The sequence below is a fragment of the Halococcus salifodinae DSM 8989 genome, from assembly GCF_000336935.1.
In the GTDB taxonomy this organism is placed as follows: domain Archaea; phylum Halobacteriota; class Halobacteria; order Halobacteriales; family Halococcaceae; genus Halococcus; species Halococcus salifodinae.
Genome location: NZ_AOME01000051.1, coordinates 1 through 56,859, shown reverse-complemented (window position 1 = coordinate 56,859; position 56,859 = coordinate 1). Strand labels below are relative to the sequence as shown.

54 protein-coding genes (1 of these 54 only partly in view) are annotated in these 56,859 nt (G+C 65.2%); 33 read left to right on the top strand and 21 right to left on the bottom strand.

Annotated features, from left to right (window positions below; genetic code table 11):
• Positions 1-388 carry the 5' portion of a precorrin-6Y C5,15-methyltransferase (decarboxylating) subunit CbiT gene (gene cbiT, locus C450_RS07565; RefSeq protein WP_005042224.1) on the bottom strand. Its footprint begins 188 nt before the window's first position, so only the first 388 of its 576 coding nucleotides appear in the window; it begins with the start codon at positions 386-388; the stop codon falls past the left edge of the window.
• Between the two features lie 148 nt (positions 389-536).
• Between cbiT and C450_RS07560 the strand changes: the two genes are divergently transcribed.
• Positions 537-1,349, top strand: coding sequence for a DUF7839 domain-containing protein (locus C450_RS07560; protein WP_005042222.1), 813 nt, complete (start codon positions 537-539; stop codon positions 1,347-1,349).
• Positions 1,350-1,403: 54 nt separating this feature from the next.
• Here C450_RS07560 and C450_RS07555 read toward each other — a convergent pair whose 3' ends face one another.
• On the bottom strand, positions 1,404-1,760 hold the full coding sequence (locus C450_RS07555) for a PadR family transcriptional regulator (RefSeq protein WP_005042219.1): 357 nt from the start codon (positions 1,758-1,760) through the stop codon (positions 1,404-1,406).
• A 188-nt stretch (positions 1,761-1,948) separates the two neighbouring features.
• On the opposite strand from C450_RS07555, the gene C450_RS07550 reads away from it, so the two are divergent.
• Positions 1,949-2,482, top strand: a complete 534-nt coding sequence (locus C450_RS07550; protein WP_005042216.1) for an inorganic diphosphatase — start codon at positions 1,949-1,951, stop codon at positions 2,480-2,482.
• A gap of 595 nt (positions 2,483-3,077) precedes the next feature.
• Here C450_RS07550 and C450_RS07545 read toward each other — a convergent pair.
• Positions 3,078-3,290 carry a YgaP family membrane protein gene (locus C450_RS07545; RefSeq protein WP_005042214.1) on the bottom strand — a complete coding sequence of 71 codons (213 nt, stop codon included), beginning with the start codon at positions 3,288-3,290 and terminating at the stop codon, positions 3,078-3,080.
• A gap of 81 nt (positions 3,291-3,371) precedes the next feature.
• Here C450_RS07545 and C450_RS22235 point away from each other — a divergent pair, with 81 nt between their 5' ends.
• The 7 genes from C450_RS22235 (at position 3,372) to C450_RS07515 (ending at position 10,989) form a co-directional block, all read left to right on the top strand.
• Positions 3,372-3,542, top strand: a complete 171-nt coding sequence (locus C450_RS22235) for a hypothetical protein (RefSeq protein ID WP_162531014.1) — start codon at positions 3,372-3,374, stop codon at positions 3,540-3,542.
• Between the two features lie 84 nt (positions 3,543-3,626).
• Positions 3,627-4,973, top strand: a complete 1,347-nt coding sequence (locus C450_RS07540) for an alkaline phosphatase family protein (RefSeq protein WP_005042212.1) — start codon at positions 3,627-3,629, stop codon at positions 4,971-4,973.
• Positions 4,974-5,292: 319 nt separating this feature from the next.
• Entirely contained in the window at positions 5,293-6,207 is a 915-nt protein-coding gene (locus tag C450_RS22560) for a DUF5791 family protein (RefSeq protein WP_005042210.1), read from the top strand.
• Complete coding sequence (locus C450_RS07530) at positions 6,204-7,094, top strand: SDR family oxidoreductase (protein ID WP_005042207.1); 891 nt, start codon at positions 6,204-6,206, stop codon at positions 7,092-7,094. The genes C450_RS22560 and C450_RS07530 overlap by 4 nt, the downstream gene beginning before the upstream one ends.
• A 412-nt stretch (positions 7,095-7,506) precedes the next feature.
• On the top strand, positions 7,507-8,595 hold the full coding sequence (locus C450_RS07525) for an aldo/keto reductase (RefSeq protein WP_005042203.1): 1,089 nt from the start codon (positions 7,507-7,509) through the stop codon (positions 8,593-8,595).
• Between the two features lie 117 nt (positions 8,596-8,712).
• The gene (locus tag C450_RS07520) at positions 8,713-9,501 is read left to right on the top strand and encodes a helix-turn-helix transcriptional regulator (protein ID WP_005042200.1); all 789 of its coding nucleotides are present in this window, start codon (positions 8,713-8,715) and stop codon (positions 9,499-9,501) included.
• Positions 9,502-9,897: 396 nt separating this feature from the next.
• Positions 9,898-10,989, top strand: a complete 1,092-nt coding sequence (locus C450_RS07515) for a glycosyl transferase family 2 (RefSeq protein ID WP_049909993.1) — start codon at positions 9,898-9,900, stop codon at positions 10,987-10,989.
• A gap of 47 nt (positions 10,990-11,036) precedes the next feature.
• Here C450_RS07515 and C450_RS07510 read toward each other — a convergent pair whose 3' ends face one another.
• Positions 11,037-11,222 (bottom strand): hypothetical protein, encoded by a 186-nt coding sequence (locus tag C450_RS07510; protein WP_005042194.1) that lies wholly within the window; start codon positions 11,220-11,222, stop codon positions 11,037-11,039.
• 107 nt (positions 11,223-11,329) lie between these two features.
• Here C450_RS07510 and C450_RS07505 point away from each other — a divergent pair, with 107 nt between their 5' ends.
• The gene (locus C450_RS07505; protein ID WP_005042193.1) at positions 11,330-11,887 is read left to right on the top strand and encodes a DUF7109 family protein; all 558 of its coding nucleotides are present in this window, start codon (positions 11,330-11,332) and stop codon (positions 11,885-11,887) included.
• A 24-nt stretch (positions 11,888-11,911) separates the two neighbouring features.
• The gene (locus C450_RS07500; RefSeq protein ID WP_005042192.1) at positions 11,912-12,511 is read left to right on the top strand and encodes an NUDIX hydrolase; all 600 of its coding nucleotides are present in this window, start codon (positions 11,912-11,914) and stop codon (positions 12,509-12,511) included.
• 229 nt (positions 12,512-12,740) lie between these two features.
• On the opposite strand, the gene C450_RS07495 is transcribed toward C450_RS07500, so the two are convergent.
• The 6 genes from C450_RS07495 to C450_RS07470 all read right to left on the bottom strand — a co-directional run bounded on the left by C450_RS07495 (position 12,741) and on the right by C450_RS07470 (position 20,578).
• Positions 12,741-16,880, bottom strand: a complete 4,140-nt coding sequence (locus C450_RS07495; RefSeq protein WP_005042190.1) for an Eco57I restriction-modification methylase domain-containing protein — start codon at positions 16,878-16,880, stop codon at positions 12,741-12,743.
• A 147-nt stretch (positions 16,881-17,027) separates the two neighbouring features.
• Entirely contained in the window at positions 17,028-17,837 is an 810-nt protein-coding gene (locus tag C450_RS07490; RefSeq protein WP_005042187.1) for a DUF7260 family protein, read from the bottom strand.
• Complete coding sequence (locus C450_RS07485) at positions 17,834-18,187, bottom strand: DUF7552 domain-containing protein (RefSeq protein ID WP_049909944.1); 354 nt, start codon at positions 18,185-18,187, stop codon at positions 17,834-17,836. Before C450_RS07485 ends, C450_RS07490 begins: the two co-directional genes overlap by 4 nt.
• A 38-nt stretch (positions 18,188-18,225) precedes the next feature.
• The gene (locus C450_RS07480; RefSeq protein WP_005042184.1) at positions 18,226-19,137 is read right to left on the bottom strand and encodes an NAD(P)/FAD-dependent oxidoreductase; all 912 of its coding nucleotides are present in this window, start codon (positions 19,135-19,137) and stop codon (positions 18,226-18,228) included.
• A complete protein-coding gene (locus C450_RS07475) occupies positions 19,134-19,382 on the bottom strand; it encodes a hypothetical protein (protein ID WP_005042183.1) in 249 nt (82 codons plus the stop codon). Before C450_RS07475 ends, C450_RS07480 begins: the two co-directional genes overlap by 4 nt.
• 2 nt (positions 19,383-19,384) lie before the next feature.
• A complete protein-coding gene (locus C450_RS07470; protein ID WP_005042181.1) occupies positions 19,385-20,578 on the bottom strand; it encodes an ABC transporter substrate-binding protein in 1,194 nt (397 codons plus the stop codon).
• 274 nt (positions 20,579-20,852) lie between these two features.
• On the opposite strand from C450_RS07470, the gene C450_RS22355 reads away from it, so the two are divergent.
• Together C450_RS22355 and C450_RS07465 are read left to right on the top strand one after the other, a co-directional pair.
• On the top strand, positions 20,853-21,029 hold the full coding sequence (locus C450_RS22355; protein ID WP_005042178.1) for a hypothetical protein: 177 nt from the start codon (positions 20,853-20,855) through the stop codon (positions 21,027-21,029).
• Positions 21,030-21,131: 102 nt separating this feature from the next.
• Positions 21,132-22,103: an aldo/keto reductase gene (locus C450_RS07465; protein ID WP_005042175.1), complete on the top strand. Its 972-nt coding sequence runs from the start codon at positions 21,132-21,134 to the stop codon at positions 22,101-22,103.
• A gap of 19 nt (positions 22,104-22,122) precedes the next feature.
• On the opposite strand, the gene C450_RS07460 is transcribed toward C450_RS07465, so the two are convergent.
• Positions 22,123-24,399, bottom strand: coding sequence for an LUD domain-containing protein (locus C450_RS07460; RefSeq protein ID WP_005042173.1), 2,277 nt, complete (start codon positions 24,397-24,399; stop codon positions 22,123-22,125).
• The gene (locus C450_RS07455; RefSeq protein ID WP_005042171.1) at positions 24,396-24,902 is read right to left on the bottom strand and encodes an LUD domain-containing protein; all 507 of its coding nucleotides are present in this window, start codon (positions 24,900-24,902) and stop codon (positions 24,396-24,398) included. The genes C450_RS07460 and C450_RS07455 overlap by 4 nt, the downstream gene beginning before the upstream one ends.
• A gap of 140 nt (positions 24,903-25,042) precedes the next feature.
• On the opposite strand from C450_RS07455, the gene C450_RS07450 reads away from it, so the two are divergent.
• From C450_RS07450 to C450_RS07440, 3 genes are all read left to right on the top strand, one after another.
• Complete coding sequence (locus C450_RS07450) at positions 25,043-26,068, top strand: NADP-dependent oxidoreductase (protein ID WP_005042170.1); 1,026 nt, start codon at positions 25,043-25,045, stop codon at positions 26,066-26,068.
• Complete coding sequence (locus C450_RS07445) at positions 26,068-26,406, top strand: cupin domain-containing protein (RefSeq protein ID WP_005042168.1); 339 nt, start codon at positions 26,068-26,070, stop codon at positions 26,404-26,406. The genes C450_RS07450 and C450_RS07445 overlap by 1 nt, the downstream gene beginning before the upstream one ends.
• Positions 26,407-26,497: 91 nt before the next feature.
• Entirely contained in the window at positions 26,498-27,928 is a 1,431-nt protein-coding gene (locus tag C450_RS07440; protein WP_005042166.1) for a YjiH family protein, read from the top strand.
• Here the strand turns inward: C450_RS07440 and C450_RS07435 are convergent.
• Together C450_RS07435 and arcD are read right to left on the bottom strand one after the other, a co-directional pair.
• Complete coding sequence (locus tag C450_RS07435; RefSeq protein WP_005042164.1) at positions 27,925-28,578, bottom strand: helix-turn-helix domain-containing protein; 654 nt, start codon at positions 28,576-28,578, stop codon at positions 27,925-27,927. The genes C450_RS07440 and C450_RS07435 overlap by 4 nt on opposite strands.
• 80 nt (positions 28,579-28,658) lie before the next feature.
• A complete protein-coding gene (gene arcD, locus C450_RS07430) occupies positions 28,659-30,137 on the bottom strand; it encodes an arginine/ornithine antiporter ArcD (RefSeq protein WP_005042162.1) in 1,479 nt (492 codons plus the stop codon).
• 475 nt (positions 30,138-30,612) lie between these two features.
• On the opposite strand from arcD, the gene hutU reads away from it, so the two are divergent.
• From hutU to C450_RS07385, 8 genes are all read left to right on the top strand, one after another.
• Complete coding sequence (gene hutU, locus C450_RS07420) at positions 30,613-32,406, top strand: urocanate hydratase (RefSeq protein WP_005042159.1); 1,794 nt, start codon at positions 30,613-30,615, stop codon at positions 32,404-32,406.
• Positions 32,403-33,326 (top strand): formimidoylglutamase, encoded by a 924-nt coding sequence (hutG, locus tag C450_RS07415; RefSeq protein ID WP_005042156.1) that lies wholly within the window; start codon positions 32,403-32,405, stop codon positions 33,324-33,326. The genes hutU and hutG overlap by 4 nt, the downstream gene beginning before the upstream one ends.
• On the top strand, positions 33,319-34,587 hold the full coding sequence (gene hutI, locus C450_RS07410; protein WP_005042153.1) for an imidazolonepropionase: 1,269 nt from the start codon (positions 33,319-33,321) through the stop codon (positions 34,585-34,587). The genes hutG and hutI overlap by 8 nt, the downstream gene beginning before the upstream one ends.
• The gene (gene hutH / locus C450_RS07405) at positions 34,580-36,160 is read left to right on the top strand and encodes a histidine ammonia-lyase (RefSeq protein ID WP_005042150.1); all 1,581 of its coding nucleotides are present in this window, start codon (positions 34,580-34,582) and stop codon (positions 36,158-36,160) included. The genes hutI and hutH overlap by 8 nt, the downstream gene beginning before the upstream one ends.
• Before the next feature lie 126 nt (positions 36,161-36,286).
• Entirely contained in the window at positions 36,287-36,748 is a 462-nt protein-coding gene (locus C450_RS07400) for a GAF domain-containing protein (protein ID WP_049909992.1), read from the top strand.
• A complete protein-coding gene (locus C450_RS07395) occupies positions 36,732-36,932 on the top strand; it encodes a helix-turn-helix domain-containing protein (RefSeq protein ID WP_049909942.1) in 201 nt (66 codons plus the stop codon). Before C450_RS07400 ends, C450_RS07395 begins: the two co-directional genes overlap by 17 nt.
• A gap of 869 nt (positions 36,933-37,801) precedes the next feature.
• On the top strand, positions 37,802-38,767 hold the full coding sequence (locus C450_RS07390) for an AEC family transporter (protein WP_005042145.1): 966 nt from the start codon (positions 37,802-37,804) through the stop codon (positions 38,765-38,767).
• 136 nt (positions 38,768-38,903) lie between these two features.
• A complete protein-coding gene (locus C450_RS07385; protein WP_005042143.1) occupies positions 38,904-41,984 on the top strand; it encodes an FAD-binding and (Fe-S)-binding domain-containing protein in 3,081 nt (1,026 codons plus the stop codon).
• A gap of 60 nt (positions 41,985-42,044) precedes the next feature.
• Here the strand turns inward: C450_RS07385 and C450_RS07380 are convergent, their stop codons facing one another.
• Positions 42,045-42,476, bottom strand: coding sequence for a DUF5788 family protein (locus C450_RS07380; RefSeq protein WP_005042140.1), 432 nt, complete (start codon positions 42,474-42,476; stop codon positions 42,045-42,047).
• A 143-nt stretch (positions 42,477-42,619) separates the two neighbouring features.
• Between C450_RS07380 and C450_RS07375 the strand changes: the two genes are divergently transcribed.
• From C450_RS07375 to C450_RS07365, 3 genes are all read left to right on the top strand, one after another.
• Positions 42,620-43,531, top strand: a complete 912-nt coding sequence (locus C450_RS07375) for a rhomboid family intramembrane serine protease (protein ID WP_005042138.1) — start codon at positions 42,620-42,622, stop codon at positions 43,529-43,531.
• 1 nt (position 43,532) lies between these two features.
• Positions 43,533-44,351, top strand: a complete 819-nt coding sequence (locus C450_RS07370; RefSeq protein WP_049909941.1) for an endonuclease V — start codon at positions 43,533-43,535, stop codon at positions 44,349-44,351.
• Between the two features lie 81 nt (positions 44,352-44,432).
• A complete protein-coding gene (locus tag C450_RS07365) occupies positions 44,433-45,257 on the top strand; it encodes an SDR family oxidoreductase (protein WP_005042134.1) in 825 nt (274 codons plus the stop codon).
• A gap of 432 nt (positions 45,258-45,689) precedes the next feature.
• On the opposite strand, the gene C450_RS07360 is transcribed toward C450_RS07365, so the two are convergent.
• On the bottom strand, positions 45,690-46,790 hold the full coding sequence (locus C450_RS07360) for a pyridoxal phosphate-dependent aminotransferase (RefSeq protein WP_005042133.1): 1,101 nt from the start codon (positions 46,788-46,790) through the stop codon (positions 45,690-45,692).
• 408 nt (positions 46,791-47,198) lie between these two features.
• On the opposite strand from C450_RS07360, the gene C450_RS07355 reads away from it, so the two are divergent.
• From C450_RS07355 to C450_RS07345, 3 genes are all read left to right on the top strand, one after another.
• Positions 47,199-47,741 carry a CinA family protein gene (locus tag C450_RS07355; protein WP_005042131.1) on the top strand — a complete coding sequence of 181 codons (543 nt, stop codon included), beginning with the start codon at positions 47,199-47,201 and terminating at the stop codon, positions 47,739-47,741.
• Between the two features lie 74 nt (positions 47,742-47,815).
• A complete protein-coding gene (locus C450_RS07350; protein WP_005042128.1) occupies positions 47,816-48,304 on the top strand; it encodes a metal-dependent hydrolase in 489 nt (162 codons plus the stop codon).
• A gap of 96 nt (positions 48,305-48,400) precedes the next feature.
• Entirely contained in the window at positions 48,401-49,561 is a 1,161-nt protein-coding gene (locus tag C450_RS07345; protein WP_241430284.1) for a PGF-CTERM sorting domain-containing protein, read from the top strand.
• Positions 49,562-49,605: 44 nt separating this feature from the next.
• Here the strand turns inward: C450_RS07345 and C450_RS07340 are convergent, their stop codons facing one another.
• On the bottom strand, positions 49,606-50,361 hold the full coding sequence (locus tag C450_RS07340; RefSeq protein ID WP_005042125.1) for a PHP-associated domain-containing protein: 756 nt from the start codon (positions 50,359-50,361) through the stop codon (positions 49,606-49,608).
• Positions 50,362-50,553: 192 nt separating this feature from the next.
• Complete coding sequence (locus C450_RS07335; RefSeq protein WP_005042124.1) at positions 50,554-51,897, bottom strand: erythromycin esterase family protein; 1,344 nt, start codon at positions 51,895-51,897, stop codon at positions 50,554-50,556.
• A 315-nt stretch (positions 51,898-52,212) separates the two neighbouring features.
• Between C450_RS07335 and C450_RS07330 the strand changes: the two genes are divergently transcribed.
• Entirely contained in the window at positions 52,213-52,842 is a 630-nt protein-coding gene (locus tag C450_RS07330) for a hypothetical protein (RefSeq protein ID WP_005042120.1), read from the top strand.
• A gap of 158 nt (positions 52,843-53,000) precedes the next feature.
• On the opposite strand, the gene C450_RS07325 is transcribed toward C450_RS07330, so the two are convergent.
• On the bottom strand, positions 53,001-53,438 hold the full coding sequence (locus C450_RS07325) for a transcription elongation factor Spt5 (RefSeq protein WP_005042118.1): 438 nt from the start codon (positions 53,436-53,438) through the stop codon (positions 53,001-53,003).
• 1 nt (position 53,439) lies between these two features.
• The gene (locus C450_RS07320; RefSeq protein ID WP_005042116.1) at positions 53,440-53,613 is read right to left on the bottom strand and encodes a protein translocase SEC61 complex subunit gamma; all 174 of its coding nucleotides are present in this window, start codon (positions 53,611-53,613) and stop codon (positions 53,440-53,442) included.
• Between the two features lie 144 nt (positions 53,614-53,757).
• Here C450_RS07320 and C450_RS07315 point away from each other — a divergent pair, with 144 nt between their 5' ends.
• Positions 53,758-55,146: a NosD domain-containing protein gene (locus C450_RS07315; RefSeq protein ID WP_049909940.1), complete on the top strand. Its 1,389-nt coding sequence runs from the start codon at positions 53,758-53,760 to the stop codon at positions 55,144-55,146.
• A gap of 197 nt (positions 55,147-55,343) precedes the next feature.
• Here C450_RS07315 and ftsZ read toward each other — a convergent pair whose 3' ends face one another.
• Complete coding sequence (ftsZ, locus tag C450_RS07310) at positions 55,344-56,474, bottom strand: cell division protein FtsZ (protein WP_005042113.1); 1,131 nt, start codon at positions 56,472-56,474, stop codon at positions 55,344-55,346.
• Between ftsZ and C450_RS22050 the strand changes: the two genes are divergently transcribed.
• Positions 56,461-56,826, top strand: coding sequence for a hypothetical protein (locus tag C450_RS22050; protein WP_161606945.1), 366 nt, complete (start codon positions 56,461-56,463; stop codon positions 56,824-56,826). The genes ftsZ and C450_RS22050 overlap by 14 nt on opposite strands.
• Positions 56,827-56,859: the final 33 nt, after the last annotated feature.

Genomic DNA, 56,859 nt, shown 5'->3' with positions numbered 1-56,859 from the left:
GCCGGGAGACGTTCATCACGATCCGGTCGACGCCGGTCGCGACGGCGTGATCGAGTACGGCCTCGTAGTTCCGGCTGCCGCCGAGAAACAGCGCGTCGGCGTCTTCGGGCAGGCCATCGGGCGCTTCGGCTTCGCGGAGTTCGACGTCCGCGGTAACGTCGTTGGCCGCGAGGTTTCTTTCCGTAACCGCCAAGCGTTCGGGCTTGCGTTCGAGCGCGGTGATCCGGCCCGCGCGCCGTGCCGCCGCGATGGTGACGGCCCCGGTACACGACCCGACTTCGACGAAGTGATCCGTCGGCGTCAGGCCGAGTTTGCCGAGCAGCACGGCCCGTACCTCCGATTTGGTCGGGCCAGCTTTCGCGTCGTGAGGGAGCGCTACACGCGACATCACCGAAGACAACTCCGGTGAGTAGTAAAACAATTTTGGTTGTTTTAATGCAAGTAGTATTTCTTCAGACGGCGAAAATCCCGCCTCGGATACAATCGTGCCCGGAGTACACCAAAACTACTTGCGTTCGCGGTACACACCACCGACGATGACGAACGCGGGCGACGCCGGGGACGTGGGGGTGCTCCGGAGCAAGCGCAACGCCACCCGGTATCGAATTCTCACGGGGATCGCCGAGCGCCAGCCGGCGGTCAGCCAGCGCGAGGTCGCCGACGCGATCGGCGTCACCTCTCAGGCCGTGAGCGACTACTTGAAGGACCTGATCGACCAGGGCTACGTCGAGAAACACGGTCGTGGGCGGTACGAGGTCACCAAGGAGGGCGTCGACTGGCTGTTGACTCGGACCGACGAGCTTCGGGAGTTCGTCAGCCACGTCTCCGAGGACGTCATCGAGGAGGTCGAGGTCGACACCGCGCTCGCCACGACCGCGATCGACGAGGGATCGACGGTCTCGCTCGCGATGGGCGACGGCGTGCTCCGGGCGACGGCGGGCGATGCGGGGAGCGCGACCGCGATCGCCGTCACCGACGCTGCGGCCGGCGAGGACGTCGGCGTGACGGATTTCACGGGTGTCCTCGACTACGACCTCGGGACGGTGACGGTGTTCTCAGTGCCACAGGTCCAGGACGGTGGCAGCACGACGCTCGATCCAGAGACGGTCGCCGATGCCGCTGCGGACCACGATCTGGTGGCGACGGCAGGGACCGAGGCGCTGGCCGCGACGCGGGCGGCGGACGTCGACCCCGACATCCGGTTCGGGACGGCGACCGCGGTCCGGGAAGCTGCCACGAAGGGACTCGACGTCTGTCTGATCGCGGTCGCGGATCAGCTGTCGGCCCACACCGGCGAGCTCCGCGACGGCAACGTGAGCTACGAGGTCGTCGACGCCGCGGAGCCGTAGCCGGCGCTCGCGAGCATCGTCACGCACCGCGAAAAATCGCCGTCGATGGCCGCCTCAGGCGTTGTCGTTGACGAGGTCGCGCACGGTGTCGGCGCGCCCGGCGTCGGTCACGAACTTCGAGAACGTCCAGTCGAGCTTGTCGACGACGACCTCGTAGCCCGCGTCGGTGAGCTCGTACTGGTTGGTTCGCTTGTCGAGTTCGCTCTTGGCGACCAGATCCAGCTCCACGAGGTCGTCGAGGTTGGGGTAGAGTCGCCCGTGGTTGACCTCCGAGTCGTAGTACTCTTCGAGCTGGCGCTTGATCGCCAGGCCGTACATCGGCTCGTCGGAAAGGATGACGAGGATGTTTTGTTGAAAAGCCGTCAAGTCGCGTGCGATACTTCGGTCCGGTGCCGCTTGTGCCTCTGACATCGCACCGTGATATGTCATCAGTCTATTTAATAGTTTGCAACTTCATCCGGGAATACGGTGGGTTTAGTGGCTGACACCACCATAACCAACGAATACCACCGGAAGATTCGGCCGATTCTACAGCGGGATACTCACTGTTGACGGGCGAATAGAAAATATTTTTTGGCTGCCTCCTGGAGATCCGGTCGATGACGAACCTCTGGGAAGACCTCGAAACGGGCCCCGATCCGCCCGAGGAGATCTACGCGGTCGTAGAGTGTCTCAAGGGCGAGCGCAACAAGTACGAGTACGACAAGGACGTGCCGGGCGTCGTCCTCGATCGCGTGCTCCACTCGAACGTCCACTACCCCTCGGATTACGGGTTCATCCCGCAGAGCTACTACGACGACGAGGACCCCTTCGACGTCATGGTGCTGGTTGAGGATCAAACCTTCCCCGGCTGCATCGTCGAGGCCCGCCCCGTGGCGCTGATGCGGATGGACGACGACGGCGAACAGGACGACAAGGTCATCGCCGTTCCGAGCGAGGACCCCCGCTACGACCACATCGAGGACTTGGAGGACATTCCTCAGCAACAGCTCGACGAGATCGACGAGTTCTTCGAGACGTACAAGAACTTGGAGGAAGGGAAGGAAGTCGAGACACAGGGCTGGGAGGATCGCCAGGCGGCCTACGACGCGATCGAACACGCCCAGGACCTCTACGCCGAACAGTTCGGCTGAGACCGACAATCCTGTCTCCTGCTGAGTCATAGCGAGATATGAACAACAGCGATTTCGTCAAGGCATGGGTCCTTGCAGCAGCGGGCGTTCTCATCTCAACCACGAGAGAGATCGATCGTTTTTGGTCAGCGATCCCGGAAACCGGTCACGTTCCGCTGCTTCTATTCGCTATGTTGTTGTGTCTTTCTTCAATGTATTATTGGTACAATGTATACCGCTCGACGTGACAGTTTCTCGTGGAGAAATGCGTTCATACCCGGCAACTCATTCGATCTTCGAGGATCGACGCGAACCCCAAGACAAGGCTGTGGTCCGAATCCTGCGGCGGCACCGTCGAAAGTCAATCAGAAATGATAACTCCGACGATGTCTGTGGTGCTACATCCGATACAAATGAGAGCCACACCCTCCCCAGCCGATTCCTTCGCTCGGCGGCTCTCACTTCGTTCGTGCCGCCTGTCGCTCAGTCATCCACCGTCAGAGCGAAGCTCTGACGAGCCTGCGTTCGCTTCGCTCACGCAGACCTCGCACGAGAGTTGCGCGCCGATGAACGGCGTGCAGCCGCGCGCCACCGCGAAGTCAAGTTCTCGGGGCTGTCACTCCCGCGGACAGGTGTCGATGCCGAGCAGCTTGTTCAGTCCACAGCGCGCCGTAGCGAAGTTGAACAGCAGCCCGGCGCTCCCGAGTGCTACGGCGACCGCCGTCGAGCGCCGGCCAGCACGAAACGCACCGAACGCGACCGCGACGAGGCACGCACCCAGCACGCCGCGAGCGATCCGATCGAGACCACCGACGTTTCGTTCGAACATACTCTGCCAACGAGTTCCGGCGACGAAAATCCTCGTATTCCTCACGGTTATGCCGGGGGTCGCGGCGAATGTGTTAGAATTATGGGTAATCTTTTGGGTGCGGGAGTCGTAGCGATGGTCGTGATGGCCGCAAAACGTCCCGCTGCCGGCTTGCATCACCTCACGGTGGTCCCCGAGAACCTCGCGGTCGACGACACGGACGACGGGACAGCGCGCTGTCCGGCCTGTGGACAGCCGCTTGGCGAGCACTGACGGTCGGCGTGTTCCGGCGATCCCGTCCCGTGAGGGGTGATGCCGAAACGAACGTTCTTTGTGCCCCTCGGGAGTAGCCGTCCCATGGGACTGTTCGACCGCATCCGCGGCGACGACGCCCCGCGCGTCGCCTTCTTCGGTATCGACGGGGTTCCGTACAGCTTGATCGAGGACAACCCGGACGTCTTCGAGAACCTCTCCACGCTCGCCCGCGAGGGGAGTTCGGGCGCGATCGATTCGATCGTACCCCCCGAATCGAGCGCGTGCTGGCCCTCCCTGACCACCGGCGTCAACCCCGGTGAGACGGGCGTCTACGGCTTCCAGGACCGAGAAGTCGGTTCGTACGAAACCTATGTTCCGATGGGGCGCGACGTCCAGGCGACTCGTGTCTGGGACCGCGTCGAGGAGGAGGGCCGCGACGCCACCGTGATGAACGTCCCCGTGACCTTCCCGCCCCAGCGCGACGTCCAGCGGATGGTCTCGGGCTTCCTCTCGCCTGGCGTCGACGAGGCCGCCTACCCCGACGAGCTTCGAGACACCCTCTCCGGTCTCGACTACCGGATCGACAACAACGCGAAGCTCGGTCACGACGACGACAAGAGTGAGTTCATCGAGGACGCCCACGCCACCCTCGACGCCCGCTTCGAGGCCTTCTCACAGTACGTGGAGCAGGACGACTGGGACCTCCTGTTCGGGGTGTTCATGACCACCGATCGAGTGAACCACTTCCTGTTCAAACACTACGAGGAGGACGGCGAGTACAAGCAGGAGTTCCTCGACTTCTACAGCAAGGTCGACGAGTATCTCGGCCGCCTGCGCGAGATGCTGCCAGAGGACGTCACGATGGCGGTTGCCTCCGACCACGGATTCACGAGCCTCGATCACGAAGTCCACTTCAACGAGTGGCTCCACCAGAACGGCTGGCTCGACTACGCTGACGACGATCACGAGAGCCTCGCGGACATCTCCGACGACACCGAGGCGTACGCGTTCATCCCTGGCCGGTTCTACATCAACCTCGAAGGCCGCGAGCCACGCGGCGCGGTCGCCGAAGAGGACTACGAGGAGAAACGCACCGAACTCAAGAAAGCGCTCGAAACCCTCGAAGGCCCCGACGGCCGGAAGGTCTGTGAGCGCGTCGTCGAGAAGGAGGACGCCTTCCGCGGAGCCCACGACGACATCGCGCCCGATCTCGTCGCCATCCCGAATCACGGCTTCGATCTCAAAGCCGGCTTCTCGGGCCACGACAGCGTCTTCGACACCGGGCCGCGCAACGGAATGCACAGCTTCGATAACGCCTGCCTGTTCGTCGACGATGCGAACGCCCACGTCGGTGACGACACTGACCTGTTCGACATCGCGCCCACGCTGCTCGACGCGATGGAGATCGACTACGACCGCAGCGAGTTCGACGGATCGAGTCTGGCCTAGAGCACCCACTTTTTTACAGAGGGTCCTCCCTCACGCCTGCGGCGTTCGGTCGAACCCTCTCCAAAAACCTGGACTAAAAACTGCCGCTCACTCGCGGTAGAACTGCTGGCACTCCTGCTACCGCACAGCACCACCCGAGCTCTCGGGCGCTCGCGTTGCTCGCACCCTCGCCCTCGATCCACCAGGAGAGCAAGCTCTCCTGAGCCCTGCAGTCGCGGAGCGACCGCAGGACGCCAGGCCCGCACCGCCGCAACCGCACCGCGACCGCCCGACCGCTGCCGGCGAAGTTTCAAATCCGAAACCGCGACCACCGCGTGGCATGCAGGACGCGTCAGGTCAGCCGACAGCAAACGCACTTGATGGCGACTGCGGCTGTGAGACACGCGTGGAAGGCCGGCGGCTCGTCGTCGACGCCACCGACTGCCCGAAGGAGGGTCGTCTGGCGGCGAGCCCTGCCTGTCGTGCGAGCGTCGTCGTCGCGCTCGTTGGCTGCCCCGTTGCCAGCGTGCGAACGCAGATCGAGGCCGGGACGTACGTCCACAGCGACGGGGCAACGGCGCTGCTGGTCGCCGCCGGGCGGTTCGTCGCGCTCGCCGCGGACCACGACCGGGCACTGGCGGCACGCACGCTTCGCGATCCACTCGGTGCAGCCCGCGTCGCGGCCGGCCGCAGCGGCTCCGTTGCAGAGCTCGCAGCCGAAACGGGACTGATCGAGGGATTGGGGCGCGTCGCGGGCTACGACGACGCGTTCACGGCCGGCCTCGCTCCCGAACTCAATCCACTTACGTCGGCGAGCGCTATCCCGGACATGCTCCACGATATCGACGACGCGGGCAGCCTCTCGCCCGACGAACTCCGCGAACGCTACGACGACCGCCTCCGAAACGTCATCGAAGAATACGGAGTCGAGATCGTCGCGGACGAGGCTGGCGTCCCACGGGAGCCGGTCACGATGCTCGCCGAGGGCGAATCACCCGATCTCACGCTCGAAGAGGCCGCGGCGATCCTCGCGACGAGCGAGGACGAACCCGACGCGGAGGCCATCGTGCTCGAAACCCGCGACCACCTCCTGATGGGGATGACGACCGCCGTCCTCGACGTCGAGGCGGTCGAGTCCGGGATCGACGGTGCGCTCGATGCCCGCGAGATCCAGCAGAAGATCGAGGGCCGGCTCCCGATGGATCTCGACGAGCTCGCCACCATTCACGGGTACATCGAGGAACGCAAACCGTGACCCGTGTCGCCATTCTGGGGTGTGGCTACGTCGGTCTCGAACTCGGTCGCCAGCTCGCGCCCGACCACGACGTCGTCGGGGTGCGCCGCTCGGAAGCGGGCGTCGAACGGATCGAACGCGCCGGCCTCGATGCCGCCCGGGCCGATATCACCGATCCCGACGACCTCGCGCGCGTGCCGGACGTCGATTGCGTGGTGTTCGCGGCGAGTTCGGGTGGTCGGGACGCCGAGGCCGCGCGCGAGATCTACGTTGACGGTCTCCGGACCGCGATCGAGGCCTTCGGCACGCGCGAGCAGCCACCTGATCGCCTGATCTACACCTCCTCGACTGGCGTCTACGGCGATCACGACGGCGCGTGGGTCGACGAGGAGACGCCGATCGAGCCGACGACCGAGAAGACCGACGTGCTCGCCGAGGCCGAGCGGATCGCCCGCGAGGAAGCCAGCGATCACGGCATTGCGGGAACGGTCGCGCGCTTCGCGGGGCTGTACGGCCCCGACCGCTACCGGCTCGATCGCTACCTCGACGGCCCCGTCACGGCGGGCTATCTCAACATGATCCACCGCGACGACGCCGCCGGCACGATCCGATTCCTCCTCGAAATCGACACCGCGCGCGACGATACGGTGCTCGTGGCCGACGACGAACCCGTCTCGAAGCACACCTTCGCCGACTGGCTCGCCGACGAGTGCGACGTTCCGCGCCCCGAGAAGCGAACGAAGGCCGAGCGCCTCGAAGACGGCGACCTCTCCGCAGCCGCACGCCGCCGGATAGAGACCTCGAAGCGCTGTGCGAACGACAAACTCCACGATCTGGACTACGAGTTCACGTACCCGACCTACCGCGAGGGCTATCGGGCGGCGATCGACGCGTACCGGAACGAGTGACGGCGGCGGACGAAAATCCGCTGGCAGTGGCGCGCGGGAGTGCGCCTCCAGCGCACGACTCGTGCGAGGGATGACTGAACGGAGTGAAGGAATCGGTTGGGGAGGTGTGTGGCGGTTGCGATGTGGTAGCGGAAAGTCAGTGTAGCTGAACCGCGAACGAGCACCGCGAGTGAGCGGGTGTTTTTAGTCCAGGTTTTTGCGACGAGTGGTGGGCGAGCGACCGACGGGAGCGAGCGCACCCGAGAAGTAAAAAAGTGGGCGCGGGAGGGTGTGGCTCGCGGTCTCTCGTTTGCATCGTGATTGTTGTGGACGAGTCAATTCCGTCGCCGAGAAACGGATTGGTGCTGCTTCGTGGCGGAGTCGTTGGGAGGCGTGTCCCACAGCATATCACCACGAGCCGCCAATCGCTCGCATGGCAACCAGCGAGGCGACGTGGGCGTACCGCGACCGCCATACTGAGGAATTCGGCCGGACGTACTTCCGCCGGTTCGGCGACTGCATCGTCTCCAGCATCGGCCTCGGGACCTACCTCGGCGATCCCACCGATGAAGTCGACGAGTCGTATCACGACTCGATCGTGCGGGCGCTCGACTCCGGCATCAACGTGCTCGATACCGCGATCAACTACCGTCACCAGCGCTCCGAACGGGTCGTCGGGCGTGCGCTCGATGCGACCGATGTCGATCGCGACGCGGTGGTGATCGCCACCAAGGGCGGGTTCGTGCCGTTCGACGGTGGACGACCCGACGACCCGGGACAGTACATCCGTGAGGAGTACATCGAGCCCGGAATCGTCGACGCCGACGATCTCGTCCGCGGGATGCACTGTCTCGCGCCCGCGTTCGTCGACGATCAGCTCGATCGCTCGCTCGCGAATCTCGGGATCGAAACGATCGACTGCTACTACGTTCACAACCCAGAGTTCCAGCTCGACGAGCGCTCACGCGAGACCGTCTACGACGATCTGGAGGCGACGTTCGCCAGACTCGAAGAGCGCGCGGCCGCTGGTGACCTCCGTCACTACGGCGTGGCGACGTGGGACGCGTTCCGTGTCGCACCTGACGACCCAAATCACCTCTCGCTCCCCGAGATCGTTTCGCGCGCCCGCGCTGCGGCCCGGACGACGGGCAACGACGCGACCCACTTCCGGGCCGTGCAGCTTCCGTTCAATGTCGTCATGGCCGACGCGTTCACCGTCGCGGCCCACGACGGTCCCGATGGCCCCCAGAGCGCGCTCCGGTTCGCGCGCGAGGCCGGACTCGACGTGTTCGTGAGTGCCCCGCTCGCTCAAGGCCGCCTCGCGGACGAAATTCCGACCGGCGTTGCCGACCGACTCGATGGCGAGACGCCGGCCGCGAAGGCGCTCACGTTCGCGCGTTCGGGACCTGGTGTGACGTCGGCGCTCGTCGGGATGCGTCGTCGAGAGCACGTCGTGGCGAACGTCGATTCGGGCCGCGTGGACGCGATGGGGGCGGACGCGTTCGACGCGACCTTCGAGTGAGCGACCCAACTCCCCGTCTGCGTGAAGTGTACAGCGCCGAACGTGTTTATGACATGAGCATTTTTCCACCGATTGATCCAAAAGAGATATACCGCACAATGGGAGACATCCGAGCCAATGGGACCGCGTGAGCACGTCGCGTTTCTGGCCGGCTCGGCGAACCGGGTACGGATCCTCGAAACGCTCCGCGAGCAGCCCCATCGCCAGTGCGAACTCACCGAGGCGTGTGACCTGTCGCGCTCGACCGTCCACCGCGCGCTCGACGGGCTCGAAAGTCGGGGATGGGTCGAGCAGACGGGCGGTGAGTACCGACTCACTATCGGCGGCGATCTCGTTCTCAGCCACTACGAAGCGCTCGAATCGGCGATCGACCGGATCGACGAGTGGGGTATGTTTCTCAACCGACTCGGCGACCTCGCTGACACGCTCCCGCTCGCTGCGCTTTCGAAAGCCACGCTGGTGACGAACTCCCGAGAGGACCCCCACGCGGCTGCCACCCATTTCACTGACCAGTTCAGAACGGCCACGACCGAAACGTTTCGTGGCATCGCGTCGGTTGTTAGCCCACGCTTCACCGAGGCCGCACAGCCGCTCATCACGACCGACACCGACATGGAGTTGATCATCGACGAATCGGTGCTCGACGCCTCGTTGACCCACTATTCGAACGACCTCGAGGACGGATATTCGCTCGACAACTTCACGTTGTACTGTTATCCCGCCGAACTCCACTTCGGTCTCGCGATCTTCGACGAACGCGTGCTGGTCAACACACACGACGAGCGCGGCGTCCTCCGTGAGTGTCTCGACAGCACCGACGAGACGCTCCGATCGTGGGCACACGACGTCTACGACGACCACCGGACTGACGCCCGTCGCGCCAAACACCTCGCCGAACCAGAGTGAGCGTTCGCGTCTCTCGGCGCGACACATGTTTCACACCTTGACACACGATGCAAGAGGTAAGTATTCCATACTCGGGGTCATTCGTACGGATGGAACCGCCTCTGGTTCCGTGCGCACGGGATACGGTCCGTTGCCCTGGCATCATCTCCCGTGCCTTTTCACTACGACAGTAAGTCACATCGCTCGAGGCCACGAACCGGCGATCGCGGTGGCTTTCGGAAGGTTTGATTGACGGCTTCGCGTAGCAGCGGCCGTGTCACGGAGTCCGCCGCCCGGCCCGCCGCGTTCGTCGCGACGTCGCCCGGTTCTCTGCCGCCCACTCTTCGTTTCCAGATTTGCTGAACCGCAGAGTACCGACCGATTTCCGATCACGACGGCCGTGTGGGGTGGCTGATCGTGGAGTACGTCCAGGAACGGATCACGACGCTGCACGACTTCGGCGACGCCACGCCGGATGCCCCCACCGATCGGGCGACCGTCGTCGTGCCGATGACAGACCGCGAGTACCGGACGCCAGCGGCCGAACGAGTGCTCTCGACGCTCGCGGATATCGACCCTGCGCGGGTGATCGTCGCCCTCCGAACCGAACCGGCGAACGTCGGCGCGTTCGACGCGTGGCTCGGCGCGTTCGACCCGGTCGAGACGCTCTGGTGTGGCGGTCCGCGGGTGCGGGAACTGCTGGCCGAGCACGGTCTCGACGGCGCGCGAGGGAAGGGCCGGGACGTCTGGCTCGCACTCGGCGTCGCTGCGCTCGACACCGAGTACGTCGTGATCCACGACGCAGACGCGACCTCGTACTCCTCGGGACACGTCCCTCGACTCCTCGCGCCGCTCGACGGCGAGTTCGGGTTCGTAAAAGGCTACTACGCCCGTGTCGAGCGAAATCAGCTGTTCGGACGGCTGTTCCGGCTGTTCTACGTTCCTTTGGTGCGCGCACTCGCCCAGCGCCACGACGCGGCGATCCTCGGATACCTCGACGCGTTCCGGTACGCGCTCGCGGGCGAAGTCGCGCTCACGGCCGATCTCGCGCGTCAGCTTCGGGTGAGTCGCGAGTGGGGCCTCGAAATCGATACACTCGGTGCCGCGTTCGACGCTGTGGGGTTCGCGGGCACGGCCCAGGTCGATCTCGGCACCCACGTCCACGACCACCGCGACGTCGGCGGCTCGGCGGGGCTTGCGGCGATGAGTCGTGCGGTCGGCGCAGCGGTGTTCCGTGCTATTGAAGAACACGGTGTCGAGCCGGCGTACGAGACGCTGCCCGCGCGGTACGAAACCGCCGCAAAAACGCTCGTCGAACAGTACGCTGCCGACGCCGCGCACAACGGGCTCGACTACGACCGGGTGGCCGAGCGCGACCAGGTCGCCCAGTACGCCGCAGCGATCGATTCCCCTGGTGCCGACACGCGCCTCCCGGCGTGGGCGGACACGTCGCTCGATCCTGAGCACTTCCGACGAGCCGCGCAAGCGGACCTCGAATCGGTCGACTGAGTCGGACACATTGCCGACACAGCTGGCGGTTGAGACGGTCTCTGTTGTTACCCGGATCGTGATTCGAGCGCCGCGCCGACACCGATCCCGATGGCGACGCCGACACCCAGCCACAACCCCATCTCGCCCGTCGCTGTCCCGAGGGCTGCACCGAGTGCAACACCGATAGCGATCCCCACCCCGAGCCGTCCGCCGTCGATCGCATCGTCTCCGTCGTTGGTTTCGGTCGTCACGACTCAGATGGAGTAGCCACTGCCAAAACGTTACCGTGGGATCGGTTCGAGTCGGCCGATCGCGGGCGATCCAAAGAGCCATTGGCGTCGACCGGAACCGTCGAACGATGGATTTCAGCCACGACGAGCTCGCCGGCGTGGTCGATCTGTTCGGCGCGCTCACCCGCGCGGAGCTATCCCAGGCGTGTGACGAACTCGCGTTCAAGCGTGGCACCGAGTTCGAGTCGGCGGAGACGATCGACGACGCGATCACGGCCTACCGTCTCGTCGCGATCGACCCTGCGGATACCGGTGTCGAGGGGATGGTTCCGGAAGCGACTGCGGATGACCCGCTTCTCGCCGTCGGCCCGACGGCGTTTCCGACGCTCCCGGACCGGGCTGAGGACCTCCCACACATCCTGGATATCGAGCCACGCGAGGTCGACCGCACAGTTCTGGGAGCCGTCGCCGAGGAGCGATTTCGTGCGGACGCGGCGCGGGCCGTCGCCGACGCCGATCACGCGCGAATTACCCAGCTGTTGGACGTGAGCTACGACCTCGATGCGTGGGCTCCGGTCGATCTGGGTGGTGTCCGTGATCGGCTCGACGACGCGGCAGCGGAGATGGATGGGGCCGACGACCGCGCCGGGAGCCACGCGCCCGAGATCGACGAGCGGACGAATTAAGCCCCGGCGGCACGTTCGATGGGCATGGATCTCGCGCGGGTGGCTCAGTATTCGGCCACGGCGGTTACCGACGAGCAGCGGGAGGCGGCCGTGCTCGCGCCAGTCATCACCCGCAAGGACGGTCCGCACCTTCTCTTTACCAAGCGCGCCGACCACCTCGGCGAGCATCCGGGCCAGATGAGCTTCCCCGGCGGCGGCCGCGAACCCAGCGACGAGGACCTCACCGCGACCGCGCTTCGGGAAGCGAACGAAGAAATCGGACTCGATCCGGAGACTGCCGAAGTGATCGGCCGGATCGACGACATCCGGACCGTGACCGAGTACGCGGTCCGGCCGTTCGTCGCCCGTGTTCCTGACCGCGAGTACGTCCCCGACGAGCGCGAGGTCGCCGAGGTAGCAGTGTTATCGGTGGCGGCGCTCACCGACCCGGCGAACTACGACTCGGAGCGCCGCGATCACCCCCACTACGGCGAGATTCGACTCCACTTCTTCCGGGTCGACGATTTCGTCGTGTGGGGTGCGACCGGGCGCATCCTCGCCCAGCTTCTGGAGCTCGCGACCGACTGGCGCGTGCCCGACGAGCCGGATCGCGTGGTCGATCCCGACGCCGACTTTCCGGTGTGAAACCCACCTTTTGCTGCACTCAGTCGCGCTTCGCGCTCCTTCGCTGTCTTCGCGCGGCGGAGCCGCGCGAATGGTCCGAGGCGCGTAGCGCCTCGCTAGCAAAATGTGGATCAAAAGCCAACGTCACCCCCTCGCTACACTCGGGGGATTCCTCGGCCCGCTCGTTCGCTCCGCTCTCTCGCGGTAGGACAACTAGCCCAACCACTCCGCCACCGCACCGCAACCGCGCTCACTCCCCGACCGCTTCCTCCACGATCTCGATCTCGTCGTCAGTCAGCCCATACAACTCATAGACGATCTCGTCGATCAACTCGTCGGTGCGCTCGATCTGTTCGTCCAGTTCCGCGGCGCGCTCGCGGGCGTCCATATAGCGCTCGATGCCACCCTCGACATCCGCAAGCGTCGGCAGCGTCAGCCCCTCCAATCTATCGAGCGGCGAAATCGTCGCGGTCGCGTTGTCCCGATAGCCCGCGAAGCCGTCGGCCGCGTCGACCGCGTGGGGCACGAACGCCGCGATGAGGTCGGCCTCTGGCTCACTCAGCCCAACGAACTCCATCGCCGGCACGGGATCGAGCGTGGCGTAGCCCCGACTGTTCGTCTCGTATTCGTCGGGATCGGTAGGCTTCACGTACGGCTCCGCCAGCACCCGCAGGCGGTCGCCATCCTGCTCGATCTGCGCGCCCGTCACCCGGAGTTTCTCGAACTCGCTGTCGGCCTCGGTGTCGGTCAGCACCGACTCCGACAGCCCGCTCGCCGGCTGATAGCGCTCTCCGAGGGTCGGGCCATCCTCGTAGCTGCCGAGGTAATCGAGGAGGTCGAGATTGAGGTTGTTTCGGCTACGCTTTTTGTCTTCGATTTCCTTCGACAGAATCACGAGTCTGTCATGGAATATCTCGTTATTATCAATCTTGGATAACTTGAAGTCGGATCCATCACTCAAGATTTCAGACTCGTACTCTTGTTTGAGTTCTGCCATCGATGGCTGTTCTTCATTCTTCTTGAAATCGATAGTCCGAATCGGAAGTGAACGAAGTTCGTGAATCCGAACCTGTGCAAATGTCCTTCCTTCTTCACCAGACATTGATTCGTACACGTAATTCGACAAATTGCTATTCAAAACTGCCAGTATATATCGAATATCGTATGAGTTGTTTTGAAGAAGTGTTGTGTGTACGGATTTGGCGGTGTAAAGTTGGTCTGTATCGAGCGCAGCAATAATATCATCCGCAGTTTGTCTCGTGACGATCTTTTGACTTGACTCATTATACTCTGGATACACCTGAATTACAATGTCGCCCTCAACAAACGATTCGTAGTTATGGCGTAGCCACTTGTTTTCTGGACTGATGAGATATTGACGAATTTCCCCACCACCAACATATCGGAGATCATCCTCCGATTCTGGATTCCCTTCATATAATATCAAATCAGATATTTTAACTCCTTCACCACGATTGTCCCATCCTTGACCGCTGACTTTGTAGTCGATACCAGCATCATGGCAAGTGCAAATTGTTCCATCACCGAGCCGCACCGTATCATCATTTTGTTTGATTTTACTCGCAAGCGGATTCGATGGGACCCAGATATCAGTTGCTGCTGGCGTCAGTTCGAACGGAATAGTTTCTGATTTGCCCATCCCACCAGATACATTGACATAATTAGAAACATAATCTTCGTCTTGGGTTTCATTTTCACACAGAAGTATCATTGTGTAAACTTCCACCGAGAATATCTGATTTCTATCAAAATCAGCTATTGTGTTGATGGAATACCGTTGTGAATTGGTCTCTCTGAATTTCTCGTACTGCTTACCACGAAGCGGCGTATTAGGGATGATGTAGCCAAGTCGCCCATCACGTTGTAGGATGGCTTCTGGAAGCGAAACAAAGGCAGTAAACACATCGGCTCTTTCACTCTCGAATCCGAGATTTTGGCTTCGACAGTATCTTTTCGCGGAAGTAGACAAAATATCACCGTACGGCGGATTGCCGACCACGGCATCGAAACCCGCACTCGCCAGTCGCTCGCCGTCGCTGTCGAAGAAGACCGCGGGGAATTCGAGCTCCCAGTGGAAAAAGCCCTCCTCGCCGGCCATCGCGCGGGCCGCAGGGAACCAGTCGGTCGCCTCGATCTCGGCCCACGCTTCGTCGTCCTCGATGGCGCGGGCCATGCGCTCGATGGCGTCGTCGGGCACGTCGAGTCCGAACTCACCGGCCGTGTGGACCGTCGCCATCGCCTGGAGATGCTCGTACAGCGGGTCCTCGCGGATGTCGTCGTAGAGTGCCTCCATCGAGTGCACGTCGTCCAGGGTCTCGTTGTCGATGGCGAGCAGCTCGCCCATGCGGTCCATCACGTGATCGAGCGCCTGCCGGCGCACCTGATCGAAGTAATCGAACAGGCTCGACTGGACCATCCCCTCCGCGTCGTCCGTGATCGCATCGGCGTCGCCGTCCTCGGCGAGCACCTCGGTGATGTCCGACCCCACCAAGGAGTTCCCGGATTTGAGGTGGTGATCGAGGAAGGCCAGCGGCTGGTCGGCGGCGAGCGTTTCGAGCCACATCGAGAGCTTCGCCAGCTCGACGGCCATCCCGTTGACGTCCACGCCGTAGATACACTCCCGCGAGATCGTGCGCCGGACCAGCTCCTCGTCGAACAGCGACCCCGATTCCAACTCCCGAACGCGCTCCATCACCGCGTCGGCGAGGTATCCTGTGGCCTTCGTCAGGAAATGCCCGCTTCCCATCGCCGGGTCCAGCACCTTGAGATCGGTCACGCGCTCCCAGAACGCGATCACGTACTCCTGCGTGCCCGGCTCCAAGTGATCGAGATCGTCCTCGATTTCGGAAAGCAGCGGCCCGACGGTCTCCTCGACGATGTACGTCACCACGTAGTCGGGCGTGTAGTACGCACCCGTGGCCTTGCGCTCGCCGTCGTCGTTCACCACGTAGAGCTCGCCCGCCTCGACCGTTTCGACCGCCTCGGCAACGCTCACCTCGTCGGCGGGCTTCCAGACCTGTCCACCATCCCCGGATACGGCCGCCTGCGCCTCGGGCGCGACGGCGAACTCGTGTTCGAGCAGCCCCTCGTAGATCGTTCCCAAATGTCTGGTATCCAGATCGGCGTAGTCCGCGGCGACGTGGCCCTCGTCGGTCTCGGTCGTCGACAGCCGATACACGACCTCCGCGAGATGCCGGTCCGACACCTCGTTTTCGGCGAGGAACTCGTGACTCTCCTCGTCGAACAGCCCCCCGTTGTACGCCGGAATCCCCAGATCGTCGTTGCCCGAATCCACGAGCGCGAAGAGGTCCTCAAGACGGCTCCACAGCCCGGTCGAAAACGACGAGAACTCCCGCTCGAACTCCCCTTCGTCGGCGCGCTCGCCCACCTCGTCGATGACCTCGCGCCGGAGCGCGTCGAGACTGAAGTTCTCCTCGTACTCCTCGGCGGCGTGCGGATCGTCCGGATCGATGAGTCCGCGCGATTCCGCGTAGAGCACGAACATCAACCGATACAGCAACACCAGCGAGTGCTCCTTCAGCTCGCCGAGCCGCTCCTCCTCGGCGGGGTCGATCTCCAGATCGTTCGTCTCGACAAAGCCCTCGCCGAGCACCCGCAGCGCCGTGAACACGTTGTCCTGGAGGTCCTCGCCCAGCTCCTGTGCGGCGGTCTCGCTTTCGGACCACACCCTGTCGAGGAACGTCGTCCCCGCCGATTCCCGAAACGCGGCCGGCCGGAAGAACACGTAGAAATACTTGAACACCTCGACGCTCCCCGATTCGAGCAGGTCGACCAGATCGACCTCGTAGTAGGTCTCGGTCTCGTAGTCCTTCGTCCCGTAGAGCCGCCATTTCTTCCCGTTCGTCAGGATGCCCCACGAGACCGACTCGGGCGTGTGTTCGAGGTAGTATTTGATCTGGTGGGAGGCGTCCCGATAGGACCGCGCCTCGCCGAAGCGTGCGGTGAAATCGGCGTCCCACTGCTTGGCTTCGAGCACCGACAGCGATTGTCCATAGATCCCGGCGTACTCCCCGTCGCTCTTCATCGCCGCGGCGGCACGGCGGTCGTCGGCGGCGTCGTACAGCGCCCGATCGACCGATCCGCGTGCGTCGAGGATCGGTGTCTCCGGAAGTGATTCGTACCCCAAAATCGAGAGCACTTCGTCGATCCAGTGTTGCCGGAGCGGGTCCTCGTCGTAGCTTTCGAGCGTGCCCTGCTCCGCCTCGTAGAGCGCCTGTAGCTCCTCGAACGCCTGCTCGGCTTCCTCGTCGCAGTCCCACTCGTCCAGCCCGAAGACACGCTCGTCGAGATAGTAGCCCGAAAAGAGGTTCGAGTTGCGATACCGACCCGGAAGCGTCGCCTGACTCATTGCTGTTCCATACGGGTCGGGCGGACGATAAGAAAGTACGGACTCGCCGTGGATCGCTGCGGGAACCCTGGCACGGCGTATGGCCGTCACGATCACGCTTCGACGTCTCCCGCCCCGAGTCAGCCCCACATTCCCCTTCCGAGCGGGCTACACTCGCCGGACGAGATGCGTCCGGATCGCCTGCTGGCACCGATCGCAGACCTCGATGACCCGAGCCACGGTCGAAAGAATCGGATACGCCACCGGAAACGCGTCGTAGAGACACGCCACGAGCTCCTGGTGGGCAATACCGGCTTCACCGTCGCCGGTGGTGGTTGCACGAAGCACCGACTGCCGGTCGCGCGCGAGACCATCACACCGATCCCGGAACTCCGCAAGCCGATCGTGGCGCGACCGAAGCTCGTCGAAACCGAGCTCGGTGAGCGGCGTCTCGTTGGCCTCGACGATCCACCCGAGCACGTCGTCGAGAACCCCCTTCGCCTCGTCGAGCGATTCGGCTTCACGATCGAGCGCCCCCGCCATCGCCCGCAGTTCGGACCGTCGCTGTGTGATCTCGGACAGCACGCCGTTCTTGAGGCCCGCGGTGAACCCCACCGTCGCGTTTCGCGGCGCGAGTGCCATCGCGACCTGCTCGGACAGCTCGGCGGCGATCGCTTCGAGCAGCGTCTCGCCGTCGTCGACGTCCGCAGTGCTGTGCGGGCGGACGGTCGCGGCGAACTCCTCTCTGACCTCCTCACAGCGGTCCGACCCACCCACTCCGCCCGCCCCGCCCGCCTGCATCGTGGCGATCGACCCGGCCGTCGTCTGTCGAGTGGCCTGTGTACTGGATGGCGTGTCGACCGACAGCTGCTCGATCTCGCGGACGAACTGCCCGTAGGCCGTCTGCTTTTCCGTCACGACGGCCCGTTCGTCACGAACGCGGTCGAGCGCCGCCTCGACGTGTGTTTCGACGGTCATCGATCGCCCTCCGCGGTCGCCCGGAGACGAGCCAGTTCGCGGTCGGCGACTGCCCAGAACCGACGGTGCCACTCGGCCCCTCCGTGGTCGGCCCGGCCACGAACTCCGGCGATGTCCTCGCAAACGATGAGGTCGTGGACGGCGACGCGTGGATCGTACCGTCGCAGCCGAGCGCGGTAGCGCCGGGCGACGCGGGCCGCCCGGGCCGCCGTGGCTCGGTCGTCGAACCGTAGCCCGGCAACCGGCACCGGGTGCTCGCCGGTGCGAGCGCATACGACACAGTATCGGCCGCCATCGACCGCCAGCGCGTCGAGGGTGGTGTGGATGGTGTGAAGCGTTGGTCCGGTCATGTGTGATGAGTCCTGTCGCGTCGGTCGAGGTCGGTCGTTCAGTGCTCCGTCTCGACGGCCCGGCGCTCGGCCTCGATCTCGCGCGCCCGTTCGAGAACCCGCTCGTCGTCGACGTGTTCGAGCAGTCGGGACTGTCCACGCCGGGTCCGGGTGGCGATCTCCTCGTCGCTGAGGTACTGATCGAGACGACGATCGATCTCGCGCTCGCACAGCTCGTCCAACCGGGCCGTCGAGCAGTCGTGATCGTCGGGCAGGCGGTCGTCGAACCACTCGGCCCAGCGCTCGCGGTCACGCCACTCGTCCGTCAGTTCGTCCTCCTTGCGAACCCAGTCGTACTGCTTGGCGATGGGATCGGGATAGCCACGACCCCGGCGGACGTCCGCGATGAGGGCGTGCCCGGTGCGCGCGCCGCGTCCGGCCGCGATGATGGCCTGGCGGTCCGCTTCGTCCGACGGCGATGCGACGTAACAGCCATCGATCGGCGTCCGGCCATCGACGTCGGCGTAGGACCGATCGAACCGCTCGTACGCCTCGCCGTCGTGTTCGTGGGTCGCGAACATTGCATCGTCGCCGAGCGACTGGAGATACTCCCCACCGTAGCGTGTCGCGGCGACGATCCGGTCGGCAGTAACTCGGCGATCTTCCTGGGTTTCGATCACGAACCCAGCGTCGTCACGACGCTCGACCGATTCGACGAGATCCGGGACGATCTCGCAGCCGGCCGTCGTGGCGTGGTCGTGGAGCAGCGCGGTGAACGTCTCGATGTCGATCCCGGCGGGGAAGCCGGGGTAGTTCTCCAGATACGCACACCGGTGGATCGACGAGCGGCCGCGGTCGAAGATCACGGTGTCGAGACCGTATCGGGCGGTGAACACGCCCGCCGAACAGCCCGTCGGACCACCGCCGACGATAGCCACGTCGACGTCGTCGGTCTCTCGGTCCGGACTCATCCCTTCACCTCCCCGACGATCCGGTCCGGATCGATATCACGAGCACGCAGGTGTTCCTCGACGGCACAGAGGGTTCGTATCGTCCGCTCGTCTGCGCCGTACTCACGGAGGAGGACGCTGTTGCGCCGGTAGCAGTCGATCAGGCGCTCGTCGGACCACTCGTGGTACTCGACCGCTGGCAATCCGGCGATGCCGTCCGGGGTCGAATCCGTCCGCCGGACGGTCGACGGAGTCTCGTCGGTCACGATCAGCCGTCCCCGTTGATGATGTCCGCGACGCGCTGGCGGTCGAACAGCTGTTCGTCCCGGTCGAACTCGTCGGGGTACAGCTGCCACGCGCCGCGTTCGGTCCACGCGAGGTTGACGATCGGCCCCTGGTATATTCCGGCTCCGCGGTACACGTCGTCGTTGTTCACCGCCGTCAGCTGGCTCGCCACGTCGTGGCCCTGCATGAACGACACGAGGCCGTTCTGGAACTCCTCGCGGGACTGCCGCTCGAACCGGCCGCTGCCGTCCCACATCAGGAGCACGTCCGGATCGGCCTCCGCGAGAGCCTCGTAATCGATCGTGCTGCCGGACACGTAGAAGTCCTCGATCCCGGCCTCGGTGAGCGCACTCCTCGCCCCGAGGTCACGCCACTGCTTGTACGACGTGCCCTCGTTGACGGGATACGGGTAGAACTCCTCCGGCTGGTCGGACGTGATGAGGAGGATCGCGACCGAGGGTCGTTCGGACTCCGGCGGCAGTCGTTGTTGTACCCGGCCGATGAACTCGTCGTGCAGCCGCTCGAACTTCCGATATCGCTGCTCCTGTCCGAAGACGTGCGCGAGCTTCTCGAACGCCTCGTAGAGGGTGTAGTACTGATGATCGTGCCACTGGAACGCCTGTGAGTAGATGCTGTTCCCGAACACCGGTCCGATGTTCTCGTCGACTTCGTCGAGATCGGCCTGCTTCCACTTCGAGCGGCTCAGTACGAACACCGGATCGAACACGTGGACGTCGGCGTCGAGTTCGTAGAACAGCTCCTTGTTCAGCGATTTTCCCCACAGCTTGTCGATGGTGCTCTTGTCGACACTCACGCCGGGAATCTCGTCGTAGACGTGCGTGTGATACCGATTGGGTCGCCAGAGACCCTTCGGCGGCTCCTGGCCGAGCGCGATCCCCATGTCCGCCCAGCTCCCGTTGTTCGCGACCCACGTCTCCGGCACCGACTCGAACGCGACTTCACCCCTCGGGGCCATCGCCACCGAGTACGAGCTCTCGCCCCCACCCGCCGTCGTGTTTCCGCCGGCGGAGTCGTTCGAGCCGTTCGAATCGTTCGCTCCGCCAGAACTGCCCTCGCCGGTACAGCCGGCGAGCAGCGCCCCACCGACGATCGCACTGCCGTACTTCACGTACTCCCGCCTCGTCGGTTCCTCGTGGGCTGCGGAGTCGTCCGTCATGTGAATTAGGCCTGCCTAAAACAATAAAGCCGTTTCGGTTTTTCGGCGGGCCAAAAAGCGGCTCCGGACAGTCCATCCGACGAAGAACGCATTAGCGGGCCGTTTACTGGAGATGCGGGGTGCAGCGGAGAGATGTTCCGTCAGGTGGTCGTGAAGCCTGACGCTCCACCGACCGTCCTCCGAAGCGCCTGCTTCGAGAACCCACCCGTGACCGACACGACGAGGCGACCGTCGCTGCCCGACAGTATATCACCCAGTAGGACGAACGACCGGTATGCCTGTTCCCGGGTACGACCCCGACGACCTCGATTCGGAACTCGAAGGCAAGCTCACCGACGAGGAGATCCGCGACCGGCTGAGCGACGATGAGTACGAGCGCTACGAAGAGGGTGAAAGCCTCGTCGGGCTGCTCGACGAGGACGAACTCGACGACCTCCTCGACGACGCGTAGCGATCGCTCTCCGCATGTCACGGCGGCGTTGAATCGCCGGTCCCGGATCGTCCGAACCACCGCATCCCGAACGACTTTGTGTAATACCCCCGACCACCGGCCATGGAATACACTTCCCTCGGTTCCACCGGAACGAAGGTCTCGAAGCTCTGTCTCGGGACGTGGCGGTTCGGCAAGCAGACCGGCGACGTGCTCGAAACCGACCGTGAGGAGGCTCACGAGCTCCTCGACGCCGCGGCCGACCGCGGAATCAACTTCATCGACACTGCCAATGGCTACGGCGACGGCGACTCCGAACGCTGGATCGGCGAGTGGCTCGACGACCGATCTCGTGAGGAGTACGTCCTCGCCTCGAAGGTGTACTGGAGCCAGGAGAGTCGCTTTTCGGAAAACCTCGGCCGGAAGAACATCCGCGCCGAGATCGAGGGCACCCTCGATCGGCTCGGAACCGACTACCTCGATCTCTACTACATCCACCGCTTCGACGACGACACGCCGGTCGAGGAGACCCTCCGCACGCTGAACGATCTCGTCCGCGAGGGGAAGGTCAACCACCTCGGTGCGTCCACGATGGCCGCCTGGAAGCTCACGAAGGCGCTCTGGAAATCCGACGTCGAAGATCTCGAACGCTTCGAGGTGACTCAGCCGCTCTACCACGCCGCCTACTACGAGGACGTGAGCGACTACCTCGAAGTTTGCGCCGACCAGGAACTCGCAGTCTGTCCGTACTCGCCGCTCGCGGGTGGTTTCCTCACCGGCAAGTACGAGCGTGACGGTGACAGCGTGAAATCGCCCGACGGCTCCCGCGGGAGCTTCGACGAGTTCTTCGACGACTACTACGTCTCCGAGCGCGGCTGGGACGTCCTCGACGCCGTGCGGGAAGTCGCGGACGAGATCGACGCGACGCCCGCCCAGGTCGCGCTCCGATGGCTGATCGAGCGCGAGCAGTTCACCTGTGTCCCGATCGTGGGCGCGCGCACGGTCGACCAGCTCGACGAGAACCTCGGCGCGGTCGAGATCTCGCTGTCGAGCGACCACCACGAACGGATCGACGCGGCGCGCGCTGGCGAGTAAGGCGGCCCGAACGGACGAGCTACCTGTCTCGCGTCGGATCGAGGAGCTGCACCGGATGTCGACTCGGGCGCTCCAGCAGCGCATCCAACTGCTCACAGCACGACGTGCCGCTCGCGACGACTGTGCGGTCGCGCGCGTCGTCGGTCGTGAACTGGGCTTCGAGGTCGCTGCCGACATCCCTGCTCAGTTCGTAGTATTCCTGTTTGTACCCAAAGGAGCCCGCCATCCCGCAGCACTCGGTTTCGGAGGTGAGCACGTCGTAGCCACAGTCTTCAAGCACGGCCACGCTGTGGGCTTCGAGTCCGAGGGTGCGCTGCTGGCAGTGGCTGTGGTAGGCAACTCGCTCGCCGTCGCCTGGCCGCAGCGCCGCGCGCTCGGCCCCGTTTTCGAGCAGGCCGTAGGCGTACTCGATCACCTCGTAACTGCTCTCGGCCAGCCGCTCGGCCGATTTCTCTGGCAGGAACTTCTCGTACTCGCCGGCGAACATCGCGAGATCGGAGGGTTCGATCACCACCACGTCGCGGTCCGCATCGATGTGTTCGGCGAGATCGGCGTAGGCGTCGTGGGCGTGGCGCTCGGCGGTGGCGAGCATCCCCTGGGAGAGCGGTGCGCGCCCGCTCGACGCGACTTCCGGGACGCGCACCGCGACGCCGAGCGCCTCCAGCACTCGGACGGCGGCCTTCCCACGCTCGGTGTGGACGTGGTTGGTGTAGACGTCGGGGTACAGCACCGCCTCGCGGTCCGCGTCGGCCGCCGAAACGCGCGACCCGCCCCGCGCGTCGAACCACTCGACGAGGGTTTCGCGCTCGAATTTCGGGAGGTCACGTCGGCGATCGATCCCGAGGAACCGTTCCAGCACCGCGCGGCTCGGCCCCGTGCCCGCGAGCCAGTTCGACACTGGTGCGGTGGCGCTCCCGAGCTTCGCGAGCGTCGAGAAGTTCCCGAAGAAGCGCTTTCGGGGAGTGAGTCCACCAGGCTCCTCGTCGGGCGTCAACCCCTCGACGAGGAAGTCGAACTCGGGGGTGTCGCTCGCATCGCTGGCGTCACCCACCCCGCGATTGATCCGATCGCGCACCACCTCGTTGATCCACGGGATGTCGATCTTCACGGGGCAGGCGTTCACACAGCGCGAGCAGCCGGTACAGAGGTCGTTGAACTCGGCGGCGCTGTCTTGACTATGGACCCCAGCCTCCCAGCCGGTCGCAATCCCCCCAGTGTAGGTCTCGCCGCCGAAGGCGTGGCCGCCGACGTGCTGGAAGTTGGCACACGAGTTCGCGCACGCGCCACACCGGATGCAGTAGAGCGTTTCGCGGAGTTGGTCGTCCTCGCGCATCGCCGACCGGCCGTTGTCGAGCAGCACGAGGTGGAACTCACGGTCGTCGTTGTCGTCGCTACCGCCACCACCGTTCCCGCCCCCGATCCCGGCCTCGCTCAGCGGCGTGTCGGGATCGTCGAAGTCGAGCGTCGGCGTTTCGACGGGCGGCGAGAGCGTCGTGACGTACTGGGCGATCGACTGGCCGGTGGCCGCACGCGCGATCAGTTCGACGAACGGTTGGAGCTCCCGGATCGAGGGGATGAGCTTCTCGACGCCCGCGACCGCGACGTGGGTGTCGGGTGCGACCGCACACTTCCGGGCGTTGCCCTCGTTGGTCACGAGCGTGATCGAGCCCGACTCCGCGAGCACGAAGTTCGCGCCGGTCATTCCCACATCGGCGTCCTGGATGCGCTCGCCGAGCCAGTCCCGCGCGAACGCGGTGAGCTCCTCGGCGGTCTCGAACGGCTCGTCGGGATCGAACCGCTCGTTGAACAGTGCGGCGATCTCCTCGCGTGACTTGTGCATCGCCGGCCCGACGATGTGCGAGGGCGACTCGTCGGCGACCTGGAGCACCCACTCGCCGAGGTCGGTCTCGTGAACGTCGACGCCCGCCGCTTCGAGGGAGTCGTTGACGTCGATCTCCTCGGTCGTCATCGACTTCGATTTCACGAGCGAGTCGGCGTCGCCGACCACCTCCTCGATATACTGGTTCGCGTCCGCGGCGTCGTCGGCGAGATAGACCTGTCCGCCGTTCGCCTCGACGGCGTCGGTGACCCGACCGATCAGCTCGGGCAGTCGCTCGATCGCATCCTCCTTGATCTCGCGGGCCTCCGTTCGGAGGTCCTCGTACTCTCCGAACGACTCGGTGGCGTCGTAGCGCGCCTCGTTGATGTGTGTCGCGTCCGCGTGGACGTTCTCGCCTTCGGTGTCGAGAAGCTGGCGGATCTGTGCCGCCTTCTCTCGGCGCGTTTCGGCGCTCACGACTCGATCACCACGACGTGAACCGCGGTCGGGCCGTGGACGCCCTCGACCATCTCGCCCATGTCGGCGGTCGCGCTTGCGCCCGTCGCGAACACCACGCTGTCGCGGCCGGCGTCGAACTCCTCGTCGAGCCGTGCGAACGCCTCGTCGAGTCCCCACACGACGTCCACCTCGCGCACGACCGCGACGTGGCACTCGGGAAAGAGACTCACCGGCTCGTCACCCGCCGCCGAGGACTCGATCGCGAGCGTGCCGTAGGTCGCGACCGCCGTCCCGACCGGCGTCACGCCCGTCCGCGCCGATTCGAGTTGAGCGGTCGTCGGATCAACGGTGACTGGCACGTCGTCGAGCGAAACGCCGTCGATCCGGAGCGGCACGCCGACCGCCGGCTCGTCGATGATCGCCGCGAGCGCGTCGTCGAACCCCTCCGGGTCGGTGCGCGTCATCCCGACCCCCAGCTCGTCGAGCGATGACTCGAACGTCGCGACCGTCTCGGTTGCCATACCATCACGATCGATCCACCGAGGTATTCGTCTTTTGCCCCGAACGCCGGGCGGGTCGGCACGATTCGGGCCGGTGTCCGTTTCATCGAGCGACTGCCGATACCCGAAGATTCGTCCGATCACGGGCCGACGAACCGGCTGTGACAGACACCAGCCGCCAGTTCGTTCTGGGCAAGCGGCCCGACGGGAAACCCGATCGCGACACGTTCGAACTCGAAAAAGGCGACGTTCCGGAGCCACGCCACGGCGAGGTGCTCGTCCGCACGTGCTACCTCTCGGTCGACCCGTACATGCGCGGCCGGATGCGCGACCGTGACTCGTACGCCGATCCGTGGGACGTCGGCGATCGAATGGGGGGCCACGTCGTCGGCGAAGTCGTCGAATCCGAGCATGACGCGTGGTCCGTCGGCGAGTTCGTCTTCGGCGAGGGGTTCTGGAGCGAGCATTCCCTCCTCGACGGCGATGACCTCACGCCCGTCGATCCCTCGCTCCAAAACCTTTCGCTGCCTGCCTACCTCGGCGTGCTCGGGATGCCCGGCCGGACGGCGTACTTCGGCACGCTCGACGTGCTCGAACCTGACCCCGGCGACACGGTAGCGATCTCCGGGGCGGCGGGCGCAGTCGGCTCGACCGTCGGCCAGATCGCAAGCCTCGCCGGCGCGCGCGTCGTCGGATTCGCGGGCAGCGACGAGAAAGTGGACTACCTCGAAGACGACCTCGGGTTCGACGCCGGGATCAACTACAAAACGACCGAGAACTATCGCGCAGCGCTCGCCGACGCCGCACCGAACGGCATCGACGCTTACTTCGACAACGTCGGCGGCCCGATCTCGGACGCGGTGTTCTCCCAGTTGAACGTCGACGCGCGGGTGGCGATCTGCGGCCAGATCGCGCTCTACAACGACGAGGGCGTTCCGACCGGGCCGCGCAAACTCCCACAGCTCATCGCGCCGCGCGCCCGCGTCGAGGGCTTTCTCGTCGGTGACTACGCGACCAGATTCGAGCACGCGAACGACCGACTCCGTGAGTGGGTGACGAACGGCGACATCGAGCACCGAGAATCGATCGTCGAGGGGTTCGAAAACGCTCCCGACGCCTTTCTCGGACTGTTCGAGGGCGACAACATCGGCAAGCAGGTCGTGAAGGTCGCCGAGCCGAGCGAATAATGAAGATCGTCGAGACCGACGACGCCGACGGCTTTTTCGAGATAGTCGCCGGCACCGATCGGTCCCAGGCCGCAACGATGGTGCTCTCGCCGGGCCAGTCCACGGGCGGTCCCGAGAATCGCCACCCCGATGCCGACCAGTGGTGCTACGTCGCCGACGGAACCGGGACCGCCGTCGTCGGCGGTGAAGAACACCGTCTCGAACCGGGAACACTCGTTTGCATCGAGGCTGGCGAGACTCACGAGATACGCAACGACACCAGCGCAGGTGACAGCGACGATACCGACGCCGAGAGGGAACTTCGGACGGTCAACGTCTACGCACCACCGGTGTACTGACCTCGGTTCTCGCCGCTGTGGCCATCATCGTATAAACGATACCGCAAGTGGTGGGTGTAGAGTCACGTGTCCCTGCTCCTTTTCTGTGTCTATGAGTACCGAATCACAGGATCAGACATGGGCCATCGACGGCGCACCGTCGGCCCGCGACATCGACGAGATCGACCTCAACGAGTTCGAGACTGGACCGATAGCGAAGTTCGTCGTCGCGTTCGCCGTCGGCGCGGTCTTCTTCCTCGTCCCGGTGCCGTGGCAGGGCGAGATCACCGTCCCGTTCGACATCGTCGTCAGCACGATCACCACCTCGTTTCCGGACGCCGTCGGGGTGTACGCGCTGGCGATCATCGTCGCCGGTGGCGTGCTGACGACCGCCGCCGAACTCGACGCTCGGAATGCGCTATCGCTCGACGCCGACCTGTCGTACTTCGAGAGTTCGGTCGCGTTCTGGGCACTCCGGGTGCTCGGCGCGGTGCTCGCGCCGGTGATGTTCTTCAAGCTCGGCCCCGACTGGCTCCACACTCCGGCGACGGGCGGTTTCATGTGGGGAACGCTGATCTACAGCGTCGGCGTCATCATCCCGATCGGCGCGATCTTCATCACGATCTTCGTCGAGCTCGGCGGGCTGGAGTTCGTCGGCACGCTCGCGAGGCCGGTGATGAACCCGCTGTTCAAACTCCCTGGAAGAGCGGCGCTCGACAGCCTCGCGTCGTGGGTCGGGTCGTACTCGGTGGGCCTCTACGTCACCCGGAACGTCTTCGATCGCGGCGGCTACAACAAGCGGGAAGTGTTCATCATCTCGACCTGCTTCTCGACGGTGAGCATCGGGTTCGTCGGCGTTGTCGCCGCCACGCTCGACATGCTCGCACTGTTCCCGGTCATCTTCCTCGCGTACTTCGTGTGTGTCGTGATCTGCGCCGCGATCCTCGTCCGGGTGCCGCCGATCAGCACCGTTCCGGAAGAATACATTGCCGAACCCGATCCCGAGGTTCCGTTCGTCGGCTCTCCGCCGGAGTATCTCCGGTTCGCGCTGAGCGAGGCGGTCGGGAAAGCAAAGGAGGGCGAGACGTTCGCGCAGGCGGCGTGGCGCGGGTTCGTCGACGGGCTGAAGCTCACGAGCCTCATTCTCGGGACGATCCTCGCGGTCGGTCTTGCGGCGGTGCTCCTCTCGGCGTACACCCCGACGTTCGATATCCTCGGTGCGCCGCTCGTGCCCGTGATCGAACTGCTCGGGCTGCCGAACGCCGAGACCGTCGCGCCGGCGACCATCGTGGGGATCACCGAGATGTACGTTCCGGTCCTGCTGATTCAGGATGCCGCGCCGATGGCTCGGTTCTTCATCGCCGTGCTCGCTGTCTCCCAACTCATCTTCTTCTCCAGCGTCGGCCCGATGACGATGGACATGTTCAGCGATGTTCCGGTTCGGTTCCGCGACCTCGTGACGCTGTTCGTCATGCGCACGGTCATCCTCGTGCCGCTGATCGCTGGGATGACCCACCTCGTCGCCGCGCTCGGACTGCTCTAAGCCCGAACGTACTCGATCAGCGCTGCGACCAGCTTGTTCTCCGCCCGTCGGAGGTGTTCCTCAGCGGTCCGTCGCTCGACCCCGACTGCGTCGGCGATCTCGGTGGTCGTGACTTCCCGGGGGATCTCGTAGTACCCGCGGTCGTAGGCGACCTCGAACGTCTCGCGCTGGCGCGCCGAGAGATCGGGGAGGACCCCATCGAGCGTGAGCAGGGGCGCGTCGTGGGTGACCGTCTCGATCTCGCGCTTTTGCTCGACCGAGACGGAAAACCCGTCGTCGATGAGGTCGCGGTAGCACGCCGTGAGGTTGGCCGGATCGAGCGCGAGCACCCGGCAGGATTTCGCGCCGCCGGCGTAGCGCAGCGGCGGCAGCAGGAGGCAGTCGTGGCGGGCGAGATACGACTCGATCAGATCGCCCTCGCGTCGTTTGAGACACTCGCCGGTGACGATCATCAGCTCGTCCGGCCGTCGGAGGAGGTCTTGCACGCCGACGCGCTCGCGGACGTGTGCGAGGATCTCGTCGGTCGCGTCCTTCGTGACATAGAGGAGATCACAGTGGTCGTTACACCACAGTTCGACCGCGGCGTCGGTGCCAGCGGTCGCGGCGGCGTAGGCCCCATCGCCCTCGATCCGGAAGGTGGCCTCGTACATATCTCGGAACACGGCCACGCTATCGTAAATACTGCTTCACACGAGCGAGAGCGATTCTGGTGTCGAACCGCGCCGCAGCGTCAGTCCTCGCCAGCGGGAGCCGTCGCCCCACCGCCTGTCGATGTGGCGTCGTCGCCGTCGCCGTGCGCTCCCTCCTGGTACTCGATCCCCCAGCCGGTGACACCCATGAGCAGGAGGACGAGCGGCGAGAGGAACCCGAAGAAGTAGTAGGGGGCGTACGTCAGCGTCGGAACCCCGAGAGTGCCGGCCATGAAGAGGCCGCCGCTGCCCCACGGGATGAGGGCGGCCGTCGTCGTCCCGGCGGCCTCGACGGCGCGCGAGAGGTTCTTGCTCTTCAGACCCTGTTCGCTGTAGAGGTTTCTGAGGGTCATCCCCGGCACGACGATGCTGATGTACTGCTCTGCGGCGAGCATGTTCATCGAGACGGCCGAGATCGCCGTCACACCGGTGAGACTCGCCACGCCGCGACTCAGCCGGCCGAGGTGGTGGGCGAGGACGGCGAGGATCCCCGTTCGTTCGAGCATCCCGCCGAGTGAGAGCGCGGCGAGCGCGATCGTGACGATCCACGCGCCACCGAGCAGCCCGCCGCTTTCGAGCAGACCGTTCACGAGTTCCATCCCCGTTTCGGGGGCGGTCCCGGACTGGGCGGCCGACCACGCGGCGGCGAACTCGGTCCTCTGAACGAACACCGACGTGAGAGCGCCCGCGAAGACGCCCGCCCCGAGCGAGGGGAGTGCCGGGACGCCGTAGATCGCGAGGCCGAAGGTGACGACCAGCGGGAGGAAGACGAGCGGTGTCACGACGTACGACCCCTGGATCGCGCTCTGGATCGCGCCGACGCGTCCGACTGGAATGTTCCCGGACGCGCTCAGGCCGAGGAACACGTAGAGAACGACCGAGATCCCGAACGCGAGGAGCGTGCCGGCGCGCATCGCGTTGATGTGGTCGTAGAGGTCGGTGTTCGTCACGGCGGCCGCGAGGTTCGTCGTATCCGACAGCGGCGACTGCTTGTCGCCCGTGTACGCGCCCGTGAGAATGGCCCCGGCGGTCATCGGAGCGGGAATGCCGAGTCCGGAGCCGATCCCGATGAACGCAACGCCGAGCGTACCGGCCGTGGTCCACGACGAACCGACCGCAAACGAGACGATCGCCGCGAGAACGGCGGTCAACGGCAGGAAGATCGACGGCGTGAGTAGCTCCAGGCCGTAGTACATCAGTCCCGGAATGGTGCCCGCCTGCACCCACGTCGCGATCAGCGCGTAGACGACGAACATGATGAGAATCACCCGCATCCCCATCAGGATGCTGTCGGTGATGCCGTCGTACAGTTCGTCCCACGAAAACCCGAGATGCAGCCGAGCGAACAGCCCGGTGAAGGCGATCCCCCAGAACAGCGGGAACTGCGGGTCAAGTCCGAAGACGACGATGCCGACGCTGAGAAAGACGATCATCGCTCCGACGGGAACGAGCGCCGCCGCGAGCGACGGTCGTTCCTCGGGAGCGATCTCCTCGAACAGCCGCGGTTCGAACGCTACCATCCGTTCACCTCCACGTCAGCCACAATCCGGTTAAACGGCTTCGAAACGCGTCGCAGTCGGTCGTTCTCGTCAGTCATTCGCTACCACTCCGACATGTGTGCCCGCTGGTTCGACACCGAGTCGGTTCCGCCGTCGGTCTCGGATCGATGGCGCGAGACCACGACGGCCTCACGAACGGGAGTCGTTTCCCGACCGCCAGTGCCCGTCGCAGAGCGAATCGGTGCTCGTGGCCGAACGGTCCCCGTTCGGTAGCCGTATCCATAGTGCTTCTTCCCACCGACACGATCAAGGATGATCAATCGCCACGTGGCGTGGTGTTTATCCGTTACACCGCACAGTGGCCGGACAGCACCGCGCCGAAGCCACGATTCCATCGGCGGTCGTGAACGCGAACGAGCAGTGACGATCCGATCATATGAATTATTCTCCTTATGGAGGGGAAACAGTCTGGTGAATCACTCACGTACGTCCATTGATGAGCGAACAGGAGTCCGCCGCGACCGAGTCCGGAATCGGCGAACCGTCCAACGAGTGGCGCGAGTACCAGGGCGCGCCGACGGGCACCGAGATCGAATGTGAAGGCTGGCGACAGGAGGCCGCTCTCCGGATGCTCAACAACAATCTCGATCCTGAGGTCGCCGAAAAGCCCGAGGACCTCGTGGTGTACGGCGGGACCGGACGGGCGGCCCGCAGCTGGGACGCCTACGACACCATCCTCGCCGAGTTGCGTGATCTCGGCGACGAGGAAACCCTCCTCGTCCAGTCGGGCAAACCAGTCGGCCGGTTCCCGACCCACGAGCGCGCGCCCCGCGTCCTCATCGCGAACTCGAATCTTGTAGGGAAGTGGGACGACTGGGAGCACTTCCACGAACTCGAAGCCGAGGGCAAGATCATGTACGGCCAGATGACTGCCGGCTCGTGGGCGTACATCGGCACGCAGGGGATCATCCAGGGAACCTACGAGACTCTCGCCGAACTCGGTCGTCAAGAATATGACGACGACCTCGAAGGCAAGATCGTCGCCACCGGCGGTCTGGGAGGGATGAGCGGCGCACAGCCGCTCGCAGTCACGATGAATCGGGGTGTCTGTATCGCCGCCGAAGTCGACACCCATCGGATCGAGCGCCGACTGGAGACGGACTACCTGATGGAGCGCGCCGAGAGCCTCGACGAGGCGCTCGCCGCCGCCGAGGCGGCAGCCGAAGCCGGCGAGCCGTACAGCGTCGCGGTCGAGATGAACGTCGCGGACATGCTCGAAGCGATGGATGACCGGGACTTCGTCCCCGACGTCGTGACCGACCAGACCAGCGCCCACGACGAGCTGGAGGGGTATTACCCGAGCGGCTACACGGTCGACGAAGCCGACGAGCTCCGAGAGAAGAATCCAGAGCGCTACGTCGAAGAGAGCCTCGACACGATGGAGCGCCACGTCGACGCCATCCTCGAACTCCAGGATCGCGGCGCGGTCGCCTTCGAGTACGGCAACAACCTCCGCGGGCAGGTCGAGGATCACCGCGGGCGTGAGGATGTCGACAGCGGCATGTGGCCGCTGTCGGGCAGCGATCCGGAGGATCGCCAGGCGTTCGACTTCCCGGGGTTCGTTCCCGCCTACATCCGGCCGATGTTCTGCCGCGGCCGCGGGCCGTTCCGCTGGGCGGCGCTCTCGGGCGATCCCGCCGACATCCACCGTACCGACGAGGCGGTGACCGAACTGTTCCCCGAAAAGGAGTCGCTCGCCCGTTGGATCGACCTCGCCCAGGAGCAGGTGTCCTTCCAGGGCCTCCCGTCGCGGGTCTGTTGGCTCGGCTACCACGCCGAGGACGACGCCGACGGCCTCACCGAGCGCGCGCGGTTCGCACTCCGGATCAACGAGTTGGTCGCCGACGGTGAGATCAGCGCGCCGATTGTCGTCACCCGCGATCACCTCGACGCCGGCAGCGTCGCTAGCCCACACCGCGAGACCGAGGCGATGAAGGACGGCACCGACGCAGTCGCCGACTGGCCGATCCTGAACGCGCTGCTGAACTGCGCGGCGGGCGCGGACATCGTGAGCGTCCACGACGGCGGCGGCGTCGGCATCGGCAACGCGCTCCACGCCAACAACCACGTCGTGCTCGACGGCTCCGAACTGGCTGCCGAGAAAGCTCGACGCGTCTTTACGACCGATCCCGGTATGGGGGTGATCCGCCACGCCGACGCGGGCTACGAAGATGCCATCGACGAGGCCGACCAGTCGGACGTGGCGGTGCCGATACGGGATCGACAATGAGCCTGCACGAGCCGCCGGCGTGGTCGGGGCCGTCGTCAGACCCGAACGACGAGCAGTTCGGCGACGTCGTCGAACCGGCGACGCTCGATCGCGCCGTCGAGTTCGACGCGGTGCTCGTCGGCGAGCCCTACGACGGCGCGGTGATCGGCCGACGCGGCGCGCGCGAAGGACCGGCTGCGCTCCGCGAAGCACTCGCCGGCGTCAAAACCCACCACTTCGATGCAGGTCCCGTCGAATCGATCGGCGACCTCGGTAACGTCACGATTCCGGATGGCGATGTTAGCTCGGTCCAAGAGACCGTCCGCGAGACCACCCGCGAGATTCATGCCAGCGACGCGCTTCCAGTCTTCCTCGGTGGCGACAACTCGCTCACGTACCCGAACGCCACACCGCTGCTCTCGGAGTCGCTCGGCGTCGTCAACTTCGACGCTCATCTCGACTGTCGTGAGGTCCGCGGAGAGCCGACCAGCGGGACGCCGTACCGACAGCTCCACGAGGCGGGTCTCGACGCCTACGCCTGCGTCGGGGCGCGTCACTTCGAAACCTCGACGGCGTACGCCGAGTACGTCGACGAACAGAACGGCGCGATCGTCACGAGCGAAGCGGTCGGCGACGATCTCGCTGGAGCGGTCGACCGCGCGCTCGACGCGATGGCCGGCGTCGAGACGCTCTACGTCAGTTTGGACCTCGACGTGCTCGACGCCACAGCCGCGCCGGGCGTGAGCGCACCCACACCCGGCGGGATCACGACGCGCGAACTCTTCGAAAGCCTCCGTCGTGTCGCGGCCGACGACCGCGTGGCGGGGTTCGAGGTCGTCGAGTGTGCGCCGCCGCTCGACACCGAGGGACGGACTGCCGCCGCGGGCGCACGAGCCGTCGCTCACTTTCTGACGGGACACATGGAGGAACACGATGACTGAACTCACGACGCTCATTCACGATGCGAGCGAGATCGTCGTCGGACCTGGCGACGACGACACACTCGAACGATACGAGGACGCCGCTCTCGCCGTTGTCGACGGTCGCGTGGCCGCTGTCGGTCCGACCGACGAGATCGTTGCGGAACATCCGCCCGAGAACGCCAGCCATGCGATCGACGCCGATGGACGGAGCGTGATTCCGGGGTTTGTGGATTCACACACCCACGGCCTGTTCGCTGGCGATCGCTCCGACGAGTTCGCGGCGAAGCTCCGCGGGAAGGAGTATCAGGAGATCCTCGCCGAAGGCGGCGGCATTCTCCGAACCGTGCGCGCCGTCCGCGAGGCGAGCGACGAGCAGTTGCTCTCGAACCTGCTCGGCCATCTTGACACGATGCTCGCTCACGGCACCACCACAGTAGAGATCAAATCCGGCTACGGCCTCGACACCGGAACCGAACTCCGGATGCTCGACGTCATCCGGCGGGCCGACGATGCCCACCCGATTGACGTGGTCCCCACGTTCATGGGTGCACACGCCGTTCCCGAGGGGAGCGATGCCGAGGCGTACACGGAGCGAGTCCTCGACGACCAGCTCCCCGCAGTCGCCGACCAGGGGGTCGCCGAGTTCTGTGACGTGTTCTGCGAGGAAGACGTGTTCTCGGTCGCACAGTCGAGACGGGTGCTCGAAGCCGGCGTCGAACACGGACTCACCCCCAAAGTTCACGCCGAGGAGTTCGTCCGGCTCGGCGGCGCACAGCTCGCGGCCGATCTCGACGCGGCGAGCGCGGACCATCTGCTCCACGCGAACGCCGACGACCGTGCGGCGCTCGCCGACGCGGGCGTCACGCCAGTCCTCCTTCCCGGCACGGCCTTCTCACTCGGCGCGGACTACGCCGACGCGCGGGCGTTTCTCGACGAGGGAGGGTCGGTCGCGGTGGCGACCGATTTCAACCCGAACTGTCACTCTCAGAGCATGGGGTTCGCGATCGCACTCGCCTGCGTCGGGATGGAGATGACGCCCGCCGAGGCACTGCTGGCTGGCACTCACGGCGGCGCACGCGCGCTCGATCGTGCCGGCGAGGCGGATGGGGCGGACGGAGCGGACGGGGTCGGCACGCTCCGCGAGGGAATGGCCGCCGACGTGACCATCGTCGATGCACCATCGCACGTCCACGTGCCGTACAACTTCGGCGTGAACACCGTCGAAACGGTGCTTAAGCGCGGCGAACCGGTCTCGGGGATGGAGGGCAATCATGAGTGAGCGCGAGCCAGTCGTTCTCGACGGGGCGTCGCTCACACCCGAGGGCGTGGCTGCGGTCGCTCGCGACGACGCGAAGGTGACGATCGCCGAGTCCGCGCGCGAGGCCGTTCGGGAGTCCCGTGAGCGCGTTGAAGAGGTTCTCGAAAGCGGCGAGGCGGTCTACGGCCTGAACACCGGATTCGGCCAGCTCGTGACCGAACGCATCCCCGAGGGCGAGCGCGAGCGCCTCCAGACCAATCTCGTCCGGAGCCACGCCTCCGGCGTGGGTGACGAACTCGATCGCGAGGCGGTCCGTGCGATGATGCTCACCAGGATCAACGCCTTGGTGAAAGGGTATTCGGGCATCCGCGAGGTCGTCATCGATCACCTCGTGACGATGCTCAACGAGGGCGTCCATCCGGTCGTCCGGTCGCGGGGCAGCCTCGGCGCGAGCGGCGATCTCGCACCACTAGCCCACCAAGCCCTCGTCCTGTTGGGTGAAGGAACCGCAGAAGTGGACGGCGAGCGACTCGACGGCGAGGCGGCGCTCGCACGGGCAGGCCTCGAACCACTCTCACTCGCCGCGAAGGAGGGGCTCGCGCTCATCAACGGCACCCAACTGTCCGTCGGGCTGGCCGCGCTCTGTGTCGTCGACGCCGAGCGCGCCGTTCGCGGAGCAGATGTCGCTGGCGCACTCACGACCGAGGTCTCGATGGGGACGACTGCCTCCTGCGATCCGGCGATTCAGGACGTGCGGCCCCACGACGGCCAGGCTGCGAGCGCGCGGAACGTCCGAAAACTCACCGCCGGCTCGGGGATCGTCGAGTCTCACCGCAACTGTGATCGGGTTCAGGACGCCTACTCGTTACGCTGTCTCCCGCAGGTCCACGGCGCGGTGCGCGACGCGATCGCCCACCTCCGCGAGGCCGTCGAAACCGAGCTGAATAGCGCGACCGACAACCCGCTCGTCTTTTCGGGGAGCGAGGTCGACGAACGCGCGAGCGGCACGGCGTCGGTCGGCGTGCTCTCGGGCGGCAATTTTCATGGGGAGCCGCTCGCGCTCCGGCTCGATTATCTCACGAACGCACTCACGGAGCTCGCCGCGATCGCCGAGCGCCGCACCGATCGGCTGCTCAATCCGAATCTCCAGGAGGATCACCTCCCACCGTTCCTCACGCCCGAAAGCGGCGTCCGCTCGGGCTACATGATCGCCCAGTACAGCGCCGCCACGCTCGTGAACCAGAGTCGATCGCTCGGGTCGCCCGCGACCGACAACACGCCCGTGAGCGGCGGTCAGGAGGATCACGTGAGTATGAGCGCCGAAAGCGCACACCACGCCCGGACCGCCGTCGAGAACGCGCTCGCAACTGTGGGGATCGAACTCCTCTGTGGCGCACAGGCGATGGAGTTCGTCGACGACGGTCTCGATCCTGGGGCGGGGACTGGCGCGGCCTACGACGCGATCCGCGAACACGTGCCGCCGCTCGACGACGACCGGCCGCTCCACACCGAGATCGAGATCGCGACCGAGCTGGTGGCCACGGGACGGCTCGACGACGCCATCGAGTGCGCTCTCGACGATACGATCGAGTGAGCGTCGTCGCTTCGTCGGGGTGATTCGGCGTCGTCTCGAATCCCCTCCTTTCTGGTCCTTGCTCGCACTTACGCGCTATGCGGGTACGTTTAAGTGACTGACACCGGTACCGACGAACCAACGACGATGAACGACGAAGAGACACCGTCTTCCATCGCGCCGAAACCCGACGAGGGAACGAGGGACGCTCTCCAAAATGTCGTCGCGGAGTTCGGCTGTACGTCAGGCACGCTCCATCGAAAGGACGAAGACGGGTTACAGCTCGTCGCTTCCGTCGGTATTCCGGATTCCGTTCTTTCTCGGATCGAGACGATCCCGGTCGGCAAAGGAATGGCTGGATTGGCGGCCGAGCGAATGGAGCCAGTCGATGTCTGTAATCTACAGACGGACGACTCCGGCGTCGCCGAAGACGGCGCACGCGCGACGGGAATGGAAGGATCGCTTGCTGCCCCGATCATCGGAGAGGATGGCACGCTCGAAGGAACGATTGGGGTCGGTAAGCCGGAACAGTACGAGTTTACCGCCGAAGAACGTCAGGGGCTGATGAGCATCGGTAAGCAGATCGTCTCGCATGACAACGCAGAATAACCCGCCACTCGGTCAGGAACTCCGCGCTCGCCGTCAGTCCCGTGGTCTCCATCAGATGGAAGTCGCGGCCACTCTCGAAACCACGACGACCGTGGTCGCGGCGTGGGAGGACGGCGACCAGGTTCCGAGCGACGAACACGCGGCCGCGCTCGTGGAGCTGTTCAGCGAGAGCGAGCAGTCCTGATCGTCGACCGAACGGCGAGCGAGTGACGGCTAGCAGCAGTCCGCTTTCGGACGGGAGCGAGAGAAAGAGAGCGATCCAGATCAATGTACGAGCCACTCGAAGGAGCGCTCTTCTCACGCGATGAGAACTCGCTCCCACAAAGCGTATGCTGATTTTGGCAAATCGAGACGTATGAGGCGTCGTTCGCTACTTACCGGGATTGCAGGGACACTGTCCCTGTTTGCGGGTTGTACTGGTGACTCACAGTCTGGTTCGGGAAGCGACACGACGACAGCTCCGGAGGACGGTTCTGGCAGATCCATCATACCCGTTCCATGGCAGAGACTACAGAAACGGTCTCGCCACCGGCCTCGACAGAGACAGCAAAGCCAACCGCCACACGTATCACGCGGACGAGTTCCGGATGCAGAAAGACAGCCAGCACTCCAGGGACAGCGATTGTCGAAGCAAGTCCCGTTGTCCTTTCTATCGAGAACACCACAAATGCACAGCGAGCGGTAGCGACAACGGTCACTCTGCTGCCGAAAACCGCGACCGTTCGACCCTCCGAGGAAGCACCACACGAACCGCGTGATCTCACGGCGTCGCCAGTGTTCTCTGCAACCACCGAACTGCAGGCAGGAGGAGTCAAATCCTACGGATGCATCGGGGTTGAGGACTCCTCGCACGCGTATCAAATCACGGTGCAAGCCGGAGCGAATCCGAGCGTCGCGTACGATTGAAGCCGAGATACGGATGAACTGACCGTCGTCATCACGGATTCGTCCATCGAGTTTTCGGCCCGAAGCGGAGAGTAACTGCTCTCTTGGCGTTCCGTGAAGCGGGCGCACCTCGGAACGTTTGTAACCCGACAGGCGGTGGGTGCCGGTATGTCCCTCCTCTCGATCTTCGCGAGCGCCATTCTCCCCATCGTCACGATCGCGGCAGTCGGTTTCGTTCTCGGTCGCGTGCGCTCGATCGCAGTCGACCCGCTCAACACCGTGACGATCTACGTGCTGGCCCCGGCGCTCGTCTTTCACAGCATCGCGACCACCGACATCGGTGGGGAGACGCTCGTGAAACTCGTCGTGGGCGTCGTCGGATTCATCCTCGTCATGGCGATGGCCGCGGAGATCGTCGGGCGCGCGCTCGGCGAGGACGAACCCATCCGGAGCGCGCTCGTGCTCGTGAGCTCCTTTTCGAACTCGGGCAACTTCGGCATCCCACTTTCGGCGTTCGCGTTCGGGGTGGTCGGCCGCGCGACCGCCGTGGTCTATCTCGTCGGCCAGAGCGTCGTGGTCTACACCGTGGGCGTCTATCTCGCCTCCCGCTCCGGCGGCGACGGCGGGTTCGGCTCGGTCAAGCGGGTGTTCGAACTTCCCCTCGTCTACGCGGTCGTGCTCGCGGCGCTTGTGCGCTGGCTCGGGGTCGTCCCGCCCGCCGACGGCACCACGATGAGTACGCTAAAACTCGTCGGCGACGCGGCGATCCCGCTGATGTTGTTGCTCGTCGGTATCCAGCTCGCGAACACGAACTACGGCACGGCGGTCGCACGCGTCGGCACCGCGAACGCGCTCAAACTCGTGGTCGCACCGGTCGTCGGGTTCGCCATCGCGGCCCTGCTCGGTTTCGAGAACACGACGGTCGCACGGGTGTTCGTGCTCGAATGTGCCGCGCCCGCGGCGATCACCCCATTGATCCTCGTGATCGAGATGGGGAGCGACCGCTCAGTGGGCGGCATCACCGCTCCCGAGTACGTCAGCGCCGCCGTCCTGACCACGACGCTCGCGAGTGTCCCCGTCCTCACCGGGGTGATCGCGGTGCTCGATACCGATCTCGTCGGGTCGTTTCTCTAAGTCCACATTCACCGTTCGGGAGAAGCCGTCACAATCGTCACGACCGACAGCCAGCACTGCGGCCGACGACGAACCCGATCGGTGCAATCCTTGGGGCCATCCCAGTGTTTAACATTATCTACCGTCAAAAATACGTATGGCTGCCGAGGAGGCTTCCGATACAGCCGATCTTTCGACATCGGTCGACACGCTGGGCCACGACCACGCCGATGTCGCCGAGCACCGTGCGCTCGCCGCCGATCTGCGCGAGGCGGTGCGCGGCGAAGTGGGGTTCGACGAGTACTCCCAGGTGCTCTACGCCACCGACGGCAGCATCTATCAGGCGCGACCCGCGGGCGTGGTCCGCCCGCGCGATATCGAGGACGTTCGGGCGGCAGTTCGGATCGCCGCCGAGCACGACGTCCCCGTGCTCCCGCGCGGCGCGGGGTCGTCACTCGCGGGTCAAACGGTCGGTCCCGGCTGCGTCGTGCTCGACTGCAGCCGTCACATGGATTCGATCCTCAACGTCGATCCCCATGATCGAACTGCGACCGTCCAGCCGGGCGTCGTCCAGGATCACCTCGACGCCCACCTCGACGAGTGGGGACTCAAGTTCGCGCCCGACCCCGCCTCCTCGAACCGCGCGACGATCGGCGGCGGGATCGGAAACAACTCGACGGGCGCGCACTCGGTCCGGTACGGCATCACCGACGCCTACACCGAGGAACTTCGGGTGGTGCTCGCCGACGGCTCGCTGATCCACACTCGCGAGGTCGTCCTCGACAGTCCGGAGTGGGAGGCGTTGGTGGGGAAGGACGACCGCGAAGCAGCACTCTATCGCACAGTCCGGAGTCTCGTCGAGGAGAACGCCGAGGAGATCGCGGAGCGGTATCCGAGCCTGAAGCGGTCGGTGTCGGGGTACAATCTCCACAAAGTCGTGTACGAAAACGACGCTGGCGAGGAGGTCATCAACCTCTCGAAGCTGTTCGTCGGCGCGGAGGGGACCCTCGGCGTCGTGGTCGAAGCGACGCTCGGTCTCGTGACGAAACCCGAATCGACCGCGCTCGCGCTCTACTGTTTTTCCGATCTGGTCGACGCGATGGCGGCGGTGCCAGCAGCGCTCGATTTCGACGTGAGCGCGGTCGAGCTGATGGACGACGAGGTGTTCCGACTCGCGGGCGACTCCACCGAGTTCGCCCAGTACGTCGATCCGATTCCCGAGGGCACAGCGGCGGCGCTGATGCTGGAGTTCGATTCCGAGTGTTGCGAGGACTTCGAGGCCGCCATCGAGGGAACGAACGCCCACTTCGTGGAACAGGGCGCGGCGTTCGACGTGCTGGAAGCGTACTCGGCCGAGGACCAATCGAAGCTCTGGAAACTCCGGAAGGCCGCGATCCCGCTCCTGATGAGTCTGGAGGGCGATCCCAAACCCTACCCCTTCATCGAGGACGCCACCGTTCCGCCCGAAGAACTCGCGGAGTACGTCGTCGAGTTCGAGGAAATCCTCGCCGACCACGACACGTCGGCGGCGTACTTCGCCCACGCCGGTTCGGGAACCCTCCACATCCGACCCATCTTGAACCTCAAAGAGGGGGACGGCATCGAGGCGATGCACTCGATTTCGGAAGACGTCACCTCGCTCGTCATGGAGCACGACGGGGCCTTCTCGGGCGAGCACGGCGACGGTCTCGCGCGCACCGAGTTCAACCCGAAGATGTACGGCCCCGACCTCTGGGGGGCGTTCCAGGAGCTCAAACTCGTTGCCGATCCCGACTGCCGGATGAACCCCGGCACGGTCGTCTACTGGGACGAGGACGACAAAAACGCGCCGGCGGACGGGCGCGGCGTCGGCGCGGACATGCGCGAGAACCTCCGATACGGTGCAGAATACTCGTCGCTCGAACCGCAGACGACGATGGCGTTCGACGAGAGGGGAAGCGACGAGGTCGGAAATGACGGGGCCGGAAGCGACGGGAATGAAGACGGTGAGGGGTTTTCACACCTCGTCGAGCTCTGCAACGGCTGTGGGACCTGCCGACAGACCGACAGCGAGACGATGTGTCCGACCTACCGCGCCTCGCACGAGGAGATTCAGACCACACGCGGCCGGGCGAACCTCCTCCGGGCGGCGATCTCGGGAGAGCTTCCCGAGGAGGAGCTCTACTCCGAGCGATTCCAAGAGGAGGTGCTCGACCTCTGTGTCGGCTGCAAGGGCTGTGCAAGCGACTGTCCAACTGGTGTGGACATGGCGAAGCTCAAAACCGAGGTCAAACACCAGTACCACGAGCGCGAGGGGGTCGATCGCCGCGAGCGCCTGTTCGCGAACGTCGACCGGCTCGCGGCGCTCGGGAGTCGGTTCGCGCCTGTCTCGAACTGGCTGCCGAAGCTACCGGGGGCGCGCGCCGCGATGGAGAAAACGATGGGAATCGCCCGCGAGCGCGAACTTCCCCAGTTCACGAGCGAGTCTCTCGAAGACTGGTTCGACGCGCGCGGCGGTGCGGCGATCCCGCCCGCTGAGGCCGAGGCGAAGGTCCTCCTCTTCCCCGACACATACACCAACTACAGCCATCCCCGGCCAGGGAAGGCGGCGGTCCTGGTGCTGGAGGCTGCCGGCGTTCACGTCGAAATCCCCGACGACGTCGCACCGAGCGGTCGGCCCGCCTACTCGAAGGGGTTGCTCGACGTCGCCGGCGAGCGCGCGCGGACGAACGTCGAAGCGCTCGATCCGCTCGTCCGGGACGGCTGGGCGGTCGCGTTCGTCGAACCCTCCGACGCCGTAATGGTTCAGGACGAGTATCTCGATCTGCTCCCCGACAGCGAGGCGGCGACGCGGGTTTCCGAGAGCGCCTACGGCGTGCTCGAACACCTCGACCGATTCCGACTCGACGATCGGATCGATTTCACTGCGCCCGACACGTCGCTCACGTACCACGGCCACTGCAACCAGAAGGCGCTCGCGAAGGACCACCACGCGGTCGGCGTTCTGCGGCGGGCGGGCTACGACGTCGATCCGCTCGATTCGGGCTGCTGTGGGATGGCCGGCTCGTTTGGCTACGAGGCCGAACACTACGATCTCTCACAGGCGATCGGGAACATCCTCTTCGATCAGGTCGATGCGAGCAACGGCGATCGAGTGGTCGCACCCGGCACTTCCTGTCGCACCCAGCTCGGCGACCGGGACGACGAATCACGGCCGCGCCACCCGATCGAGGCGGCCGCGGTGGCGCTCGATCGCTGACGACACCCCGAAACGTTCGATCGCGCCGGTGGGGAGAATCAGCGGTCGTGACTCCGAGACTCACCGCCGAGCGCTCGAGTCCTCGTTCCCGAGCGCTTGTTTCAGGAACGACATCCAACGTTTCCGATCGGCGGCCTCGTTCGCGTCGGCCTCGCGCTCGATGTCAGAGGTTCCGAGATCGCCGAGCGCGTTCAGCGCGCGGTCGATGCCGACGATGCTCTCGACCAGCCGCTCGCCCTCTTCGTGCGGGATGTCGGCGTCTTCGAGGAGGTGCTTGCGCTGGAGGCGTTCGCGTCGGAGGTTCTTTTTCGCCTGTTCGACTCGGTCACGCTCGCTTGCCGGCACCGACTCGCGTGATCGCGTTTCGAAAACGAACTCCCGGAGCGCGAGCCGATCGCCCTGAACGTCGATCGTCTCGGGAATCGACGCTCCCACGGTCGCGCCCTCGCGCTCGACCCGCGCGAGGAGCTGTTTTCGCTCGTATGGTTGCATGGAGGCTTTCGGAGCCACCGAGGTTTCACTTCGTCGGGCGCGCTCCGTCGTTTCGGTCGTCCGGGCGCTACACGACCGTTCGGCAGTCCCGCTCGTCCTCCGGAACCCAACCGATTTTAGCCGGCGTCACTAACCCACGGTAAATGGCGACGTGCGACCAGTGTGGTCGGAGCGAGAACATGCCGTATCACTGCCAGCACTGCGGCGGCACCTACTGCGGCGAGCACCGCCTCCCCGAGAACCACGGCTGCCCTGGGCTCGACGACTGGGACGATCCCTCGGGTATCTTCGACAGCGGCTTCGACGATAGCGCCGACAACCGCGGCGGCCGGTCGTCGTCGGGGCGGCTCTCCGGGGCCCTCGACACCGGCGTCGGCGGGCCGCTCGGCTTTTTCCGCGGGAACATGACCTTCGTGTTCCTGGGGCTGATGTTCATCACGTTCGGCCTGCAGTACATCGTTGCACCGCTGTTCGATGTCGGGCCAGACCTCTGGAGTGCATTGTTCGTGATTTCGCCGGAGCACCCCCTATATGTCTGGACGTGGTTCACGTCGATCTTCGCCCACGGCGGCCTCTGGCACCTCCTCGTCAACGCCATCGTGATCTACTTCTTCGGCCAACTGGTCGAGGAGTACGTCGGGTCGCGGGATTTCGCCCTCCTCTTTCTCGGGAGCGGCGTGCTCGCTGGCCTCGCTCAGATGGGGGTCGGGATCGTACAGAACGATCCCACGGGTGCGCTCGGCGCGAGCGGCGCGGCCCTCGCCATTCTCGGTGTGCTCACGGTCCTGAACCCCGATCTCCGGGTCTATCTCTACTTCTTCATCCCCGTCCCGATCTGGCTGCTCACCGTGGGGTACGCCGCGGTCTCGGTTTCGGGAGCCCTTGGCGTCCCGATCCTTCCCGGCGTCGCCAATATCGCCCACCTCGCCGGCCTCGTCATCGGACTCGCCTACGGCCAACACGTCAAAGGCCGGGTGAACGCACGGAACCGCCTCCAGTTCGGCGGCGGTCGCGGCGGTGGCGGGATGGGTGGCCGCGGGCGCGGCCCGTTCTGAAATGAAACCCGTCCGCCCCGCGTTCGTTCCCGATCCGTCGGCCTCACGCGAGGCGATGGAGGCCCTCCAGCGGGAGATCGCCGCGGCCGCGGCCTTCGCCGACGATTTCGGATTCGATTCGGCAGCGGTATCGACGACCGCCGCCACGCATACCCTCGATTCGATCGCCGACGATCGAACGGCCGCAGGCCCGTCGCACGACGACCCACCGACCGTCGTCGGTGTCGATCAGGCCTTCCTCGACGATCGGGCGGTCGGAGCGATCGTCGCCCTCCGCGGCGGTGAGGTGATCGAACGCGCCCACGCCGTCGTCGATCTCGAATTCCCCTACGTTCCCGGTTTGCTTTCCTTCCGAGAAACCGGCGCGATCCTCGCGGCGTTCGAGAACCTCGACGTCGAGCCGGATCTCGCGGTGTTCGACGGCAGCGGTCGGATCCACTACCGCGAGGCCGGTCTCGCGACTCACATGGGCGTCACGCTCGATCTGCCGGCTGTCGGCGTCGCCAAGGGACTGCTCTGTGGCGCGCCCCAAGGATCGCTCGACGACCTTCCCGAGGGAACGCGCGTCGCCATCGCGGCCAACGACAGCGTCGAGACAGCGGACGACGTCGACACCGTCATCGGCTACGCGCTCCAGACTCGCCAGTACGACTCCGGAAACCGACACATCAACCCGGTGTATGTGAGTGCAGGCCACCGTGTCGGCGGCGACACGGCCGCCGATCTCGTCGAACGGCTCTGTGATGGGTACAAGCTTCCCGAACCGACGCGACTCGCCGACAGCTATGCCGACGAGGTGAAGCGCGATCACAGTGGCTGAGGGTTCCGACGCCGTGGCTGCGACGCACGATCGCGACGACGAACGGCGGAAGTTAACTACCCGGCCCGAGAGTGCGATGATATGACCACGAAGACCGTGCTGATCACCGGCTGTTCGTCGGGCATCGGTCGCGCGACCGCCGAGGCCTTCCGCGACGAGGAGTGGACGGTGTACGCGACCGCCCGCGACGAGAAGGATCTGTCGGCGCTCGCCCAGTCTGGCTGTGAGACCGCAGCGCTCGACATCACCGACGACGAGGCGGTGACGGCCGTGATCGATCGCATCGTCGACGACACCGGCCGAATCGACTGCCTCGTGAACAACGCTGGCTACGGCCAGTTCGGCCCGATCGAGGACGTGCCGATCGGCCTCGTCCGCGACCAGTTCGACGCCAACGTCTACGGCCCGCACCGACTGACGCGCGCCGTCCTCCCACATATGCGCGATCGGGGGACAGGAACCATCGTGAACGTCTCTAGCACCGCCGGCCGGTTCGCTACGCCCGCCAAGGGCGTCTACGCGGGCTCGAAGTTCGCGCTCGAAGCCATGACTGACGCGCTCCGCACGGAGATCGCGGATTATGGGATCGACGTCGCGGTCGTCGCGCCGGGACCGGTGAACACCGACTTCGAGGACCGCGCCGCAGACGAACTCGCCGGCCTCGAACGCTCGGGCGCGTACGAGACGTTCTACGATCTCCTCGACGATTCGCGCACCGTCGTCGAGGGCGGTGTGGGAACCGTCTCGCCCGCCGAGGTCGCCGAGGCCGTCGTCGATGCGGCAGTCTCACCGAACCCGCCCGCGCGCTATCCCGTCGGACCGCTCGCGAGCCTCGCCGAGTACGCCCGCTTCCTCCCCGCCGGCGTCCGAAACCAGCTCTACAGTCTCGTCCGTCGCGTGGTGTAGACAGCGACCGTCATCTTCTCGGGTAGCGAAACGGGAGGTGATGGTTCGTGGCTCGCTGATTCGGATGTGACAGCCGTGGAATCGTGCACGTTCTTCCGCTCACGAGTCACGACGATCGAATCCGACTGCCACGTGCCTCCCCAGCCGATTCGTTCGTTCCGCTCGCTTCGCTCACGTCACTCACTCATCCACCGTCAGAGCTTCGCTCTGCCGAGCCTGCACTCGCTCCGCTCACGGCTCACTTCGTTCGCCGTCTTCTCGCGGGCCGAAGGCCCGCTCGAACGGTTCGCGAGACCGAAGGTCTCGCGCTATTCGCATCGAGGTGCTCCCTATGGTCGCACCGCTCGCACAGACCTCACACGGGAGTTGCGCGCCCGCGAGCAGCGGGCGCGTAGCCGCGCGCCACAGCACCTCGAAACTCGATCGGCACAGTCACTCGAAGAATTCGGCCAGCCGTCGAGCCGCGTCCGTAACATCGGGCGTGACGAGTGCGAACCGGAACCAATCCTCACGAGTTTCACCGAACGTCTCACCGGGCATCCCGGCGACGCCGGCTTCGTCGATCAGCCGCTCGGCGTTCGCCATCGTGCCCGGGAACCCCGCAAAGCGCGCCATCACGTAGAACGCACCGTCTGGAGTAGTGTACTCCGCTCCCGAATCGTCGAGCGCGTCGGTGAACGTCGCGACGCGCTTTTCGAGCCGATCGCGGTTCGCGGCGTAGTACTCGCGATCGGTCGAGCGCAGTGCTTCGAGGACGGCGTACTGCGCCGGACGGGTGCCGGTGACGTTCGCAAGCATGTGTCGTGTGCGCGCCGCGTCCCGGAGCGCCGGCGGGAAGATTCCGTATCCGACCCGAAACCCCGTGATTGCCATCGACTTCGAGAAGGAGTTCGTCACGACCCGGTGAGCGGAGTCGACCCCGAGCGCGCTCGAAAAGTCGCCCGAGAAATCGAAGTGGTCGTACACCTCGTCGCTCACGAGCACCGCGCCACAGTCCTCGGCGATCGCGACGAGTTCGGTCATCGTTTCTTCGGGGTAGACCGCCCCCGTCGGGTTGTTTGGCGTGTTGACGACGATCGCGGCGGTGTCCGAGTTGGCGCGCTCGCGGACGGCCGCTGGATCGAGCCGGCCATCGTTGTCGACCGGCACGGATCGCGGAACGCCGCCGAGGAGCCTCGTCTTGCCGGGATAGTAAGGGTAGACCGGGTCGGTGAGGAGTACTTCCGAGCCCGCATCGCGATCGAGCGCCGCCGCCAGCGCGAGATGGTTCGCCTCGCCCGCACCGTTCGTGACGATCACCGACTCGGGTTCGACGTTTCGCCTGGCGGCGGTTTCCTTGCGGAGTTCGGCCAGCCCCTCGCTCGGCGGGTACTGGTAGTCCGTCCCACCGAGATCGGCGTACTCGTGGAGTCCCTCGGCGATCCCGGCGGGGGCCTCCCAGTCGGGGTTGCCGCTCACCATGTCGATCACGTCGCGGTCGGCGGCCGCCGCGTACTGCATCACCCGGAAGAACTGCGGCGTCTCGTAGTTCATACTCGTGTACTGGCCCGGCCCGTACTCGGTCTTTCGCCTCGATGCTCTGTCGCTCAAGGTGTTCAGGGACCACTCGCAGTCTCCAACGCTACTGTCGCCTCGCATGCCAGACGAATCCCGTCACAAATGAGAAACGTAGGCCACACGCCACCCCAACCGATTCCTTCGCTCGTTCACTCACTCAGTCATCCCTCGCACGAGAGTTGCGCGCCGATAAACGGCGTCTGCTCACGGGCGGCGCGAGGCGGTTTCGCCGCCTCGAATTCGCGGCGCGTAGCGCCGCGCATGGCCCGTTCGCACGGCCAGCGGGACGACAGAGCCGTCCCGCTCGGCGCAGCCGCGCGCCACCGCTCCTCTGAATCTCACCCGACCACCGGTCTCTTGTCCGAGAGGAACGACTGATCGCACATGGCCCAGGACCCGAACGAACCACCGATTGAGGAGCGCCTCGGCGACGCACTCCGGGAGACCGACGCGACGATCGCGGTCGCAGAGTCGTGTACTGGGGGACTGGTCGGCTCGCTGCTCACCGACGTCCCGGGATCGAGCGACTACTTCGATCGCTCGCTCGTGACCTACTCCTCGCGGGCCAAGCGCGCGCTGCTCGCCGTTCCGCGCGAAGATTTGGATGCCCACGGCGCGGTCAGCGCGCCGGTCGCTCGCGCGATGGCACGCGGCGCGCGCGACACCGCCGACACGACGTGGGGCGTCGCCACGACCGGGATCGCGGGGCCCGACGGCGGCACCGACGAGAAACCCGTCGGCACAGTTCATGTCGGCGTCGCCTACGCCGGCGGATGGGGAACTGGCGACTCGGCTGCGGCGACCGAACACCATGTTTTCGAGGGGTCGCGCCGCGAGGTCAAGCGAAAAATCGCCGAGCGCGCGCTCAGGGCGGTGCTCGAACAGCTCGATGAGCGCCGGAACCCGAACTCGAACGACACGGCTTAACCGCTGCCGGGCGTCGGGGTATTCGATGAACGGGATGAGTTGTCGGTCACGATGAGTCAGGAGGCATCCGGACGATGAACAAGAAGGGCCACGTCCTGAACGCGCTCGTGTTGAGCGTCGGACTCGCGTATCTCGCCCATCCTGCCGGCGACGCCGCCACCGCGCGCGCGGTCGTCGGGTTCGCGGTCCCGGTGGTGCTCGGGGCGCTGGTCCCCGATATCGACACCGCGTTCGGGAGCCATCGGAAGACGTTCCACAACCTCGCGACGCTCGGGCTGTTCGTCGCGTACCCGCTCTACTTCGACAACCTCGAACTGGTGTGGATCGGCGTGGCGACCCACTACGTGCTCGATCTGCTCGGGACGAAGCGAGGACTCGCGCTGCTGTACCCGCTCGACAGCACCGAGTTCGATCTCCCGGTCGGCGTCCGAGTCAGCAGCCGGTACGCAACCGTGGTGGTCCTCCTCATCACCGGCGTCGAGATCGCCGTCGCCGCGGTGCTCGCGGCCGACGCTCCCCAACAGCTTTTCACCGACGGCCTGCGCGCGGCGGGCGTGTTCTGACGCCTGCTCGCCAGTGTCTCGACGGCGCACCGACCCGCGATCGTCCAGCACAGAACAGAACTGGTATGGGCTACGCGCCAGTCGTCCCCACGAGTGATGGGTTCATCGAAACACGCTGTGGTCGTCGCCTGCCTCGTCCTCGTGGCGTCGGTCGCGGGTGTCGTCGGCGTCGCACCCGTCGGCACCGCGAGCGCCCAGTCCGGGGGCGGCCCGATCCCGATCGATTCCTGTCGGACGATCGCCGACGACGGCAGCTACGTTCTCACCGAAAACGTCACGAACAGCTCCGCCGACACCTGCATCCAGATCCTGTCGAGCGACGTCGTCTTCGACGGCGGCGGTCACACGATCGATGCCGGGCCGAACGCGGCCTCGAACGCCACTAACGGAACGAACGGGACGGCAAGCGTCGGTGTCCGAGTCAACAACTCGCTCACGACGACCGCGAACGTCACCGTCCGAAACGTGACGACGACCGACTGGACGTCCGGGGTCGCCTACCGCGACGTGAACGGCGGAGTCATTCAGGACGTCAACGCGAGCGCGAACGCCCGCAACGGGGTCCAGCTCGTGGGATCGGACGACACACGGCTCGAAAGCGTCACCGCGGTCAACAACAGCCGATGGAGCCTCTACACCGCAGGCAACGCCACGAACACCCAAGCGACGAACCTCACGACCCGCTCGGCGACGGTTTCGTTCACCGCGAGCGACGTCGCATTCACGGGCGTCTCCAACCCGCCGCTCGGCACCGAAAACCGAACGAACGTCGGCCAGTTCCTCGGTGCGGTCGCCACCGCGCCGAACGCCTCGCTCGAACTCGCCGTCCCCTACACCGACGAGACCGTTACCAGTGCGAACATCACCGAGCGATCGATCCGACTATGGAACTACGACGGCACCTGGCAGCAGGTTCCCGGCGTGAACTACGTCAACCTCACCAGCAACCGCGTCGTGGCGACCGTCCCATCCCCGGAGAACGCGTCGGTCCTCGCGCCGCTGGGCAAGACTGAGACCCCGACCCCAACACCAACGCCGACGGCGACCGCGACGCCGACGCCAACAGCAACGGAGACGACGATCGCCACACCGACCACGACGACGGGTGGGAGTGACGAATCGGGCGGGACGACCGCAACGAACGGAACCGCCAACGAATCCGGGGACAACAGTGGCGCGTTCGGCCCCGGATTCGGGACGAGCGCCGCCATCGCCGCCCTCCTCGGAGCCGCCGTCCTCGCGCTTCGCCGCCGCTAGATCGTATTGTTTTTGCCGCCCACTCCGCTCTCGGATCCCGACGATCAGTAAACGGACAGCTCGTCGAACCGACCTTCGTAGTGCTCGCGCTGCGGATGGGTCGCCGTTTGGCCGGGGAGGACGAGTCGATCGAACTTCCCCCACGAGTTCTCGTAGCCGAGATGGGCGAACTCCGCTGCCCGCCGGATGCAATGGATCGCGCCACGACGTTGCTGAACTCGGCGTGGCGCGTCTTCGGTAAACGCCGCCACGAGGTCGGCCTCGGTCTCGATCGACTCGTCGAACGCGGTCCAGATCTCGCCGACGGTCCCGCGACGGTGGGCGTACGACGAGCCGAAGGCGGGGAGTGCGAACCGATCGGCGATCTCGCGCGCCCGCCGGGCGTGATGCGGCCAGTATTTTGCGTTGTCGATCTCGACGGCGTCGATGGTCGCGCGGTGGCGATCGATGGCGGCAGCGTCGAGGCCCACGTTCAGGAACTCGGGATGGGGGACCAACACCGCCGCGTTCTGGCGGCGGAGTTCGGCCATCGTTCCATCGAGCGTGAGGAAGTCGGGTACTGGATCGGCAAGGCCGATGGCGAGCACGTGCTGGCGATCCCGCCACGACCCGGTGAACAGTTCCCGACCCGGCACCACCAGCAGATCGTCGTCGGAAAACGCGCGGGCTCTGGCCCGAATCTCGGGCAGGCGGGTGAAATGCGGCGCGTACACCACGACGTCGAGACCGTAGCGTTTGGCCCGGCGGACCACTCGCTGATCGAGGACTTTGACGTGGACGTCGATGCGGGACTCGCTCACGGCTGACCTACAGTTCCGGTTCTCGCAGACGGCGGTTAACTCGTTCGACCTGTGGTCGTGACTCCATCGAATCGTGCTCGTTCGATTGCATCAGGTGGGCCGTCCCGCGACGACGCGATGACGATGGCGTCCGACCGATAGCTCTCCACTTGCTGGTCGGGCCACACCGAGGTCGTGACGCGACGATTGGCCTTACTCCGGCGGCCGTGTCGCCGTCGTCTCGCGGACAAACACGAGTCCGTCGAACGCCTCGGTGAGCGATCGCCACTCGTTGTGTGTCGCCTGACCGTCCGCCGCGTCGTCGGCCGGCCCGTCAGAACCGTAGTAGACGGCCCCGAGTTCACGCTTGGCACGCGGCTCGTCGAACCACGCCCGTTCCTGGGCGTCGAGCGTGCCGAAATCGAGAAACGCCAGCTCCGCGCCGATCGCAGCGAACGCACGTGTCACCGAATCGGCCGGCGGCTCGTCAAGTGACCACGTGGCACGCTCGCTGTCCTCGGTCAGTCGAACACCGATAGCGCGAAACTCGCCGCCGAGGAAGTCGAACCCGAGCGGGTAGTAGTCCTCGCCGTACCGATCGGCGAGACGGTTCCCGAGCGACGCCACCGCACCGAACCGCTTGGCGTGGTTTTCCGTCCGGCAGAGATGACTGTCGTGGGCCCACAGCGCCAGCCGGTCGGAGGATTCGCGGTCGAGGAGCCAGTCGACGTTATCCGCCATCGCCGCTTCGCGGACCCGCATTGCGGCCTCCTGACTCTCGCTCTCGTAGGCGACCCGTCGGGCCCGCGCTTGCTCGATGGTATCGAGACACCGGCGGGCGAGGACGGTCGTCCGCTCGCTCGTCGCGGCGGCGTACGCCGGGGTCCGCTCGTCGAAGGCAGTCGTGAGCCGTTCTATCAGTCGGTCCGTGGCGTCTGGATCGTGGGCGCTCATGTGCTCCTCGGTGGTCTCACCCTTGTCATCTGCCGCGGCGAGATCCGCGTCTACCGCGGCGCGCAGATCGGGGTCGGCCGTGGCGAGGAACGCGTCAAGTCGTCCGACCGCGCCCGAGGTGTACTGTGCGTCGATACCGTGGAAGCGCACCCGATCGTCGAGCGGTCGTCCCTCGTTGAACCCGCGGAGCCACTCGGCGAGCGCGACGACCGATTCGGTGTTCCACGTCCAGAAGTACATCCCGTCGAGTGCTTCCTCCGGTGTACCCTCGCCGTGGAGTACGTAGTCGTTCATCGCGAGCGTCTCGGGCAGGTTCGCCTCGATGGCGAACAGCCGGAGACCCTGCCGCTCGACGAGGCCGCGGACGAGCCGGTGTTTCAGTCGAAAGAACTCCCGCGTTCCGTGGGTGGCTTCGCCGAGCCCAACGATACGTGCGCCGGCAAGCGCGTCACCGATCGGTTCTAGGTCCGTGAGATCGGCCGTGGGATCGGTGGTTTCGATCGTCGTCGCTCGGTCGGCGAGTCGGTCCGCGACGGCGGCCAGTTCGTTCCGTCGGTCGTCGGTCGATTCGTCCGGTTCGTCGGTAGTTGTGTCGTTCGTCATGTGTCGTGGAAGGGTCTGTGATTGGCTGCGAGACGTGCCACGCCCGTTGCGGTCGCTGACCGCTAGTCGGCGTAGAAAGCGGGCTCGGCCCGGCGTCGACGGCGCTGTGACGATCGGAACGAACGACAGCGCGGGACGGACCCGTTCAGACGAACCGGAAAATCATGCGATTTACGCATCATACAGCGAAGAGTAAAAACCCGTCGGCGGTGCGGACAGGGAAGACGACGGTCCGTATTCATCGACACGGCGGCCCAGCCGCTTTCGACGCACGAACGTCAGAAGACTTATTTCGATGGTTCGACAGACTGAACTATGGTTGGCGAGTCGTCGAAAATCGGGCGACGAACGGTCCTCTCGATCGGCCTGAGTGCGATCCTCGCCGGATGTGTTCGCGGGGATGGTGGGTCGGCCGACCCCACCACGATGCGGTCCCGGGAGTCGTCGGGTTCGCCGGAACCGACAACCACAGCGAATCGATCGCCAGCAACGACTTCGGATATCTCCACTCGGGGCACGGAACCGGATGAGGTGAGTAAGACGTTCATCCAGATCAACTCGACGCGGAACCGGGCACAGGAGACAGCGACCATCGGCGACGACTCCTCCGGCGACGGCTCCGGAACGATTGCCGTCTGGAACGACGCCGGGACGTCCCGAGCGGTTCGGACCACCGTTTCGGAACGCGGTGGCAACGCCGTCTTCGAAGAGACGTTCCGGCTCGAACCCGACGCTTACGCCGAGATCGGGGTCGCAAAGCCCGAAGAATACACGCTCGGTGTCGGTGTCGGTGGCGACGAACCAACAACGATCGATTTCGTGGTCGACACCTGCAACAGCCTCGGCGTCAAGGTCGCCGTCCGACGGGACGGAACGGTAGAGTCGACGCAGATATCGACGCTCGTGGGCTGTGCGACGCTTCTCGCAACGAACGCTGCTGACTGAATCGAACGATCGTACCCCGATAGTGGAACGTTCAGGACGGCGATTCAACGTTCTTCCGCGTTCTCACGGGTGAAACCCGCCGTTCGGGTGTTCGAGGAGCTATCGCTCCTCGCTATATTCAACGCGGCTCCGCCGCGCTGACTGCTTGAGGAACGCTTTCAGCGTTCTTCCGAGTCCAACACGCGGATCTGGTCGCCACGGACCGTGACGGGGATCGGAACGGTCGCCTCGTAGAGTTCGACCGTCACCTGGTCTTTGCCCTCGTCGATGCGCTGGACCTGGGCCTTCTCGCCCTTGAACGGGCCGGCGATGAGCTCGACGATGTCGCTTTCGGCGATCCCCTCGACGTCGGGTTTCGGCGAGAGGAAGTGTTCGACCTCCGCGATCGAGGACTCGCCCGGCACGAGATTTCTGGCGTGGGGGATCTCGTCGAGCACGCGTTCGAGGATCGCGTGGTCGTCGGCCTCGACCATCACGTAGCTCGTGAGCGAGTCGGGCGCGAGCGCGGCGTGGATGTCGTTTTCTTCGCGGTTCATGATCATATCCGCCACCGTACGCTCCTGGCTCGCGGTGGTCTTCACGGCGTACACGCTCATCTCAGAGTCCTCCCGGCACGAAGCCCATCACGAGGGCGATCAGGAACCCGAGGATGCCCACGAGGACGATCCCCGCACCCGCGATGAGCGCGATTTGTGAGAACTCCTCCCAGTCGGGGGTGCTGGCGAGTTTCAACACTCGCGTATAGCTCGAAAGGTCGTACTTGATGTCCATTTGTAGCCGATAGCCCCCGGAAGGATTTCTATCTTGTGACACCGAACGACCACCGCGTGGTTCGATCCCGAGAACACGAGATAGATACCGCCTCGCCAGCAACCTATCTGAGTTGATGAATCAACGACGCCGTGGAGGAACTCGATGGTAACGTTACGAGTGGCTGTCGGCGTTCTCGTCGTGGTTCTCGGTGCCGTCACGGCTCCGATCGGGGTCGCTGGCGCACAATCGACCACCGGAATCGACTCGTGTGCCACGATCGATACATCGGGAACGTACACACTCACGACGGATCTCTCGGCCGACGGCGACGAATGTATCCAGATTGTGGCGAGCGACGTTACTCTCGATGGCGACGGCCACCGGATCACGGGTGGTGATTCGGGCGTCGGCGTCGCCGTCGCAGGAGCGTCGACGCTCTCCGGCGTCACGGTCACGGGGGTGGAGACGGCGGGCTTCACCCGTGGTGTGCTCTTTCGGAACGTCGAGAACGGGACGATAGCGGACATCACCGCAACCGGCGCGACCGAGGGTATCACGCTACTTGACACCGATCAGACCACCGTTCGGGGGAACACCGTCCGGACGAACGGTCTCGGAATCCAGGTCAAACAGTCGAGCGACAACACGATCACGGAGAACACGGCAAACGACAACAAATACGGTCTGCACGTCCAGCGCGCCAGCACCGGCAATCGGTTCGCGGACAACACTGCGATGAACAACTCCCTCTGGGATTTCTACTCGGACAAGTTCACGCCGGGCAGCGATTCGGACACCACGGTGACGAACCTCGACATGGGGCCGGTGACGGTCGATCTCTCGGGGACGAACGTCGGCGTGCGCGCGCTCGGTGTCCCCGATAACGCCCCGTCCGACCAGCAACCCGTCGGGACGACCATTCGGACGACCGTTTACGGTGATACGGGGTCGCTCTCGCTCTCGGTCCAGTACACAGACGACGACGCGAGCGGCGTGAGCGAGTCCTCACTCGCACTCTGGAGTAGCGATGACAACGGCAACGCGTGGTCGAAGCTCGACGGTTCGGCAGCCGATCCGGAGGCGAACACCGTCTCCGCGGATGGCGTCCCCCAGCCCGCGACGATCGCGATCTTCGGGACGGAAGGAAGCGCGACGGCGAGCGCGACGCCGACCGAAACATCGACGCCGACACCTACTGCGACACCGACGCCAACCCCGACTGCAACGCCGACACCAACACCAACTCCGACCGCGACACCGACACCAACACCCACCGCAACGTCGACGCAAACGCCGACCGCCACGCAGACGACGACCGCAACCGCCACGGCAACCACGACAACACCACCGGAAACGACGATCGAGACGACACGCGCATCGACGACGACTCACCAGCCGACGACCACGACGGATACGGCGAACGCCAGCGGCGCGAATGCGACCGAAACGCCGACATCGTCGAGTGATGGTCCGGGATTCGGCCCCGCCGCAGCGCTGCTCGCGGTGCTCGCAGCCACCGTGCTTGCAGTTCGACACGACCGAGACCGCTGAGAACGCTGCTCGTCGGTTTCGGTCGAGAACACTGCTGACGGAGACCGTGCGGAGCCGGCTTTTCACCGACTGTCAGCGATCGATTTCGACGGGGCGCTCGGCGAGAGCTTGCGGTCGTGTTGAACAAAAAGTCAACCATCCGACGGCTAGCGGTGCTGTACCCCGACCAACGAAGCGATCGCGGCAGCGTTCGCGGACTACTCCACGTAGTCGATGTCGTTGTCGACCCGGCCGGTCTCGTCGGCGAGGTCGGACTGGCCGTAAATCTGGGGCGACTCGACGCCCGTGACCACGATCATGGTCTCCATCGTACCGCTGAAGCTCTCGTCGACCGACGCGCCCCAGATGATCCGGGCGTCGGGATCGATCCGGTCGTAGATCTCCTCGACGACACCCTCTGCCTCCTCGATACTCATGTCGGGACCGCCGACCACGTTGACCAGCGCGGAGCTCGCGCCCTTGAACTCCACATCCAGCAGCGGCGAGCGAAGCGCCGACTGGATCGAGTCGCGAGCCTTGTTCTCCGAGTCGGACTCGCCGAGACCGATCATCGCGACGCCGCCGTTCTCCATCACGGTGCGAACGTCGGCGAAGTCGACGTTCACCAGGCCGGGCTTCGTGATGAGTTCGGTCATCCCCTTGACCGAGCGCATCAGCACGCGATCACAGATCGTGAACGCGTCCTGGAGCGGGAGGTTCGGCGCGTATTCGAGCAGCCGATCGTTCGGGACGACGATCACGGTATCGGAGACCGCACGGAGTCGTTCGAGGCCGGCGTCGGCGTTCGAGCGCCGACGTTCGCCCTCCGCGGTGAACGGGATCGTGGCGATCGCGATCGTGAGCGCGCCCGCCTCCTGGGCGGCCTGGGCGACCACCGGGGCCGCACCGGTACCGGTGCCGCCGCCGAGGCCCGCCGTCACGAAGACCATGTCCGAACCATCGATCGACTCCCGGATGTCGTCCAGGGTCTCACGCGCGGCCTCCTCGCCGATTTTTGGTACTGAGCCCGCGCCACGCCCACCGGTGCGCTCGCGGCCCATCAGGATCTTGGTGTCGGCCTGGACCTGTTCGACGAGGTGCTGAGCGTCGGTGTTGGCGGCGACCAGTTTCGCGCCGTGGATCCCCTCCTTGTCCATCCGGGTGACGGTGTTCGAGCCCGCACCGCCACAGCCGACCACCGTGATCTGTGTCTTGAGATCGTCGACGACTCCCGCGAGCTCTTCGTTGGTCATCGTGCCCCTCTCGCGCTCGCCCGCTGGTGTCTCGCGGCCGTCGCGCTCGTCGTTCGCCGGGGTCTCGTCGATGGCATCCTCGATGATCGAATCCATTTATGACCGCATGACGCACGGCGGCTATTTATCTTTCCCCTTCTGTTCGAGGTGTGTCATTGTACTCGTCGAGCGGAAATCGCCGTTCGCGCCGTTCGTGGACTCCCTCGGGTTCGATCGTCCGGCCGTCGACCGTGACGGCCTCACCGTCGGCGAGTCGGCCGAACGCCGGTCCCTCCGGCACGCCCGCGTCGCGTGCCGCCGCGGGGTCGAACGCCGTTTCACGCGCCACCAGCGCGCCGTCACGGCGTTCGACGGCCTCGTACTCTCTATCGAGGAGTTCGGCGAAGCTCTCGACGACGGTGCATCGATCGTCAGGCGTCGAGAACGCGACCTCGCCGGCGAGCCGTGATCCGCCCTGTTCGGTGTCTGTCTCTTATACACA

Excerpts from the sequence above, each read along its gene's own strand:
- C450_RS07560 (WP_005042222.1), top strand. The coding sequence starts at position 537 with ATGACGAACGCGGGCGACGCCGGGGACGTGGGGGTGCTCCGGAGCAAG.
- C450_RS07555 (WP_005042219.1), bottom strand. The coding sequence starts at position 1,760 with ATGTCAGAGGCACAAGCGGCACCGGACCGAAGTATCGCACGCGACTTG.
- C450_RS07550 (WP_005042216.1), top strand. The coding sequence starts at position 1,949 with ATGACGAACCTCTGGGAAGACCTCGAAACGGGCCCCGATCCGCCCGAG.
- C450_RS07545 (WP_005042214.1), bottom strand. The coding sequence starts at position 3,290 with ATGTTCGAACGAAACGTCGGTGGTCTCGATCGGATCGCTCGCGGCGTG.
- C450_RS22235 (WP_162531014.1), top strand. The coding sequence starts at position 3,372 with ATGGGTAATCTTTTGGGTGCGGGAGTCGTAGCGATGGTCGTGATGGCC.
- C450_RS07540 (WP_005042212.1), top strand. The coding sequence starts at position 3,627 with ATGGGACTGTTCGACCGCATCCGCGGCGACGACGCCCCGCGCGTCGCC.
- C450_RS22560 (WP_005042210.1), top strand. The coding sequence starts at position 5,293 with ATGCAGGACGCGTCAGGTCAGCCGACAGCAAACGCACTTGATGGCGAC.
- C450_RS07525 (WP_005042203.1), top strand. The coding sequence starts at position 7,507 with ATGGCAACCAGCGAGGCGACGTGGGCGTACCGCGACCGCCATACTGAG.
- C450_RS07520 (WP_005042200.1), top strand. The coding sequence starts at position 8,713 with ATGGGACCGCGTGAGCACGTCGCGTTTCTGGCCGGCTCGGCGAACCGG.
- C450_RS07505 (WP_005042193.1), top strand. The coding sequence starts at position 11,330 with ATGGATTTCAGCCACGACGAGCTCGCCGGCGTGGTCGATCTGTTCGGC.
- C450_RS07500 (WP_005042192.1), top strand. The coding sequence starts at position 11,912 with ATGGATCTCGCGCGGGTGGCTCAGTATTCGGCCACGGCGGTTACCGAC.
- C450_RS07495 (WP_005042190.1), bottom strand. The coding sequence starts at position 16,880 with ATGAGTCAGGCGACGCTTCCGGGTCGGTATCGCAACTCGAACCTCTTT.
- C450_RS07490 (WP_005042187.1), bottom strand. The coding sequence starts at position 17,837 with ATGACCGTCGAAACACACGTCGAGGCGGCGCTCGACCGCGTTCGTGAC.
- C450_RS07485 (WP_049909944.1), bottom strand. The coding sequence starts at position 18,187 with ATGACCGGACCAACGCTTCACACCATCCACACCACCCTCGACGCGCTG.
- C450_RS07480 (WP_005042184.1), bottom strand. The coding sequence starts at position 19,137 with ATGAGTCCGGACCGAGAGACCGACGACGTCGACGTGGCTATCGTCGGC.
- C450_RS07470 (WP_005042181.1), bottom strand. The coding sequence starts at position 20,578 with ATGACGGACGACTCCGCAGCCCACGAGGAACCGACGAGGCGGGAGTAC.
- C450_RS22355 (WP_005042178.1), top strand. The coding sequence starts at position 20,853 with ATGCCTGTTCCCGGGTACGACCCCGACGACCTCGATTCGGAACTCGAA.
- C450_RS07465 (WP_005042175.1), top strand. The coding sequence starts at position 21,132 with ATGGAATACACTTCCCTCGGTTCCACCGGAACGAAGGTCTCGAAGCTC.
- C450_RS07455 (WP_005042171.1), bottom strand. The coding sequence starts at position 24,902 with ATGGCAACCGAGACGGTCGCGACGTTCGAGTCATCGCTCGACGAGCTG.
- C450_RS07445 (WP_005042168.1), top strand. The coding sequence starts at position 26,068 with ATGAAGATCGTCGAGACCGACGACGCCGACGGCTTTTTCGAGATAGTC.
- C450_RS07440 (WP_005042166.1), top strand. The coding sequence starts at position 26,498 with ATGAGTACCGAATCACAGGATCAGACATGGGCCATCGACGGCGCACCG.
- C450_RS07435 (WP_005042164.1), bottom strand. The coding sequence starts at position 28,578 with ATGTACGAGGCCACCTTCCGGATCGAGGGCGATGGGGCCTACGCCGCC.
- arcD (WP_005042162.1), bottom strand. The coding sequence starts at position 30,137 with ATGGTAGCGTTCGAACCGCGGCTGTTCGAGGAGATCGCTCCCGAGGAA.
- hutU (WP_005042159.1), top strand. The coding sequence starts at position 30,613 with ATGAGCGAACAGGAGTCCGCCGCGACCGAGTCCGGAATCGGCGAACCG.
- hutG (WP_005042156.1), top strand. The coding sequence starts at position 32,403 with ATGAGCCTGCACGAGCCGCCGGCGTGGTCGGGGCCGTCGTCAGACCCG.
- hutI (WP_005042153.1), top strand. The coding sequence starts at position 33,319 with ATGACTGAACTCACGACGCTCATTCACGATGCGAGCGAGATCGTCGTC.
- hutH (WP_005042150.1), top strand. The coding sequence starts at position 34,580 with ATGAGTGAGCGCGAGCCAGTCGTTCTCGACGGGGCGTCGCTCACACCC.
- C450_RS07400 (WP_049909992.1), top strand. The coding sequence starts at position 36,287 with ATGAACGACGAAGAGACACCGTCTTCCATCGCGCCGAAACCCGACGAG.
- C450_RS07395 (WP_049909942.1), top strand. The coding sequence starts at position 36,732 with ATGACAACGCAGAATAACCCGCCACTCGGTCAGGAACTCCGCGCTCGC.
- C450_RS07390 (WP_005042145.1), top strand. The coding sequence starts at position 37,802 with ATGTCCCTCCTCTCGATCTTCGCGAGCGCCATTCTCCCCATCGTCACG.
- C450_RS07385 (WP_005042143.1), top strand. The coding sequence starts at position 38,904 with ATGGCTGCCGAGGAGGCTTCCGATACAGCCGATCTTTCGACATCGGTC.
- C450_RS07380 (WP_005042140.1), bottom strand. The coding sequence starts at position 42,476 with ATGCAACCATACGAGCGAAAACAGCTCCTCGCGCGGGTCGAGCGCGAG.
- C450_RS07375 (WP_005042138.1), top strand. The coding sequence starts at position 42,620 with ATGGCGACGTGCGACCAGTGTGGTCGGAGCGAGAACATGCCGTATCAC.
- C450_RS07370 (WP_049909941.1), top strand. The coding sequence starts at position 43,533 with ATGAAACCCGTCCGCCCCGCGTTCGTTCCCGATCCGTCGGCCTCACGC.
- C450_RS07365 (WP_005042134.1), top strand. The coding sequence starts at position 44,433 with ATGACCACGAAGACCGTGCTGATCACCGGCTGTTCGTCGGGCATCGGT.
- C450_RS07360 (WP_005042133.1), bottom strand. The coding sequence starts at position 46,790 with ATGAACTACGAGACGCCGCAGTTCTTCCGGGTGATGCAGTACGCGGCG.
- C450_RS07355 (WP_005042131.1), top strand. The coding sequence starts at position 47,199 with ATGGCCCAGGACCCGAACGAACCACCGATTGAGGAGCGCCTCGGCGAC.
- C450_RS07350 (WP_005042128.1), top strand. The coding sequence starts at position 47,816 with ATGAACAAGAAGGGCCACGTCCTGAACGCGCTCGTGTTGAGCGTCGGA.
- C450_RS07345 (WP_241430284.1), top strand. The coding sequence starts at position 48,401 with ATGGGTTCATCGAAACACGCTGTGGTCGTCGCCTGCCTCGTCCTCGTG.
- C450_RS07335 (WP_005042124.1), bottom strand. The coding sequence starts at position 51,897 with ATGACGAACGACACAACTACCGACGAACCGGACGAATCGACCGACGAC.
- C450_RS07330 (WP_005042120.1), top strand. The coding sequence starts at position 52,213 with ATGGTTGGCGAGTCGTCGAAAATCGGGCGACGAACGGTCCTCTCGATC.
- C450_RS07325 (WP_005042118.1), bottom strand. The coding sequence starts at position 53,438 with ATGAGCGTGTACGCCGTGAAGACCACCGCGAGCCAGGAGCGTACGGTG.
- C450_RS07320 (WP_005042116.1), bottom strand. The coding sequence starts at position 53,613 with ATGGACATCAAGTACGACCTTTCGAGCTATACGCGAGTGTTGAAACTC.
- C450_RS07315 (WP_049909940.1), top strand. The coding sequence starts at position 53,758 with ATGGTAACGTTACGAGTGGCTGTCGGCGTTCTCGTCGTGGTTCTCGGT.
- C450_RS22050 (WP_161606945.1), top strand. The coding sequence starts at position 56,461 with ATGATCGAATCCATTTATGACCGCATGACGCACGGCGGCTATTTATCT.
- ftsZ (WP_005042113.1), bottom strand. The coding sequence starts at position 56,474 with ATGGATTCGATCATCGAGGATGCCATCGACGAGACCCCGGCGAACGAC.